This window comes from Streptomyces sp. NPDC093149 (assembly GCF_044754145.1).
Classification (GTDB): Bacteria; Actinomycetota; Actinomycetes; order Streptomycetales; family Streptomycetaceae; genus Streptomyces.
This window is the reverse complement of the sequence record NZ_JBIVON010000001.1, coordinates 647,797-703,603: the sequence shown is the minus strand read 5'-3', so window position 1 is coordinate 703,603 and position 55,807 is coordinate 647,797. Positions and strand designations below refer to the sequence as shown.

54 protein-coding genes (1 of these 54 cut by a window edge) are annotated in these 55,807 nt (G+C 70.7%); 26 read left to right on the top strand and 28 right to left on the bottom strand.

Annotated elements, in window-relative coordinates:
* Window position 1, bottom strand: partial view of a leucine efflux protein LeuE gene (gene leuE / locus ACIQCZ_RS03405; protein WP_402279206.1) — a 1-nt sliver only. 665 nt of this gene lie to the left of the window's left edge; only 1 of the gene's 666 nt is visible here; only part of the start codon is in view: it crosses the left edge, with 1 base visible at window position 1; its stop codon lies beyond the left edge, outside the window.
* A 204-nt stretch (window positions 2-205) separates the two neighbouring features.
* Window positions 206-1,786, bottom strand: a complete 1,581-nt coding sequence (locus ACIQCZ_RS03400) for a methylmalonyl-CoA mutase (protein ID WP_402279204.1) — start codon at window positions 1,784-1,786, stop codon at window positions 206-208.
* A gap of 331 nt (window positions 1,787-2,117) precedes the next feature.
* Here ACIQCZ_RS03400 and ACIQCZ_RS03395 point away from each other — a divergent pair, with 331 nt between their 5' ends.
* The gene (locus tag ACIQCZ_RS03395) at window positions 2,118-2,969 is read left to right on the top strand and encodes a L,D-transpeptidase family protein (protein ID WP_402279201.1); all 852 of its coding nucleotides are present in this window, start codon (window positions 2,118-2,120) and stop codon (window positions 2,967-2,969) included.
* Window positions 2,970-3,201: 232 nt separating this feature from the next.
* Here the strand turns inward: ACIQCZ_RS03395 and ACIQCZ_RS03390 are convergent, their stop codons facing one another.
* Together ACIQCZ_RS03390 and ACIQCZ_RS03385 are read right to left on the bottom strand one after the other, a co-directional pair.
* A complete protein-coding gene (locus ACIQCZ_RS03390; protein WP_402279198.1) occupies window positions 3,202-4,362 on the bottom strand; it encodes a hypothetical protein in 1,161 nt (386 codons plus the stop codon).
* A complete protein-coding gene (locus ACIQCZ_RS03385) occupies window positions 4,362-5,150 on the bottom strand; it encodes an RNA polymerase sigma factor (protein WP_402280204.1) in 789 nt (262 codons plus the stop codon). The genes ACIQCZ_RS03390 and ACIQCZ_RS03385 overlap by 1 nt, the downstream gene beginning before the upstream one ends.
* A 342-nt stretch (window positions 5,151-5,492) precedes the next feature.
* On the opposite strand from ACIQCZ_RS03385, the gene ACIQCZ_RS03380 reads away from it, so the two are divergent.
* Entirely contained in the window at window positions 5,493-5,693 is a 201-nt protein-coding gene (locus ACIQCZ_RS03380) for an N-6 DNA methylase (protein ID WP_402279196.1), read from the top strand.
* A 272-nt stretch (window positions 5,694-5,965) separates the two neighbouring features.
* On the opposite strand, the gene ACIQCZ_RS03375 is transcribed toward ACIQCZ_RS03380, so the two are convergent.
* The 3 genes from ACIQCZ_RS03375 to ACIQCZ_RS03365 all read right to left on the bottom strand — a co-directional run bounded on the left by ACIQCZ_RS03375 (window position 5,966) and on the right by ACIQCZ_RS03365 (window position 9,265).
* Window positions 5,966-6,565, bottom strand: a complete 600-nt coding sequence (locus ACIQCZ_RS03375; RefSeq protein WP_402279193.1) for a hypothetical protein — start codon at window positions 6,563-6,565, stop codon at window positions 5,966-5,968.
* 140 nt (window positions 6,566-6,705) lie between these two features.
* Window positions 6,706-7,518, bottom strand: coding sequence for a DUF4328 domain-containing protein (locus ACIQCZ_RS03370; protein ID WP_402279190.1), 813 nt, complete (start codon window positions 7,516-7,518; stop codon window positions 6,706-6,708).
* Between the two features lie 142 nt (window positions 7,519-7,660).
* Window positions 7,661-9,265 carry a glycoside hydrolase family 20 protein gene (locus ACIQCZ_RS03365; protein WP_402279187.1) on the bottom strand — a complete coding sequence of 535 codons (1,605 nt, stop codon included), beginning with the start codon at window positions 9,263-9,265 and terminating at the stop codon, window positions 7,661-7,663.
* A gap of 342 nt (window positions 9,266-9,607) precedes the next feature.
* Between ACIQCZ_RS03365 and ACIQCZ_RS03360 the strand changes: the two genes are divergently transcribed.
* The 6 genes from ACIQCZ_RS03360 to ACIQCZ_RS03335 all read left to right on the top strand — a co-directional run bounded on the left by ACIQCZ_RS03360 (window position 9,608) and on the right by ACIQCZ_RS03335 (window position 14,654).
* Complete coding sequence (locus ACIQCZ_RS03360; protein ID WP_402279184.1) at window positions 9,608-10,108, top strand: 2-oxo-4-hydroxy-4-carboxy-5-ureidoimidazoline decarboxylase; 501 nt, start codon at window positions 9,608-9,610, stop codon at window positions 10,106-10,108.
* 368 nt (window positions 10,109-10,476) lie between these two features.
* Window positions 10,477-10,857: a succinate dehydrogenase, cytochrome b556 subunit gene (sdhC, locus tag ACIQCZ_RS03355; protein WP_072486591.1), complete on the top strand. Its 381-nt coding sequence runs from the start codon at window positions 10,477-10,479 to the stop codon at window positions 10,855-10,857.
* A gap of 5 nt (window positions 10,858-10,862) precedes the next feature.
* The gene (locus ACIQCZ_RS03350; RefSeq protein WP_351074396.1) at window positions 10,863-11,339 is read left to right on the top strand and encodes a succinate dehydrogenase hydrophobic membrane anchor subunit; all 477 of its coding nucleotides are present in this window, start codon (window positions 10,863-10,865) and stop codon (window positions 11,337-11,339) included.
* A gap of 30 nt (window positions 11,340-11,369) precedes the next feature.
* Window positions 11,370-13,124, top strand: coding sequence for a succinate dehydrogenase flavoprotein subunit (gene sdhA / locus ACIQCZ_RS03345; protein ID WP_402279180.1), 1,755 nt, complete (start codon window positions 11,370-11,372; stop codon window positions 13,122-13,124).
* A complete protein-coding gene (locus ACIQCZ_RS03340) occupies window positions 13,124-13,882 on the top strand; it encodes a succinate dehydrogenase iron-sulfur subunit (RefSeq protein ID WP_402279177.1) in 759 nt (252 codons plus the stop codon). The genes sdhA and ACIQCZ_RS03340 overlap by 1 nt, the downstream gene beginning before the upstream one ends.
* Window positions 13,883-14,063: 181 nt before the next feature.
* Window positions 14,064-14,654 (top strand): hypothetical protein, encoded by a 591-nt coding sequence (locus tag ACIQCZ_RS03335; protein WP_402279174.1) that lies wholly within the window; start codon window positions 14,064-14,066, stop codon window positions 14,652-14,654.
* 297 nt (window positions 14,655-14,951) lie between these two features.
* Here the strand turns inward: ACIQCZ_RS03335 and ACIQCZ_RS03330 are convergent, their stop codons facing one another.
* A complete protein-coding gene (locus ACIQCZ_RS03330; protein WP_402279172.1) occupies window positions 14,952-15,461 on the bottom strand; it encodes a MarR family winged helix-turn-helix transcriptional regulator in 510 nt (169 codons plus the stop codon).
* An 88-nt stretch (window positions 15,462-15,549) separates the two neighbouring features.
* On the opposite strand from ACIQCZ_RS03330, the gene ACIQCZ_RS03325 reads away from it, so the two are divergent.
* The 4 genes from ACIQCZ_RS03325 (at window position 15,550) to ACIQCZ_RS03310 (ending at window position 18,456) form a co-directional block, all read left to right on the top strand.
* Window positions 15,550-16,776 carry an MFS transporter gene (locus ACIQCZ_RS03325; protein ID WP_402279170.1) on the top strand — a complete coding sequence of 409 codons (1,227 nt, stop codon included), beginning with the start codon at window positions 15,550-15,552 and terminating at the stop codon, window positions 16,774-16,776.
* A gap of 67 nt (window positions 16,777-16,843) precedes the next feature.
* Window positions 16,844-17,275, top strand: coding sequence for a hypothetical protein (locus ACIQCZ_RS03320; protein ID WP_402279167.1), 432 nt, complete (start codon window positions 16,844-16,846; stop codon window positions 17,273-17,275).
* 7 nt (window positions 17,276-17,282) lie between these two features.
* On the top strand, window positions 17,283-17,720 hold the full coding sequence (locus ACIQCZ_RS03315; protein WP_402279165.1) for a thiol-disulfide oxidoreductase DCC family protein: 438 nt from the start codon (window positions 17,283-17,285) through the stop codon (window positions 17,718-17,720).
* 25 nt (window positions 17,721-17,745) lie between these two features.
* The gene (locus tag ACIQCZ_RS03310; RefSeq protein ID WP_402279162.1) at window positions 17,746-18,456 is read left to right on the top strand and encodes a TetR family transcriptional regulator; all 711 of its coding nucleotides are present in this window, start codon (window positions 17,746-17,748) and stop codon (window positions 18,454-18,456) included.
* 85 nt (window positions 18,457-18,541) lie between these two features.
* On the opposite strand, the gene ACIQCZ_RS03305 is transcribed toward ACIQCZ_RS03310, so the two are convergent.
* The 3 genes from ACIQCZ_RS03305 to ACIQCZ_RS03295 all read right to left on the bottom strand — a co-directional run bounded on the left by ACIQCZ_RS03305 (window position 18,542) and on the right by ACIQCZ_RS03295 (window position 21,927).
* The gene (locus ACIQCZ_RS03305; protein ID WP_402279160.1) at window positions 18,542-20,098 is read right to left on the bottom strand and encodes an ABC transporter substrate-binding protein; all 1,557 of its coding nucleotides are present in this window, start codon (window positions 20,096-20,098) and stop codon (window positions 18,542-18,544) included.
* 188 nt (window positions 20,099-20,286) lie between these two features.
* Window positions 20,287-21,651, bottom strand: a complete 1,365-nt coding sequence (locus tag ACIQCZ_RS03300) for a metallophosphoesterase (protein ID WP_402279158.1) — start codon at window positions 21,649-21,651, stop codon at window positions 20,287-20,289.
* A 30-nt stretch (window positions 21,652-21,681) separates the two neighbouring features.
* A complete protein-coding gene (locus tag ACIQCZ_RS03295) occupies window positions 21,682-21,927 on the bottom strand; it encodes an SCO4848 family membrane protein (protein ID WP_351074418.1) in 246 nt (81 codons plus the stop codon).
* Here ACIQCZ_RS03295 and ACIQCZ_RS03290 point away from each other — a divergent pair.
* Window positions 21,866-23,317, top strand: coding sequence for a D-alanyl-D-alanine carboxypeptidase (locus ACIQCZ_RS03290; RefSeq protein ID WP_402279156.1), 1,452 nt, complete (start codon window positions 21,866-21,868; stop codon window positions 23,315-23,317). The genes ACIQCZ_RS03295 and ACIQCZ_RS03290 overlap by 62 nt on opposite strands.
* Here ACIQCZ_RS03290 and ACIQCZ_RS03285 read toward each other — a convergent pair.
* Window positions 23,265-24,194, bottom strand: a complete 930-nt coding sequence (locus tag ACIQCZ_RS03285) for a YihY/virulence factor BrkB family protein (protein ID WP_402279154.1) — start codon at window positions 24,192-24,194, stop codon at window positions 23,265-23,267. The two genes, ACIQCZ_RS03290 and ACIQCZ_RS03285, sit on opposite strands and share 53 nt — an antisense overlap.
* Before the next feature lie 141 nt (window positions 24,195-24,335).
* Here ACIQCZ_RS03285 and ACIQCZ_RS03280 point away from each other — a divergent pair, with 141 nt between their 5' ends.
* Together ACIQCZ_RS03280 and ACIQCZ_RS03275 are read left to right on the top strand one after the other, a co-directional pair.
* On the top strand, window positions 24,336-25,685 hold the full coding sequence (locus ACIQCZ_RS03280) for an FAD-binding protein (RefSeq protein ID WP_402279151.1): 1,350 nt from the start codon (window positions 24,336-24,338) through the stop codon (window positions 25,683-25,685).
* 149 nt (window positions 25,686-25,834) lie between these two features.
* Window positions 25,835-26,635, top strand: a complete 801-nt coding sequence (locus ACIQCZ_RS03275; RefSeq protein WP_402279148.1) for a decaprenylphospho-beta-D-erythro-pentofuranosid-2-ulose 2-reductase — start codon at window positions 25,835-25,837, stop codon at window positions 26,633-26,635.
* 64 nt (window positions 26,636-26,699) lie between these two features.
* Here the strand turns inward: ACIQCZ_RS03275 and ACIQCZ_RS03270 are convergent, their stop codons facing one another.
* The gene (locus ACIQCZ_RS03270) at window positions 26,700-27,290 is read right to left on the bottom strand and encodes a 2'-5' RNA ligase family protein (RefSeq protein ID WP_402279146.1); all 591 of its coding nucleotides are present in this window, start codon (window positions 27,288-27,290) and stop codon (window positions 26,700-26,702) included.
* A 112-nt stretch (window positions 27,291-27,402) separates the two neighbouring features.
* Entirely contained in the window at window positions 27,403-28,416 is a 1,014-nt protein-coding gene (gene trpS / locus ACIQCZ_RS03265; protein ID WP_402279143.1) for a tryptophan--tRNA ligase, read from the bottom strand.
* A gap of 226 nt (window positions 28,417-28,642) precedes the next feature.
* On the opposite strand from trpS, the gene rocD reads away from it, so the two are divergent.
* On the top strand, window positions 28,643-29,848 hold the full coding sequence (rocD, locus tag ACIQCZ_RS03260; protein WP_402279141.1) for an ornithine--oxo-acid transaminase: 1,206 nt from the start codon (window positions 28,643-28,645) through the stop codon (window positions 29,846-29,848).
* 31 nt (window positions 29,849-29,879) lie between these two features.
* Here the strand turns inward: rocD and ACIQCZ_RS03255 are convergent, their stop codons facing one another.
* Both ACIQCZ_RS03255 and ACIQCZ_RS03250 read right to left on the bottom strand, forming a co-directional pair.
* Window positions 29,880-31,085 (bottom strand): glutathionylspermidine synthase family protein, encoded by a 1,206-nt coding sequence (locus tag ACIQCZ_RS03255; RefSeq protein WP_402279139.1) that lies wholly within the window; start codon window positions 31,083-31,085, stop codon window positions 29,880-29,882.
* A 6-nt stretch (window positions 31,086-31,091) separates the two neighbouring features.
* Window positions 31,092-31,394 (bottom strand): hypothetical protein, encoded by a 303-nt coding sequence (locus ACIQCZ_RS03250; RefSeq protein ID WP_402279136.1) that lies wholly within the window; start codon window positions 31,392-31,394, stop codon window positions 31,092-31,094.
* 213 nt (window positions 31,395-31,607) lie between these two features.
* On the opposite strand from ACIQCZ_RS03250, the gene ACIQCZ_RS03245 reads away from it, so the two are divergent.
* The 4 genes from ACIQCZ_RS03245 to ACIQCZ_RS03230 all read left to right on the top strand — a co-directional run bounded on the left by ACIQCZ_RS03245 (window position 31,608) and on the right by ACIQCZ_RS03230 (window position 35,306).
* Entirely contained in the window at window positions 31,608-32,087 is a 480-nt protein-coding gene (locus ACIQCZ_RS03245; protein ID WP_402279133.1) for a hypothetical protein, read from the top strand.
* 19 nt (window positions 32,088-32,106) lie between these two features.
* A complete protein-coding gene (locus tag ACIQCZ_RS03240; RefSeq protein ID WP_402279130.1) occupies window positions 32,107-33,606 on the top strand; it encodes a hypothetical protein in 1,500 nt (499 codons plus the stop codon).
* A gap of 11 nt (window positions 33,607-33,617) precedes the next feature.
* On the top strand, window positions 33,618-34,241 hold the full coding sequence (locus ACIQCZ_RS03235; protein ID WP_402279128.1) for a hypothetical protein: 624 nt from the start codon (window positions 33,618-33,620) through the stop codon (window positions 34,239-34,241).
* Between the two features lie 225 nt (window positions 34,242-34,466).
* Window positions 34,467-35,306, top strand: coding sequence for a hypothetical protein (locus tag ACIQCZ_RS03230; RefSeq protein WP_402280202.1), 840 nt, complete (start codon window positions 34,467-34,469; stop codon window positions 35,304-35,306).
* Between the two features lie 353 nt (window positions 35,307-35,659).
* Here the strand turns inward: ACIQCZ_RS03230 and ACIQCZ_RS03225 are convergent, their stop codons facing one another.
* Together ACIQCZ_RS03225 and ACIQCZ_RS03220 are read right to left on the bottom strand one after the other, a co-directional pair.
* The gene (locus ACIQCZ_RS03225; RefSeq protein WP_402279125.1) at window positions 35,660-36,328 is read right to left on the bottom strand and encodes a response regulator; all 669 of its coding nucleotides are present in this window, start codon (window positions 36,326-36,328) and stop codon (window positions 35,660-35,662) included.
* A complete protein-coding gene (locus ACIQCZ_RS03220; RefSeq protein WP_402279123.1) occupies window positions 36,319-37,473 on the bottom strand; it encodes a sensor histidine kinase in 1,155 nt (384 codons plus the stop codon). The genes ACIQCZ_RS03225 and ACIQCZ_RS03220 overlap by 10 nt, the downstream gene beginning before the upstream one ends.
* 156 nt (window positions 37,474-37,629) lie before the next feature.
* Between ACIQCZ_RS03220 and ACIQCZ_RS03215 the strand changes: the two genes are divergently transcribed.
* A complete protein-coding gene (locus ACIQCZ_RS03215; RefSeq protein WP_402279120.1) occupies window positions 37,630-38,877 on the top strand; it encodes a serine hydrolase domain-containing protein in 1,248 nt (415 codons plus the stop codon).
* Window positions 38,878-38,963: 86 nt separating this feature from the next.
* Here ACIQCZ_RS03215 and ACIQCZ_RS03210 read toward each other — a convergent pair whose 3' ends face one another.
* A complete protein-coding gene (locus tag ACIQCZ_RS03210) occupies window positions 38,964-39,131 on the bottom strand; it encodes a hypothetical protein (RefSeq protein ID WP_402279117.1) in 168 nt (55 codons plus the stop codon).
* A 93-nt stretch (window positions 39,132-39,224) separates the two neighbouring features.
* Window positions 39,225-40,628: a PLP-dependent aminotransferase family protein gene (locus tag ACIQCZ_RS03205; protein WP_402279114.1), complete on the bottom strand. Its 1,404-nt coding sequence runs from the start codon at window positions 40,626-40,628 to the stop codon at window positions 39,225-39,227.
* Between the two features lie 47 nt (window positions 40,629-40,675).
* On the opposite strand from ACIQCZ_RS03205, the gene ACIQCZ_RS03200 reads away from it, so the two are divergent.
* On the top strand, window positions 40,676-41,191 hold the full coding sequence (locus ACIQCZ_RS03200; protein ID WP_402279112.1) for a carboxymuconolactone decarboxylase family protein: 516 nt from the start codon (window positions 40,676-40,678) through the stop codon (window positions 41,189-41,191).
* 69 nt (window positions 41,192-41,260) lie between these two features.
* Complete coding sequence (locus tag ACIQCZ_RS03195; protein ID WP_402279109.1) at window positions 41,261-41,995, top strand: isocitrate lyase/phosphoenolpyruvate mutase family protein; 735 nt, start codon at window positions 41,261-41,263, stop codon at window positions 41,993-41,995.
* Window positions 41,996-42,249: 254 nt separating this feature from the next.
* Here ACIQCZ_RS03195 and ACIQCZ_RS03190 read toward each other — a convergent pair whose 3' ends face one another.
* The 3 genes from ACIQCZ_RS03190 to ACIQCZ_RS03180 all read right to left on the bottom strand — a co-directional run bounded on the left by ACIQCZ_RS03190 (window position 42,250) and on the right by ACIQCZ_RS03180 (window position 45,375).
* Window positions 42,250-43,239, bottom strand: a complete 990-nt coding sequence (locus ACIQCZ_RS03190; RefSeq protein ID WP_365692024.1) for a malate dehydrogenase — start codon at window positions 43,237-43,239, stop codon at window positions 42,250-42,252.
* A 475-nt stretch (window positions 43,240-43,714) separates the two neighbouring features.
* Window positions 43,715-44,482, bottom strand: coding sequence for a DUF3017 domain-containing protein (locus tag ACIQCZ_RS03185; protein ID WP_402279107.1), 768 nt, complete (start codon window positions 44,480-44,482; stop codon window positions 43,715-43,717).
* A 29-nt stretch (window positions 44,483-44,511) separates the two neighbouring features.
* Window positions 44,512-45,375, bottom strand: coding sequence for a bifunctional methylenetetrahydrofolate dehydrogenase/methenyltetrahydrofolate cyclohydrolase (locus ACIQCZ_RS03180; RefSeq protein ID WP_402279105.1), 864 nt, complete (start codon window positions 45,373-45,375; stop codon window positions 44,512-44,514).
* Between the two features lie 225 nt (window positions 45,376-45,600).
* Here ACIQCZ_RS03180 and ACIQCZ_RS03175 point away from each other — a divergent pair, with 225 nt between their 5' ends.
* A complete protein-coding gene (locus tag ACIQCZ_RS03175; protein ID WP_402279102.1) occupies window positions 45,601-46,323 on the top strand; it encodes an RDD family protein in 723 nt (240 codons plus the stop codon).
* A gap of 69 nt (window positions 46,324-46,392) precedes the next feature.
* Here ACIQCZ_RS03175 and purH read toward each other — a convergent pair whose 3' ends face one another.
* Both purH and purN read right to left on the bottom strand, forming a co-directional pair.
* Window positions 46,393-47,946, bottom strand: a complete 1,554-nt coding sequence (gene purH, locus ACIQCZ_RS03170) for a bifunctional phosphoribosylaminoimidazolecarboxamide formyltransferase/IMP cyclohydrolase (protein ID WP_402279100.1) — start codon at window positions 47,944-47,946, stop codon at window positions 46,393-46,395.
* Window positions 47,933-48,589: a phosphoribosylglycinamide formyltransferase gene (gene purN, locus ACIQCZ_RS03165; RefSeq protein ID WP_402279097.1), complete on the bottom strand. Its 657-nt coding sequence runs from the start codon at window positions 48,587-48,589 to the stop codon at window positions 47,933-47,935. The genes purH and purN overlap by 14 nt, the downstream gene beginning before the upstream one ends.
* A gap of 351 nt (window positions 48,590-48,940) precedes the next feature.
* Between purN and ACIQCZ_RS03160 the strand changes: the two genes are divergently transcribed.
* Complete coding sequence (locus ACIQCZ_RS03160; protein ID WP_402279095.1) at window positions 48,941-49,879, top strand: hypothetical protein; 939 nt, start codon at window positions 48,941-48,943, stop codon at window positions 49,877-49,879.
* A 24-nt stretch (window positions 49,880-49,903) separates the two neighbouring features.
* On the opposite strand, the gene ACIQCZ_RS03155 is transcribed toward ACIQCZ_RS03160, so the two are convergent.
* Window positions 49,904-51,451, bottom strand: coding sequence for a DUF6350 family protein (locus ACIQCZ_RS03155; protein ID WP_402280201.1), 1,548 nt, complete (start codon window positions 51,449-51,451; stop codon window positions 49,904-49,906).
* A gap of 125 nt (window positions 51,452-51,576) precedes the next feature.
* Between ACIQCZ_RS03155 and ACIQCZ_RS03150 the strand changes: the two genes are divergently transcribed.
* On the top strand, window positions 51,577-53,100 hold the full coding sequence (locus ACIQCZ_RS03150; protein WP_402279092.1) for a sigma factor-like helix-turn-helix DNA-binding protein: 1,524 nt from the start codon (window positions 51,577-51,579) through the stop codon (window positions 53,098-53,100).
* Window positions 53,101-53,241: 141 nt separating this feature from the next.
* Here the strand turns inward: ACIQCZ_RS03150 and sucD are convergent, their stop codons facing one another.
* Both sucD and sucC read right to left on the bottom strand, forming a co-directional pair.
* Entirely contained in the window at window positions 53,242-54,126 is an 885-nt protein-coding gene (gene sucD, locus ACIQCZ_RS03145) for a succinate--CoA ligase subunit alpha (RefSeq protein WP_402279090.1), read from the bottom strand.
* A 21-nt stretch (window positions 54,127-54,147) separates the two neighbouring features.
* Window positions 54,148-55,329, bottom strand: a complete 1,182-nt coding sequence (gene sucC, locus ACIQCZ_RS03140) for an ADP-forming succinate--CoA ligase subunit beta (RefSeq protein WP_351074458.1) — start codon at window positions 55,327-55,329, stop codon at window positions 54,148-54,150.
* Window positions 55,330-55,807: the final 478 nt, after the last annotated feature.

The following is a 55,807-nucleotide window of genomic DNA, read 5'->3' as shown; positions in this document are numbered from 1 at the left end:
TGAGACGGAGTGTCGCACGTGGGTACGACACCCCGTCCGGGGGGTTCGGGGAAATCTCGGGTCAGCCCTCGTCGCCGTCGAGGAGGTGGTCCGCGGAGAGCCTCATCCCGACACCGACCGCGTCCGGCACGGCGAACGGGGTCCCTGCCGTCCCGTGCTCGCGGGGCTCCTCGACACCCTTGTGGGGCTCCTCGACACCTCGCCCTCAGAACACGTCCGACGGCTCGTACGTCCCCCACACCCCGCGCAGCGCGTCGCAGACCTCGCCCACCGTCGCCCGCGCCTTCAGCGCGGCCCTCATCGGGTACAGGACGTTGTCCGTGCCCTCGGCCGCCTTCCGCAGCTCGGCCAGCGCCGTGTCCACCGCGCCCTGGTCACGTTCGGCACGGAGCTTCGCCAGCCGGGCCGCCTGCTGGGCCTCGATCGCCGGGTCGACGCGCAGCGGCTCGTACGGCTCCTCCTCGTCGAGCTGGAAGCGGTTGACACCGACCACGACGCGCTCCGCGCTGTCGGTCTCCAGGGCGATGCGGTACGCGTTGCGCTCGATCTCGTTCTTCTGGAAGCCGCGCTCGATCGCGTGGACCGCGCCGCCCAGGTCCTCGACCTTGCGCATCAGGGCGACGGCCGCGGCTTCGACGTCGTCGGTCATCTTCTCGACCACGTACGAACCCGCGAACGGGTCGACGGTCGCGGTGACGTCCGTCTCGTACGCCAGGACCTGCTGGGTGCGCAGGGCCAGCCGGGCGGACTTGTCGGTGGGGAGGGCGATCGCCTCGTCGAAGGAGTTGGTGTGCAGCGACTGCGTGCCGCCGAGGACCGCGGCCAGTCCCTGCACGGCGACGCGCACCAGGTTGACCTCGGGCTGCTGGGCGGTGAGCTGGACGCCCGCGGTCTGGGTGTGGAAGCGCAGCATCAGGGACTTGGGGTTCTTCGCGCCGAACTCCTCCTTCATCACCCTCGCCCAGATCCGGCGTGCGGCACGGAACTTGGCGACCTCTTCGAGGATCGTCGTGCGGGCGACGAAGAAGAACGAGAGACGGGGAGCGAAGTCGTCGACGTCCATGCCGGCGGCGACGGCGGTACGGACGTACTCGATGCCGTCGGCGAGGGTGAACGCGATCTCCTGCGCGGGCGAGGCGCCGGCCTCCGCCATGTGGTAGCCGGAGATCGAGATGGTGTTCCACTTGGGGATCTCGGCCCGGCAGTACTTGAAGATGTCGGCGATCAGCCGGAGCGAGGGCCCCGGCGGAAAGATGTAGGTGCCGCGCGCGATGTACTCCTTGAGCACATCGTTCTGGATGGTGCCGGTGAGCTTCCCGGCCGGGACGCCCTGCTCCTCGGCGACCAGCTGGTAGAGCAGGAGGAGCAGCGCGGCCGGGGCGTTGATCGTCATGGACGTGGAGACCTTGTCCAGCGGAATGCCGCCGAACAGGACCCGCATGTCGTCGATCGAGTCGATCGCGACCCCGACCTTGCCGACCTCGCCGGACGCGATCGGCGCGTCGGAGTCGTAGCCCATCTGGGTGGGCAGGTCGAAGGCGACGGAGAGGCCCATCGTGCCGTTGGCGATCAGCTGCTTGTAGCGGGCGTTGGATTCCGTGGCCGTGCCGAACCCCGCGTACTGACGCATCGTCCACGGCCGGCCGGTGTACATCGTCGGGTAGACGCCGCGCGTAAAGGGGTAGGCACCCGGCTCTCCCAGCTTGTCGTCGGGGTTCCACCCGCCGAGTGTGTCCGGCCCGTACACCGGCTCGATGGGCAGTCCCGACTCGGACTCGCGCGTCATCTGCTGTGCCTCCCGCTGAAGCTGTTCAATAAAGCTACTTACTGGTAACCGAGGATTCCCGTGACGGACTGTAGCGGCGGGCGCCAGACCGGTGGAGGGTCATGGGCTGGGACCTTGCTCACAGCCCTCCCCCACGGCCCGCGCCGCCGCTCTCCCCATCATGCGCGGGCTTTGGCAACCGGGCAGAGCGGGAATCCGTCCAATGGGACACCGGAGAGACCCGGAGAATCAGGGGGCCGAGATGTTACGCAGCACCACCGCACGCGCGTCACGGAACGGGACACCGGACAGGGTTCGAGCCAGGAACCGGCCCCGGGCGGGGACCGCGGCCATGGTGGGGCTCGCCGTTCTCGCCATGACCGCCGCGACCGCCGCCACCGCCGGCTGCGAGGCGCGGCCCGCCGGCGGCGCGTCGACGGCCCCGTCGTCCCCGCCCCGGGCGACGGCGACCGACGACGCCAAACCCGCCGCGCGGCAGTCGCCCTCCCCGGACGCGTCGTCACCGTCCCCGCGGGCCGAGGCGACACCGGCGCCCACGCCGGAGCCACAGGGCACGACGCTGATGGCGAGCGGCTCCCGGGGCGAGCAGGTGCGGGAACTCCAGGCCCGGCTGCGGCAGATCGGCCACTTCGACCGCTCCCCCACCGGTTACTACGGCACGCTCACGGCCGCCGCCGTCCGGTCCTTCCAGGGGAAACGCGGCCTGTCCCGCACGGGCCGGACGGACACCGTCACCTGGCAGAAGCTGCTCGGCATGACGCGCGAGCCGACGGCCGCCGAACTGAATCCGCCGACCACCGTGCCCGTCGCCCGGCCGGACAAGCGGTGCATGACGGGCCGGGTGCTCTGCATCAGCAAGAACAGCCGGACGCTGTCGTGGATGATCGACGGACGCGTCGTCTCGTCGATGGACGTCCGCTTCGGCTCCCAGTACACGCCGACCCGCGAGGGCACCTTCTCCGTCTACTGGAAGTCACGGCACCACGTCTCGACGCTGTATCACACGGCCATGCCGTACGCGATGTTCTTCAGCGGCGGCCAGGCGGTCCACTACTCGGCGGACTTCGCGGCCCGCGGCTACAGCGGCGCCTCGCACGGCTGCGTCAACGTCCGGGACGAGGGCAGGATCGCCTCGCTCTTCGCCCAGGTGAAAACGGGCGACAAGGTCGTCGTCTACGGATAGTCCGGCCGGGCGGCGCCGTCACGCGGACCGGCGGACCGGCGGATGGGGAGGCGCGGACGGGACCGGGGGAACGTGTCCCGCCCGCGCCGATGCGCTGAGCCGTAGGTACGGGGGGAACCCCGGCTCTGTGCGCTGCCGATGACCAGTCGGCTCAATCTGTACTGCGTCACGGCCTCGAAAAACGTCACACCCCGTGGTGGACGGCGGGGCGAGGAAACCGCGCGCGGTGTCCTCAGCCGGGTGAACCGGTGCTGTCGGCGGCCGTCGGCGGGGCGACCGGGTCCGAGGCGGAGGGCGACGGCGACGGGGCGGTCGTGAACCCGATCGCCGGGAGCGTGGCGGCACCCTCGCCCTCCCCGTCCCCGTTCGCGTCGCCGTCCTCGCCCTGCTCGTCACTGTCGCCGTTACCGTTGCCGTTGTTGCTGCCGTTGCCGTTGCCGTTGCCGGAGTTGCTCTGGCCCTTCGTATCCCTGGCGATCACGCGGTCGCAGAACCGGTCCAGGTTGCGGGCCCCCTTCGCCAGCGCTTCGAGATACCGCTTGCGGTCCTCGTCCAGATCGCCGTTGCGGTAGTCGCGGCAGGCCTTGAGCGCCGTGGCGTACCAGGCACCCGAGGAGCCGTTGCCCCATCCCTCGGACTGCTTGCCCTTCTCGGCGCTGTTCGAGGATCCGCCGCCGGCGCCCCCGGACCTCCCGCCGTCGTCGCCCCCGCGGTCCCCCTTGCCCGTCCTGCTGCTGTCCCGGTCCCCGGCGGGGGCGGAGGGATTCCCCGGACGCGCGGAGTGCTCCGCCTCCGGTGAGGCGGGCGGCCGGGCGGGCCCGGTCTCGTCGGTGGTGGGCCCCGAGCCGAGCTCCTTCGGCGTCGCCGCGGACGAGACGGAGGTCGCCGGTACGGGGGCGTGCCCGCCGAACGGGCCGGGGAGCATCCCGGTGCCCGCGGCCACGGCCACGCCGCCGAGCGCGAAGCCCGCGAAGGAGGCGGCCAGACCGAAGCGGACGGGGCGGCTCCAGCGCAGGGCGCGGTCACGGGCGGGGTGCGTGGCCGAGGAGGTGCCCGATGCGGTGCCACCGGAGGCGGGCCGGATGCGCACCGTTTCGAGCACGTCGGCGCGGCCGGGCTCACCCGTCCGCTCGACGCACCCCTTCACCTGCGGGTCAGCCGCGCCTGTCCGCGCGTGCGCGGGACGTACCGCGGCGCGGAAGGCGGCCAGCGCCGCGGCCTCGCCCCGCAGTTCACCGGTGGCGGGGCGAGCGGCCCGTGCGGCGGCGCCCAGCGCTGCCGCAAGCCGCTCCGCCTCCGTACACCCGTGACCGACGACCGGATCGACCGGTTCACCGCGGAGCAATTTCTCCGCCGCGCCCTTGTCAAGCCATTCGTACCTCTCGTCGGCCATCACATGTCCTTCTGCGTCCATGGACGCGAATGCGTCACACCGGCCGGCGCCGCCGGACCGCTGGGTGCGGGGCGCGGGGCGGGCACGGCGCCGAGTTCCGCCGCCCGAACCGTCGCGCCCCCGTCGGAGGCGGATCGATCCGCCGGATCGCCCGCGGGCGCACGGTCCCCGGCGGCGCCCGCACCGCTGTCGGCACCCTCGCCGACCCCGCCGGGGCGGCCGTCGGCGTCGTGTGCGCCGTCCGTGCGCAGCAGCTCGGCCAGCCGCTTGAGACCCCGGTGCGCCGCGGTGCGTACCGCTCCCGGCCGCTTGCCCAGTGTCCGGGCCGCGCTCTTCGCGTCCAGGCCGACGACGACCCGCAGCACCACGGCCTCGGCCTGGTCCTGCGGCAGCTGGGCTATGAGCGACATCGTGCGGCCGGTGGCCAGGGCCTCCATCGCCTCGTCGGCGGTGTCGGAATCGGCCGGCCTCTCGGCCAGTTCGGACTCGTCTCCACCGGTCGCGGGACGCCTGCCGCGCATCCGCAGGTGGTCCAGGGCACGGTTACGGGCTATTCGCGCCGCCCAGCCGCGGAAGCGGTCGGCGTCGCCGCTGAACCGGTCGAGGTCGCGCGCTATCTGCAGCCACGACTCGGACGCCACGTCCTCGGCGTCCGGATCCCCCACCAGTGTCCGTATGTAGCCCAGCAGCCGTGGCTGCACCGCGCGGTACACAGTACGGAAGGCGTCTTCGTCCCCGTCCTGTGCCGCGAGCACCGCGGCAGTGAGCTCCGCGTCGTCCCCCAGCACTCCCTCAACCCGCCCTGCTGTCCCGAATCGCAGCTGGTCATCACTGCCGCGCCACCCTGCGCGACTCAGCACGCTACGTCCTTCGCGGGGGCCACGTCCATGGCTTGTACAACCCGCAACATCCCTCCGACGCGCTGCGGTGTGACAGAAAACGCAGCGACGGCGCAGAGAAGAGTACGGGGTCGTCCTACGACCCCGCGGAAGACGACCGGGGCCTCTCCTGTGGGGGGTGGCGGCCCCGGTCGTCGTCCTTTCCTCTGCGCCTCCGACCAGGCATCACCCCGAGGCACGGGGGCCTGTCACGACCAACCCGTTGCCAACGCCCCCAAGCGTTCATCCGGCTTGGCAGCAGGCACACTTCTCGCCGTTGTCGCACTGTCGGCCGATCTGTTCTCCCACACGACCGTCCCCGTGCACATCTGGCTGCTCGCCCGTGACGCGTCGCACCCCCTCCCCGCCGGAGAATCCGGCTCCATCCTCTTCATCGATGCGAGCCGACTCGGAACGCAGACTCCGCGCGGCACCGGCCTCCAACGGGCGTGACCAACAGCAGCCAGGAACAATCAGAAACACCCAGGGCAGGCCGAACCGGACGGCAAGCGGTAACCACCGTCGCGCCGACAAAATGCCTGGTCAGAGGCCCTTTGTGGCATAGTTCGGCCAGGGGTGGCGGCCCCGGTCGTCCTCGTTCCCCCTCAGTTCTCTCCGCCCGGGGCGATCCGAACGAAAGGCACTAACGGCCTCACCCACGATCGGCAGCGGCGTCGCGGCACCTGGGACCTCCGCCTCGGATCCGAAGGCCCCGGACGCCGCTCCTACTCCCACTGCTCATCGTGGGCGAGGCCGTGACCCCGCCCGCGTGCCCGGCGCGAAACCGCCGCCCGCAGCACCCGCTGCCCCTCCGCCGACGTGTCGAGCACCTGACGCAGTCCGGCGCCCGCCCCCGTCGCACCGGCGTTCTCCGCCAGCAGTTCCAGGATCCGGGTCTGCCGCCACACCTCCCCGGCCAGCAGCGGACCGACCCCCTCCGTATCGCCCACGCGGCAGCCCCGCACCGCCCCCGCCCCGGCGGACGGCGTCGCGTCCTGTTCGAGGTGGACCTCCAGGGCCAGCAGCGAACAGGCGTCCGCCCACTCCCGCAGCCCCGGCTCCGCCCGGTCCGCAGGCGCGTCGCCCAGCAGCTTCCGGATCTGCGGCGCCGCCCCTTCCGCATCGGCCGCGGCGTCCAGCGCCGCACGGGCCTCCGCCAGACGTACGGGCCAGAGCGAGCCGTCCGCGCAGCCCGCCCAGAGCGGACGCAGCGGATCCGGATCGGCCCCTTCGGCGGGCGGCGGCAGACAGCGGTCGAGGCAGGCGACCGCGCTCGTGGCGAGCCCCCGCTCATCGGCGGCGGCGATCAGTTCCAGCAGGCTCATCGGCGTCTCCCGTCGGCACTCCCCGTGCGTGCACGCACGGGGACGCGGCGCTTCCTGTTACCGCGTTCAGCGCCAACTGGCTCAAAATCGTCACCGCCGAGGCCGAATAGCATCGCTCTACGGGCACGCCCCGGCCGACTTCAGTGGGCTCGTCCCGACACGGGCCGCACGGTGAGCGGATACACGCCGAGGGCCGCCCGCTCCCCCTGCATCCGGGTCAGCTTGCGCACGAAGAGAACGGCGAACACCGCGGCCACGAGGTCGAGGGCGTCGGTCGCCATCAACAGGCCCGCCGCGTCGATGACCTCCTGCGGCTCCTCGGCCTTCCAGTACTGCTGGGACGTGTACCGGGAGGCGATCAGCGAGCAGACCCACGCACCCCACCACAGGTTCATCACGGTGGCCGGGACCGTGCTCCGGCTGCCGTCGGGGTCGGTCCGGGCGCTCGCGGCCCAGATGCCGCCGGCGATCCGGCGCGGGAGCACCAGGTTGGCGAACGGGACGAACCAGGCGCCGACGGCCCAGCCGGCCCCCATCGGCTGCGCGCCCGGGTCGAACACCTCGGCGTTGAGCCGCACCCGCCGGAACCAGATGATGAAGACGACCGCGGTGGCCAGGGTCATGAGGACCTGCAGCGCGCCCGCGCCGGCGTACAGGTCGTCCGCGAGAGTCACCTCCGCCTCGTCGTACGTGGCGAAGCCGTTGTCCAGCCCGTCCCCGAGCACACGGCGGACGTTCAGCCCCGCCGCCACGGCGAACAGATCCGCCACGGCGACGGCGGCCAGCAGGACGACGACGGCCTTCGCGAGCCCGTCCGGCGAGCGCAGGTACTGCTGCGGGGCGACGAAGGCCGGGGCCGGCGGCACCGGGGGCTGCCCGGCCGGACCGGCGCAGAGCAGACAGCGCCCGTCATCGGTGACCGGCGGTCTGAGACGGCAGGTGGAGCACAGCATGATGATGGAACCCCCCAGGATTCTCGGTTCGGGCGCAGCAAGACGCGCGCCCCCTCCCCCGGGGCGCGCGGCCTGCGAACGTATCCCCGGCCCACCACGCTGTCCACAGGTAATGCGGCGCGCCCCGCTCGGCGCGCCCCGTTCAGCCCGTCGCGTCGATCCGTGCGGCCAGCGCCCGGAACTGATCCCAGCTCAGCGTCGGCTTGCCCGGGGTCCACAGCTTCTGGGCCGTCGCCCGCAGCGGCAGCCGGATGCCCTGCGCCACCTGCGCCGCGGTCTGCGCCTGCGGGAGGTCGCCCCAGACCGCGAACCGGCCGCCGAGGATCTGACCGGAGTAACGCGCCGGGACCGGCTGGGTGCCGCGCAGGACGAGCGGGGTCCACTGCTCGTAGATCCGCTTGCCCGTGGGATAGACGAAGTTGTTGGGCTGGCCCAGTACGTAATAGAGGAACTCGTCGTTGAGGTTGACCACCTTCCGCCCCTCGCTCAGATACTCCTCCGGCGGCCGGGCTCCGTACTCCTTGCCCGTCCAGTACTCGACCTCGATGTCCTTGTCGGCGTGGACGACGCCGTCACGGAAGAAGCCGTCGTTCCACGCCTTGGGCTGCTTGCCGTGCGGGCGCACCACTGCCGCGCGGTCGTTGAGCCACCCGGTGGCGAGGTCCTTGATACCGGCCCGCGGTCCGTACTTCTGCTGGGCGGCGCGTTGCAGCTGCGGGTAGGAGGCGGCCGGGTCGCGCGCCATGAGAGCGAGGTACTCGTCGGCGCCGAGGTGCCAGTACCGGCCGCCGAACAGCCCGGTGAACTCGCCGAGGAGCTCGTCGATGAGCTTCGCCGCCCCCGGGTTCGAGATGTCGAGCGATCCGGGCGAGCGCACACCCGAGACATTGCGCAGCTGGAGGTCGGGGTGGGCCCGCAGCACCGCGCCCAGGTGGCCCGGGGAGTCGATCTCGGGGACGACCTGGATGTGCAGCCGGCCCGCGAGCCCGAGGATCTGCCGCACCTCGGCCTTGGTCAGGTGCTCCGGCGACACCACTTCGGGGTGGGTGTCGGACTGGATGCGGAACGCCTGGTCGTCGGAGAAGTGCAGGCCGAGCTGGTTGAGCTTGAGGTCGGCCATCTCGCGGAGCCGGTCCTCGATCCAGGCGACGCTGTAGTACTTGCGCGCGATGTCGAGGTTGAGGCCGCGCTGCGGCCGGTCGGGACGGTCGCGCACCTCGCCCTCGGGCATGCTGCCGTCGGCGCGCACCGACTGTTTCAGGGTGCGGGTTCCGTAGAAGACACCGGCCTGGTCGGGTCCGCTGATCGTGACCCGTCCGTCATGGGTCCTCAGGGTGTACGACTCGGGGGTGCCCCGGCCCGGGGTGAGGGCCAGCTCCACGTCACCGGCGCGGGCGGGCACGCTGCCCCGGTAGTGGATCTTCAGCTCCTGGGCGAGCAGCTGCCCCTCGTCCGCCAGCGTTCCGCTGCCGGCGGCGATGACGACCCCGGCGGCGGGGCCGGGCCGCCAGCCGGGGCCGCGGGCGGCGATGTGCTCGCGGACGGCGGGGATGGTGCGGGGCGGTGTCGAGAGCGGGTAGCTCCGGGTCGGCGAGGGGGCGGCCGGGGAGCCGGAGGGGGTACGGGCCCCCGTCTGCCCCGCGAGGCCGCCGCCGGAGCTTTCCGGCCAGACGACGACGGCGATCGTCGCGGCGGCCGCCGCGGTGAGGGCCGCGCCGGCCACGAGAGTGCCGCGTGAAGGCGACATCGGTAAGAAACCTCCGATATTGGTGGGAAACAGGGCAGAAGCTGCAAAACAGCCGGGCATTTTCCTCGGGAGACGATCCCTCAAGCGTTCCGGAACTCTCCCGTCCGGGTGAAATTCGCGCATCCGTCGGACGACCGTTGCCCGGCCTCGCTAGCTTTGAGGCACATCCGTCTCTCCCTTCACCCTGTATCCGCCTGGTCTCACCCGTCCCGCCGCACCCAGGTTCACAGATGTCGTTGATTCGAGGAGCCCACGCTGTCCAGGTCCAGCGAGTCCCACGCCGGCCTCCCGAAGCGACTGCGCCGACCGGCCGCCCGGACGGCCGTACCCGTCCAGGAGCCGGTGCCGCGCAACTCCGGTCAGGTCCGGGCCGGGGCCCCTGACCCCGGCCTCGACCGCTTCAACACCGCGCCGCCCGCCGAGGCCGAGGCCGCGCTGCTGGAGTGCTTCGGAAGCCGCCGCTGGGCGCAGCGGCTGGCCGCCCACCGCCCGTACCCCGACATCGACGCGCTGCTCGCCGCCGCCGACGAGGCGGGTTACGACCTGCCCCCCGAGGACCTCGCCGAGGCGCTCTCCACCGAGGTCTCCCCCGGGCTGCACGACACCGCGCCGCACTCCGCCCATCTCGCGCTGCGGGCCGCGCACGCCGCGTACGAGTGCCGCTTCGGCCATGTCTTCGTGATCTGCCTGGACGCGTTCGAGCCCGCCGAACAGCCGGACCAGGTGCTCGCCGGAATCCGGGCCAGGCTGGGTCACGACCCCGACCAGGAGCGGGTGGTGACCGCGGAGGAGATGCGGCGACTCGCCCGGGGCCGCATCATCGGTCTGATATCGGGTTCATAACGGAATGGGCCGCTCGGCAGCGCCGAGCGGCCCGTTCCGGCTCGCTTCCAGGGCCTTTCGTTCGGATCAGGCCGGATCAGCGAGCGGGGCCCGGGGCCGTGGATCGCAAGGCGGAGGAGGGAGTCATGGCGACCGACGACAACGCGGCGAGGCGCGGTGCCGGAGCACGCGAGCCCGGCGAGATCCAAGCGAGAGGCCCTAGCCCGTCCGTGCCTGTTTGATTGCCACTTTGATCACACCAGAGGCCCCCGCGCGAACGAACCGACAAAGCGTCGCTACGATGGCCGGGGCCGGTGGACCGTACCCGGCCGGGTCAGACCGACAGTCAAGCCGGCCGGCCCCAATCCCCGCTCCCGGAGGGTTCTTCCGTGCCGGCTGGAACGCTGTACCGCGGCCGGGAAGGCATGTGGTCCTGGGTGGCTCATCGAGTCACCGGTGTCCTCATTTTCTTCTTCCTGTTCGTACACGTCCTGGACACCGCTCTCGTCCGCGTCTCCCCCGAGGCCTACGACGACGTCGTGGCCACGTACAAGACGCCGATCGTCGCGCTCCTCGAATACGGCCTGGTGGCCGCCATTCTCTTCCACGCGCTGAACGGTCTCCGCATCGTCGCCGTGGACTTCTGGGCCAAGGGTCCGCGCTACCAGAAGCAGATGCTCTGGTCCGTCGTGGGGATCTGGGTCGTGCTCATGGTCGGGGCCCTGTACCCCGTCCTCGGCCACGCCGTACGCGAAGTCTTCGGGAGCTGAGGCCAATGTCCACCGAGTCCTCCGCCGCGATCGGGTCCGTCGAGGGCGTCAGCCTCTACGACGTCGACCACCCGGCCCCGGTCATCGAGCCGCCGCGCAAGCGGACCGGCAAGACCCCCAAGGCTTCGCGCACCAACTTCGAGATGTACGCCTGGCTCTTCATGCGCCTGTCGGGCATCGTCCTGGTCGTCCTGGTCATCGGCCACCTGCTGATCCAGCTGGTGCTGGACGGCGGCGTCTCCAAGATCGGCTTCGCCTTCGTGGCGGGCCGCTGGGCCTCGCCGTTCTGGCAGCTCTGGGACCTGGCGATGCTGTGGCTGGCCATGCTGCACGGCGCCAACGGCCTCCGTACGGTCATCAACGACTACGCCGAGCGGGAGAACACCCGCTTCTGGCTGAAGATGCTGCTGTACACCGCCACGGTGTTCACCGTCCTGCTGGGCACGCTGGTGATCTTCACCTTCGACCCGAACATCCGCTAGGGCGCCGGGCCAGAGGGACCAGAGGAAATCATGCAGATCCACAAGTACGACACCGTCATCGTCGGCGCCGGCGGCGCCGGTATGCGCGCGGCGATCGAGTCCACCAAGCGCAGCCGTACCGCCGTGCTCACGAAGCTGTACCCGACCCGCTCCCACACGGGCGCCGCGCAGGGCGGCATGGCCGCCGCGCTCGCCAACGTGGAGGAGGACAACTGGGAGTGGCACACCTTCGACACGATCAAGGGCGGCGACTACCTGGTCGACCAGGACGCCGCCGAGATCCTGGCGAAGGAGGCCATCGACTCCGTTCTCGACCTGGAGAAGATGGGCCTGCCGTTCAACCGCACGCCCGAGGGCCGTATCGACCAGCGTCGCTTCGGCGGCCACAGCCGTAACCACGGCGAGGCCCCGGTCCGCCGGTCCTGCTACGCCTCGGACCGCACCGGCCACATGATCCTCCAGACGCTGTACCAGAACTGCGTCAAGGAGGGCGTGGAGTTCTTCAACGAGTTCTACGTCCTGGACCTCCTGCTCCAGGAGGTCGACGGAGTCAAGAAGTCGGCGGGCGTCGTCGCGTACGAGCTGGCGACCGGCGAGATCCACGTCTTCCAGGCGAAGTCGATCATCTTCGCCTCCGGCGGCACCGGCAAGTTCTTCAAGGTGACGTCGAACGCGCACACCCTGACCGGTGACGGCCAGGCCGCCGCCTGGCGCCGCGGCCTGCCGCTGGAGGACATGGAGTTCTTCCAGTTCCACCCGACGGGCATCTGGCGCATGGGCATCCTGCTGACGGAGGGCGCCCGCGGTGAGGGCGGCATCCTCCGCAACAAGGACGGCGAGCGCTTCATGGAGAAGTACGCGCCCGTCATGAAGGACCTCGCGTCCCGCGACGTCGTGTCCCGCTCCATCTACACGGAGATCCGTGAGGGCCGCGGCTGCGGTCCCGAGGGCGACCACGTCTACCTCGACCTCACGCACCTGCCGCCGGAGCAGCTCGACGCCAAGCTCCCGGACATCACCGAGTTCGCGCGCACGTACCTCGGCATCGAGCCCTACACGGACCCGATCCCGATCCAGCCGACCGCGCACTACGCCATGGGCGGCATCCCGACCAACGTCGAGGGCGAGGTGCTGGCCGACAACACCACCGTCGTCCCGGGCCTGTACGCCGCCGGCGAGGTCGCGTGCGTCTCCGTGCACGGCGCCAACCGCCTGGGCACCAACTCGCTGCTCGACATCAACGTCTTCGGACGTCGCGCCGGCATCGGTGCCGCCGAGTACTCCGCGAAGCACGACTTCGTCGAGCTTCCCGAGAACCCGGCGCAGCTGGTCGAGGAGCAGATCGAGCGGCTGCGCAACTCGACGGGCGACGAGCGGGTCGCCGCGATCCGCCTGGAGCTGCAGGAGTGCATGGACGCCAATGTGATGGTGTTCCGCACCGAGCAGACCATCAAGACGGCCGTCGACAAGATCGCCGAGCTGCGCAGGCGCTACCTCAACGTGTCCATCCAGGACAAGGGCAAGCGGTTCAACACGGACCTTCTGGAGGCCATCGAGCTGGGCAACCTGCTCGACCTGGCCGAGGTCATGGCGACCTCCGCGCTGGCCCGCAAGGAGTCCCGCGGCGGTCACTACCGCGAGGACTTCCCGAACCGCGACGACGTCAACTTCATGCGCCACACCATGGCGTACCGCGAGGTCTCGGCCGACGGCACCGAGTCGATCCGGCTCGACTACAAGCCGGTCGTCCAGACCCGCTACCAGCCGATGGAGCGTAAGTACTGATGGCAACCCCGACTCTGGACAAGGTCGAGACGCAGTCCGCCGCCTCGCCGTACATCACGGCCACCTTCCGGATCCGCCGCTTCAACCCCGAGGTCTCCGACGAGGCCCAGTGGCAGGACTTCCAGATCGAGATCGACCCGAAGGAGCGTGTGCTCGACGCCCTTCACAAGATCAAGTGGGACATCGACGGCACGCTGACGTTCCGCCGCTCCTGCGCGCACGGCATCTGCGGGTCCGACGCGATGCGGATCAACGGCAAGAACAGGCTCGCCTGCAAGACGCTGATCAAGGACATCAACCCGGAAAAGCCGATCACGATCGAGGCCATCAAGGGCCTCACGGTCCTCAAGGACCTCGTGGTCGACATGGACCCGTTCTTCCAGGCGTACCGCGACGTCATGCCCTTCCTCATCACCAAGGGGAACGAGCCGACCCGCGAGCGTCTGCAGTCCGCCGAGGACCGCGAGCGCTTCGACGACACCACCAAGTGCATCCTGTGCGCCGCGTGCACGTCCTCGTGCCCGGTGTTCTGGAACGACGGCCAGTACTTCGGCCCGGCGGCCATCGTCAACGCGCACCGCTTCATCTTCGACTCGCGCGACGAGGGCGGCGAGCAGCGCCTGGAGATCCTCAACGACCGTGACGGTGTGTGGCGTTGCCGCACCACCTTCAACTGCACGGACGCCTGCCCGCGTGGCATCGAGGTCACCAAGGCGATCCAGGAGGTCAAGCGGGCGCTGATCACGCGTCGCTTCTGACCGCCACCGGCACACCGGTCGCATTCCGGGCCCCGTTTTCCGCATGAACATTGCGGGAAGCGGGGCCTCTTGCTGCGCCGTCCGGGTCCGGACGGTACGGTCGTGCGGGACCGGACACCGGCTCGCCGCCTCCGGAGCAGCAAGGCACGGGGCGCACAGGCTTGATCGAAAGCGGGGAACGTTGAGCGATCCGAATCCGTACGCGGACGACTCATACAAGTGGGGGCCTCCCCAGCAGCCGGGCAATCCGCCCACCGTCGCGGACGGCCAGGGCCAGGGGCAGTCCGCGCCGGCCTACGGCTACCCGCAGCAGCTGCCCGACTCCGCGGCCCGGCCCGGCCCCGGCTACGGCTATCCCCCGGAGCAGGGACCGGCCATGCCCGGTTACGGCTATCCGCAGCAGCCGGGGATGCCGCCCGGCGCCGGCGGTGCGCCGATGCTGACGTTCGGTGACATCACCGTGATGAACGACCAGATCGTGACGCCGGCCGGAACGATGCCGCTCAAGGGCGCGGTCTGGACGGCCACGGACCTGTCGCGCACCGAGGAGAGGATCCCGACGGTGGCGATCGTCCTGGCGATCGTCTTCGCGCTGCTCTGCCTGGTCGGTCTGCTCTTCCTCCTGATGAAGGAGAAGAAGACGACCGGCTTCATCCAGGTCTCGGTGACCAGCGGTGGCAGGCACCACTCGACGATGATCCCGGCGCTGGGCCCGGAGACCTTCCAGATGGTCATGGCACAGATCAACACCGCCCGCTCGATGAGCATCTGACGGGTACGGGGCCTCCGTTCCCGACACCGGGAAGCCGGAGGCCACGGTCGTACGGGGGCGGCGGCGGCCGGAAGGGGGCTGAGCGCCGGACGGCTCAGAGCCTGTCGGGTGACCTCGGACCGGACGGCGGACGCGGTCCGGTGCATGCGGTTTTGAGGCGGAGGAGGGAGTCGGACGGGGTCTCCCCCGCTCGAACGCGGCTGAGAGCTCGGGGAAGGAGCGTCGGCGACCGACGACAACGCGGGAGGCGCGCGTGCCAGGGCGTGGCCGCCCGGCCGGAGGCCACCCGACAGACCCTCAGTCCCAGGCGGCGTCGCCCCGGTCCTCGGCGACCACCATGATGCGCCGCAGCATGTCGTTCAGCAGCGTGCGCTCGTCCTTGTCGAGGACGCCGAGCAGCCGGTACTCCTCGTGCCCGAGGACGTCCATCGCACCGAGCCAGGTCGATCGGCCCTCGTCGGTGAGTTCGACGTCGACCCTTCGGCGGTCGGTGGTGGAGGGCGTACGGCGGACGAAGCCGCGCCGTTCGAGCGCGTCCAGCCGACCGGTGACGGAGGCGGGCGCGAGGTCGAGGTCGGCGGCGAGTTCGGAGGGCGCCGCCGTCCCGCCGCGTCCGGCCAGCTTGTGGAGCGTGTCGAACTCCTGACGGTCCAGATCGAAGTCGACCAGGGACTGTTCGCGTACCCGGCGCAGATGGACGGAGAGCTTCTTCATCCGGGTCACCGCGCCCTCGACATCGGGATCGAGGTCGGGAAGGACGGGCTTCCAGCGCTCCACATGTCCGTCGGTCCAGTCGCGTCGCTCCATAGGGAAAGCCTACGCCCGAGCTCCAACTTCCCTTCGGAACAAGATATTTCGTTGACGAATAATTCGACATCGAAATACATTCTCGCGCATGCCGCATCCTCTGCGCACGCGCGCCTTCCGCCTGCTCTTCATCGGACGCACCCTCTCCCTCCTCGGCGACGCCGCCATCCCCACCGCCCTCTCCCTGGCCGTCTACCTGGCCACCGGCTCGACCGGGGCGCTCGCGCTGGTGCTGGGCTGCGCGATGGTCCCCAAGCTGCTCCTGCTGCCCCTGGGGGGCGTCGTCGGTGACCGCTTCAACGCCCGGACCGTGGCGCTCACCACCGATCTCGTACGGTGCGCGACCCAGCTGTTCGTCGGCGCGGAGCTGCTCGGCGGCTCCCCCGCGCTCTGGCAGATCGCGGTCGCCGAGGCGATCGGCGGCGCCGCCGGCGCGTTCGCGATGCCGACCGTGTCCCCGCTGATCCGCGGCACCGTGCCGGAATCGGGGCTGCTGCGAGCCAATTCACTGATGGCCGTGGTCAACAGCGCGACCCGGCTCGGCGGTCCGGCCCTCGCCGGAGCCCTGATCCTGACCGCGGGGCCCGGCTGGGCCTTCGTCCTGGACGGCGCGAGCTTCGCGGTGAGCGCGGCACTGCTGTCCGCCATGAAGGTACGGCACATACCCATCCCCCGACGCTCCCTGATCAGCGATCTCAAGGAGGGCTGGAGCGAGGTGCGGGGCCGCGACTGGTACTGGACGAGCCTGATCGCCCACGCCGTCTGGAACGGCGCGGCGGCGGTCCTGATGACCGTGGGCCCGGCCCTCTTCGTCCACGAGCTGGGCGGCAAGGGCGTCTGGGTCGCCCTGCTCCAGACCGGCGCGGCCGGCCTGCTCCTCGGCTCCCTGCTGGCCGGCCGGGCCCGCCCCCGTCGCCCGGTCCTGATCGCCAACCTGGGCCTCGCCACGTACGCCCTCCCGCTCGGCCTCCTCGCCGTCCACGCGCCCGCCGCCGTGACCATCGCCGCGTACGGCGTCGCCCAGGCGGGCCTCGGCTTCCTCAACCCGGTCTGGGAGACCGCGGTCCAGTCCGCCGTGCCCGCACAGACCCTGGCCCGCGTGACCTCCTACGACTGGCTGCTCTCGCTCGGCGCGATGCCGCTCGGCTACACGCTCGCCCCGCTCGCCGCCTCGGCCTGGGGCGCCGAAGTACCGCTGGCCGTCGCCGCGGCGGCGGTCGGCGCGGCCTGTCTGGCGACGGCGGCGGTACCGGGCGTGCGACGCCTCGGGGCGCCCGGCAGAACGGCGGAGCACACCGTCGAAATGGCGACTTGAACATGTTCAAATATGGGTCTACTGTCCATGACAACAGCTTTTGAACGCGTTCAAGGGAGGGTGGGGCATGGACCTCACTGTTGTCGCGTACGTCATCTACCTGCTGATCAGCGTGGCGCTCACCGTCTGGGTCGCGCGCACGCTCAGCCACAACGGCAAAGTGTTCCTCGCCGACGTACTGCACGGGAACGAGAAGCTCGCCGATGCCGTCAACCACCTGCTGGTGGTCGGCTTCTACCTGGTGAACCTGGGCTTCGTCACGCTCTATCTGAGGAACGACGACAAGGTCGCCGACGCCCGCGGACTCTTCGAGGCACTCTCGGTGAAGCTCGGCGTCGTCCTGCTCGTCCTCGGCGTGCTGCACCTCGGCAATGTCTATGTGCTCAACAAGATCCGCCGTCGAGGTCTGATGGAGCGTGAGCAGACCCCGCCCGTCGCGCCGCAGGGCTGGACGGGACCGGGCGACGGTCCGTGGGCCGCGCCCGCCGCCAAGGCCTGAGCGCGCCGTGACCGCCGAAGCGGGCGGGCGGCGGCTCCCCGTCCACGGCCTCACGGTGCTGTACGACGCGCGGTGCCCGCTCTGCCTCCATCTGCGCCAGTGGCTGATGAAGCAGCCTCAGCTCGTCCCGCTCGACCTCGTCCCGGCGGCCTCCGAGGAGGCGCGCCGCCGCTTCCCCGGGCTCGACCACGCCGGAACGCTCGACGAGATCACGGTGATCGGCGACCGGGGGCAGATCTACCGCGGGACCTCCGCCTGGATCGTCTGCCTCTGGGCACTGGCCGAACACCGGCCCAGGTCCCACTGGCTGACCACCCCGGCGGGCCGCCCCTTCGCACGGGCCACCGTTCTCGCCGCCGCGAAGTACCGTTCGCTGACCGCGCCGCCGTGCGGCGACGGGGACGGCGTCTGCACCGCGGGTACGGTCCCCGGGCCCGAGGACTGACGGGGGCGCCGATACCCTCAGGGCTGTGGTGAAGGAAGCGAAGGACGTGAAGGAAGTAAAGGCTCCCAAGAGCGAGCAGACCCGCACACTCATCCTCGAGACCGCGCTCCGTCTCTTCCAGGAACGCGGCTACGACAAGACGACGATGCGGGCCATCGCCCAGGAGGCCGGCGTCTCCGTCGGCAACGCCTACTACTACTTCACGAACAAGGAACACCTCGTCCAGGGCTTCTACGACCGGCTCGCCGCCGAGCACGAAGCAGCGGTGCAGCCGGTCCTGGACGGTGACAAGGACCTCGCGGTGCGGATGCGCGGGGTCCTGCTCACATGGCTGGACGTGGCGGAGCCGTACCACCGCTTCGCCGCCCAGTTCTTCAAGAACGCCGCCGACCCGGAGAGTCCGCTCAGCCCGTTCTCGGCGGATTCGGTCGCCGCCCGCGAGGCGGCGATCTCCATCCAGCGGCGCTGCCTGGCCGGCTCCGACACCAAGGCCGACCCCGAACTCGCCGAACTGTTGCCGCAGTTGATGTGGCTGATACAGATGGGCCTGGTGCTGTACTGGGTGTACGACCGGACGGAGCACACCGAACGCAGCCGCCGTCTGGTCGAGCGCTCCGCCCCGATCGCCGCCCGCGCCATCGCGCTCTCCCGGTTCCGGGTGCTGCGCCCGCTGGTGCGACAGATTCACGAGGTGCTGGAGGAGTTCCTGCCCGGCGCCGCGAAGCGCCGGGCCTGAACGAACGGGGGCGGCCGCCCGGCGGCGCCGGGACCGACCGCCCCCAAGTCCTGTCGTACGGGCCAGGGCCCGGCACGGCGGGCCGTCAGATCCGTCCCAGCTCCCACAGCCGCCAGATGCCGGTGCCGTCCGAGAGGTACTGCGAGCCGGAGACATCGGTCTTGCTGACGACGTAGTCCTTCTTCTGCCACAGCGGCACGAGCGGCACGTCCTCGCCGACCAGCGCCTGGAGCTCCTTGAAGTCCGTCGAGGTACGGCCGCGGTCGCTGTACTGCAGCGTGGCGCTGATCAGGGAGTCCATCTTCTTGCTGGAGTAGCCGTTGTGGAGGCTGTTGTCGCTGCCGACCAGTGGCTGGCTGAAGGTGTCGGGGTCCGGGTAGTCGGGGAGCCAGCCGACGGTGTACGCGTCGTACTTGCCGGCCGCGTACTCCTTCTGGAACTGCTGCCAGTCGACGGCCTTGACCGACACCTTGAACAGCCCGTCCGCCTCCAACTGGCGGCGCAGCTCCTCGGTCTCCTTCTCGTAGGCCTCGTCGCCGCCGCGGTAGCCGAAGGTGATCGCCAGCGGCGTCTGCACACCGGCCTCCTGCATCAGCTTCTTGGCACGCGCCCGGTCGGGTGCGGGGTAGGCGTCGAAGAACGGCGTGCTGTGCCCGATGTAGCCCTGCGGGATCAGCGAGTAGAGCGGTTCGACCGTGCCCTTGTAGATGTCGGTCACCAGCGGCGCGCGGTCGACGATCGACGCGATGGCCTGCCGGACCTTCTTGTTCGCGAGCGGGGAGCCGTCACGGACGTTGAAGACGAGGTTGCGGATCTCGGCGCTGTCCGCCTCCGTGACGCGCAGGTCGGGGTCGCCGGGGTTGAGCTCGGCGAGCGTGGCCGGCGGCAGCTGGCGGTGCGTCACATCGATCTGTCCGGACTTCCAGGCGGCCAGCAGCGCGTCCGACTCCTTGAAGTAGCGCACCGTGACCGGGACACCGGTCTTCTTCAGCGCACCCTTGTACCGGGGGTTGGGAACCAGCTCGGCGCTGGCGTCCGCCCGGTACGACTTCAGGAGGTACGGCCCCGAGCCGTCGACCGTGTTCCCGGTCCGGAGCTTGTTCGGCGGGTACGACTCGCGGTCGACGATCGACCCGGCGCCCGTGGCGAGCTTCTGCGGGAAGGTCGCGTCGCGCGAGGAGAGGTTGAAGGTGATGGTGCGGCCGTCGGCCACCACGTTCTTGAGGCTCGGGAACAGGACCCACGGACCGACATCCGTCTTGATCTTGATCATCCGCTCGATGGAGTACTTGACATCCTGGGCGGTGATCTTGCGTCCGTTGGAGAAGGACAGGTCGTCACGCAGCTTGCACTGGTACGTCTGGAGCTTCTGGCCGATGAACCCGCAGCTCTCGGCGGCGTCGGGCTCGGGGACGGTCGCCCCGGACTTGAACGTCATGAGGGACTGGTAGATGTTGCTGTACATCGCCCAGGAACCGGCGTCGTACGCCCCCGCCGGGTCGAGCGAGGTGACCTCGTCCGTGGTACCGACCGCGATCGGGTCCTTGTTCACCTCGTTCGAGGGGAGCAGCTGCCAGGCTCCGACGCCTGCGATGACCAAAACCGCGAGAACCGCGAGAATCCGTACCCGGACCGACCGCATTGACGTGCTCTCCCTTTACCAGCCCCACCTCGGTGTTGTGCTCAGATCCGCACATCACCGCATGCTCGCGATCAGCCAATCACACGACTTTCACATCTGGAAGACCAAAACTGTGACTCATAGCCTTTTGTTCGGCACTTGAAACCTTCGTGTTTCCAGAGGGTCTGTAACCAGCCATCGACGGAGGGTCAGACCTGCAGGGAGGCGAGCTCCACGACGGTGATGTCGGAGGGCGCACCGACCCGGACCGGCGGCCCCCAGGCGCCCGCGCCCCGCGAGACGTACAACTGGGTGTCGCCGTAGCGGTCGAGTCCGGCGACCGTGGGATTGGCCAGTTCCGCGACGAGGTTGCCCGGCCAGAGCTGACCGCCGTGGGTGTGGCCGGAGAGCTGGAGGTCCACACCGTGGGCGACGGCCTCATGGATGACGACGGGCTGGTGGGCGAGGAGGACCGCGGCCCTGGTCCGGTCCCGGTCGCCGAGCGCGGCCCCGAAGTCGGGCCCCTGCCCCTCGCTCTCCCCGGCGATGTCGTTGACACCCGCGAGATCGAATCCATCGATCTCGACCCGGGCGTTCTCCAGGGGGTGAAGCCCCAATTCTCTGACCTGATCGATCCATTGGGCGGCACCGGAGTAGTACTCGTGATTCCCGGTGACGAAGTAGCTTCCCCGGCGGGCGCTCAGCCGCGCGAGCGGCTCCGCGGCCGGACCGAGGTCCGCGACGGTTCCGTCGACGAGATCGCCCACGACGGCGACCAGATCCGGCTGGGTCCGGTTGATCGTGTCGACGATCCGTCGGGTGTGGGCGCGGCCGAGGATCGGGCCGAGGTGGATGTCGCTGACGACGGCGATCCGGAAGCCGTGCGCGGAACGGGGCAGCTTGGCGAGCGGCACGGTGATCCGCTCGACCCGCGGCCCGCGCAGCACGCCGTACATGCCGTGGCCGACCGTGCCGAGCCCCGCGACGGCGGCGGCGCCCCCGACGGCCCGCGCGACGAACAGCCGCCGCGTGGGGTCGGCGGGGCGGGACGGGGCGGAGGTGGCGGGAGAGGCGGGGGCGACGAGGGTGTCCGCGGTGATGGTGGCCCCGGCGTTCTCCGCGGTGGCGGCGCCGGTGGTCGTGGCGGACTCGGTGGTACCGGTGGTGCCGGTGGTCCCGGCGGCCTCGGTGATACCGGTGGTCCCGGGTGCGGGCGGCTGTGTCGCCGTGGCCCCGTCCGGCCCGCTCGCACGGTGTGCGAGCACGCGTCGCAGTACCGGCCGTACCGCCTCGCCCACCAGCAGCGCGAGCGTCAGATAGAGCAGCGCGGCGAGCCACAGGTATCCCGGCCAGGCCAGCGTCCGCTGGAGCCAGAAGGGCGCACCCGCGCGGCCGGAGACCAGGGCGCCGACGCTCAGCAGCGGCAGGAGGTACGCGGCCACCGTGCCGACGGTGCGCAGGGCGCTGCCCTCGGTCGTCGTGTCACCGACGAAACGGCGCCACAGGTAGCGGTGCACGCCGACGAGCAGGGCGAGCACCACGACCGCCGTCAGTGCGATCTGGACCACTGCCACTCGCGCTCCCCCCGTCCGCCGTACGGCCTGTCACGCATGCTCTCGGCGCAGAGCCCTGACTCCACGGAACCCGATCACACCAACTGCCGTCCCCAGAAGAAAGGAAGTGATGGCGAGCAGCAGATGCACCCAGAAGTACGTGGTCGGGTCACCCGCGTCGTCGAAGGCGAGTCCGCTGCCGTCCTTCCACAGGTTCTTGACGAAAGTGATCCAGATGAACCAGCTCCACACCCCGAAGGCGAGCAGGAACCAGGAGACGGGGCGGCTGAGCTTCATGGTCTCAGTATCTCCGCCGCGCTCCGGCGAAGTCGCCCGGGGTGGGCCGACCCGGCGGTACGCACGGCGGGTCAGGCCGTCCGCGCCCCTGTTCATATCTTCACCCTGTACGTTTCCGATCGTGCCTGCTCTGAAGAAGATCGCATTGACGGTCACCTCTGCCGCCTTGTTGTCCGCTTTTGTCGCCGGTCCGGCATCGGCGGCCGGCAAGGACACCTCCGACAACCGGCCGAAGCCACCCGCCGGCATGTCCCGGGTCGGCGGCGAGCTGCTGGGCCGGACGGGCACGCAGGTCAAGCTGGGGGCAGGCGCCCCGGTACTGCCCAAGAAGCTCACGGGCAGATCCTGGATCGTCGCGGACGCGGAGAGCGGCCAGGTGCTCGCCTCGCACAACGCACACTGGCGGCTGCCCCCCGCCTCCACCCTGAAGATGCTCTTCGCGGACACCGTGATGCCCTCGCTCCAGCCGAAGACCCGGACGTACACGGTGCAGGACGAGGACCTCGCCGGTGTCGGCGAGGGCAGCAGTCTCGTCGGCGTCAAGGAGCACCTCAGCTACACGGTCCACGATCTGTGGCTCGGGGTGTTCCTGCGCTCGGGCAACGACGCGGTGCACGTGCTGTCCTCGATGTACGGCGGCGTCCCCAAGACCGTCGCCGCCATGCAGGCCCACGCCGAGGAGTTGCAGGCACTCGACACGCACGTGGTGTCGCCCGACGGATACGACGCGCCCGATCAGGTCTCCAGCGCGTACGACCTGACGCTTTTCGCCCGCAGCGGCCTGCAGAAGGCGGACTTCCGGGAGTACTGCTCGACGGCCGAGGCCGAGTTCCCCGGCGCGAAGAAGAAGAACGGGAAGCGCGAGAGCTTCGGGATCCAGAACACCAACCGGCTGCTCACCGGTGCGGACGGCGTCGCCCCGTACAAGGGCATCGCCGGCGTCAAGAACGGCTACACCACGCACGCGGGCAACACCTTCACCGGTGTCGCCGAACGCGACGGACGGGTGTTGCTGGTCACCGTCATGAACCCGTCGTCCGAGGAGCCCCACGCCGTCTACAAGGAGGCGGCCAGCCTCCTCGACTGGGGATTCGACGCGAGCGGCAAGGTGACTCCGGTCGGCGAGCTGGTCCCGCCGAAGTCCGCCGACACCAAGGACGAGAGCGGGACCGGAAGCGGCAAGGGCCCCACGTCGGACACCGGGGAGGGCGAGGGCAGGAACGGCTCCTCGCACGCCGCCAGGACCGCAGCCGCGGGCGGGGGCGGCGGGGGCATGGGGATCGCGCTGGGGATCGCGGGAGGTGTCGTGGTGCTGCTGGCCGGCGGCGCGTTCCTGATCAACCGGCGCTGGCCGCTGCCGGACCTGGTGCGCCGCCTCCCTCGCCGCTGACGGGCGCGGCGTCCTTCTCGGTGCCCCTGCCGCTCCGCGTCGCCGTCCAGGCGGCGCAGAACAGCAGCAGTTTCGCGGTGAAGTTGATCCACAGCAGCAGCGCGACCGGCACCCCGAAGGCGCCGTACATGCTCTTCGAGGCGACGCTCCTCATGTAGCTGCCGAGCAGCAGCTTGAGCAGTTCGAAGCCGACCGCGCCGATCACCGCGGCGACCAGCAGCCTGCGCCGCGGCGGCTCGACCCCGGGCAGCAGCGTCAGCAGATAGAGCAGCAGCAGGAAGTCGGCGAGGGCCGCCACGACCAGAGCGGCCACCTGCAGCACCACACCGCCCGCGCCGCGGTCCGAGATGTCCAGCAGACCGGCGGTCCAGCCGACGGCGACGGAGCCGGCCGAGGAGACGGCGAGAGTCGCGAGCGCCGCCCCGCCGAGGCCGAGGAGCAGCACGACGTCCTTGAGCTTACGGATGACCGGATTGCCCAGGTCCACGTCGTCCATGCCCCACACGGCGCGCAGGCAGCCCCGCATCGCGCCGATCCAGCCGATGCCGGTGAAGAGCAGAAACGCACCGGCGACGAGCCCGACCGTGCCCGCGTGCGCCACCAGATCGCCGATGCCGAGCTGGTCTGAGATGCCCGGCACCTGCTCGGCGATCTGCTTCTCGATCCTGTGCAGCTGCTCGGCCGAGAGCAGCGAGGCACCGACCGCCGCGCCGACCGCGATCAGCGGGAAGAGCGCCAGGAAGCTGATGAAGGTGATCGCGGCAGCGAGCCTGCTCCAGTGGACCCGTTCCAGCGTCTCGTACGAGCGCCAGGTGTGCGTCATCATCAGCCGCGAGACGATCGGCCCGATGACAGGGAGGTTTTTCAGCCAGTCCATGACGTACGACTACCCTCCCGGGAACGGAAAACCGGCTCCCCCTTGGCTGCCGTACGAGCCGACACTCCCTCAATCACCCATACCAGTGACTGTTGTAACAAATACCTCGAAAGGGTTTTCTCGGGCGATACGGTCACCACCATGTCTGTCGACACCGTGTCCCTGACCGGCTGGGGCCGCACCGCCCCGACGACCGCGCTGCGCTTCCGCCCCCGTTCGTACGAGGAGGCGGCGGCCACCGTGCGCGGCTGCGGACCCCGCGGGTCCATCGCCCGGGGCCTCGGCCGAGCCCACGGCGACGCCGCGCAGAACGCCGGCGGTTCCGTCCTCGACATGACCGCGCTGAACCGGATCCGCACCATCGACGCCGGGTCCGGCCTGGTGGTCTGCGACGCCGGGGTCAGCCTGCACCGGCTGATGGAGGTGCTGCTGCCGCTCGGCTGGTTCGTCCCCGTCACACCGGCCACGCGCTATGTCACCGTGGGCGGCGCGATCGGCGCCGACATCCACGGCCACAACCACCACTTCTCCGGCTCCTTCTCCCGGCATGTCCAGGAGCTGGAGCTGCTGACCGCCGACGGCGGGATCCGCACCGTCCGGCCCGGCACCGGTCTCTTCGACGCGACCACGGGCGGGCTGGGGCTGACGGGGGTGATCCTCTCGGCCACGCTCCGGCTGCACCGCGTCACCAGTTCCTGGATGTCGGTCGACACCGAACGGACCGTCGACCTCGACGACCTGCTGGCCAGGCTCTCCGCCGGGGACCACCGCTACCGCTACTCGGCCGCCTGGATCGATCTCCTCGCCCGCGGCCGGGCGACGGGGCGCTCCGTACTCACCCGCGGGGAGCACCTGCCTCAGTACGCGCTCCCCGCGCGCGCCCGGCGCACACCGCTCGCGTTCCGCCCGGGACAACGGCCCGCCGCACCCGCGCTCGTACCCCAGGGCCTGCTCGGCCGTACCTCCATCGCCCTCTTCAACGAGCTCCGGTACCGCACCGCCCCCACGTATCGCATCGGGGAACCACAGAGACTCTCCGCCTTCTTCCACCCCCTGGACGGCCTGCCGCACTGGAACCGTGTCCATGGCCGCGGCGGGTTCGTGCGGTACCAGTTCGTCGTCGGACACGGACAGGAGGAGGCGCTGAGCCGGATCGTGCGCCGGATCTCCCAGCGGCGCTGCCCTTCGCTCCTCGCCGTGCTCAAGCGGTTCGGCGGGGGCGACCCGGGCTGGCTGTCGTTCCCGATGCCCGGCTGGACGCTCGCCCTCGACCTGCCCGCCGCCCTGCCCGGCCTGGCCGGGTTCCTGGACTCGCTGGACGAGGAGGTGGCGGGGGCCGGCGGCCGGGTCTGTCTGGCGAAGGACTCCCGGCTGCGTCCGGAGATGCTGGCCGCGATGTATCCACGACTGGCCGAATTCCGTTCCCTGCGAGCCGAGTTGGATCCGAACGGAGCGTTCCGCTCGGACCTCTCGCGCCGCCTGTCGCTCTGACCGCCGGCCACCGCCGCCACGCCGCACCACGCGGCACCACGCCGACTTCCGCCCGCTCGCCCGCCCGTCCGCCCGTCCGCCCGCTCGCCCGCCCGTCCGCCCGCCCGTCCGCCCGCTCGCTCGTCCGCTCGTCCGCAAGGAGTGTTTCCGTGAAGGACGCCTTCGGTGCCCCGCAGTCCCTGCTCGTCCTCGGCGGCACGTCGAAGATCGCTCTCGCCACCGCGCGGCGGCTGATCGCCGGCCGTACCCGCACGGTCCGGCTGGCCGGCCGTCCCTCCCCCGCCCTCGACCGGGCCGCCGCCGAGCTGCGCGCACACGGCGCGGACGTGCGTACGGTCGACTTCGACGCCCTCGACCCCGAGTCCCACGAGACCGTCCTCGGAAAGGTCTTCGCCGAGGGCGACATCGACGTGGTGCTTCTCGCCTTCGGCATCGCGGGGGACCAGGAGCGCGACGAGGAGGAGCCGCTCTCCGCGGTCCGGGTCACCCGGACCAACTACACCGGGGCGGTCTCCGCCGGGCTGGTGTGCGCCGGCGCGCTGCAGGCGCAGGGGCACGGTTCGCTGGTGGTGCTGTCCTCGGTGGCGGGCGAGCGCGTCCGCCGCGCCGATTTCATCTACGGGTCCAGCAAGGCGGGCCTGGACGCGTTCGCGCAGGGGCTCGGGGACGCGCTGCACGGCACGGGGGTGCATGTGATGGTCGTACGCCCCGGCGTCGTACGTCCGAAGGCAGCGGCAGGGACCGCGGCGCCGCGGCTCACCGCGACACGGTTCGCCGAGGCGCCGCTGGAGGCCTCGCCTCTCACGACGACCCCGGACGCGGTCGCGACGGCGATCGTGACGGGGCTGCGGCGGCGCTCGGAGACGGTGTGGGTGCCGGGGTCGCTACGGATGGTGATGTCGGCACTGCGGCACGTGCCGCGCCCGCTGTTCCGGCGCCTTCCGGTCTGAGCGGGGGCGGGCGGCCACCGGGGCCTCGGGGGTGAGGCCTCGGAGCCTGTCACCCGACAGGTTCTCAGGGGTGCAGCGAGGGCTCGTCCACGGAGGAGCCGCCCTGGGCGGGCACGGCGGGCGCGCCGCCCCCGGCGCCGAACGGGAACTCGTTGATCTTGCGCCAGACGCTGTCCTGGCCCTGCTCGTAGAGCGCGAAGGAGTCGCAGGTCCAGGCGGCCTCGTAGTCTCCGAGCTCCTCGTACGCCCGGTCCATGGCCGACTCGGCGATGGCGTGCGCCACGGTCACATGCGGGTGGTACGGGAACTGGAGCTCGCGCACCAGGGGCCCGGAGGCGTCCCTGATCCGCTTCTGCAGCCATGAGCAGGCCGAGGCCCCCTCGACGACCTGGACGAAGACGACCGGCGAGAGGGGACGGAAGGTCCCCGTGCCGGACAGCCGCATCGGGAAGGAGTGGCCGCCGGTGGCGACCTGGGCGAGATGCGCCTCGATCGCGGGCAGACAAGCCGCCTCGGCCTCGGTCGGCGGAAGGAGGGTGACGTGGGTGGGAATGCCGTACGCGGCAGGATCCCCGAAGCTCGCGCGCCGCTCCTGGAGCAGGCTGCCGTAGGGCTCCGGGACCGCGATCGAAACGCCGAGCGTTACGGTCCCCACATCGGTCTCCTCAATCCTCGACGGTGGATGGCCGATTTTCGGCCATCCACCGGGTCAACATCCCATCGCCAGTGTGACGCCTGCGGTCGCGAAACCGCCAGGGTCCTTGGACTCAGTGCTTCGCGGGCAGAAAGCCCATCCGGTCGTACGTCCGGGCCAGGGTCTCGGCCGCCACGGCACGGGCCTTCTCCGCGCCCTTGGCGAGGATCGAGTCCAGCGTCTCCGGGTCGTCCAGGTATTCCTGGGTGCGGGTGCGGAACGGTGTGACGAACTCGACCATGACCTCGGCGAGGTCGGTCTTGAGCGCACCGTAGCCCTTGCCCTCGTACTTCTGCTCCAGATCCGCGATCGCGGTGTCGGTCAGCGTGGAGTAGATGGTCAGGAGGTTGCTGACACCGGGCTTCTCGGCCCGGTCGAAGCGGATGACCGTGTCCGTGTCGGTGACCGCGCTCTTGACCTTCTTGGCGGTGGCCTTCGGCTCGTCGAGGAGGTTGATCAGGCCCTTCGGCGTGGCCGCCGACTTGCTCATCTTCGACGACGGGTCCTGAAGGTCGTAGATCTTCGCCGTCTCCTTGAGGATGTACGGGTCCGGCATGGTGAACGTGTCGCCGTAGGTGCTGTTGAACCGCTCGGCGAGGTTACGGGTGAGCTCCAGGTGCTGGCGCTGGTCCTCGCCGACCGGGACCTGGTCGGCCTGGTACAGCAGGATGTCGGCGACCATCAGCATCGGGTACGTGAAGAGACCCACCGTGGTGCGGTCGGCACCCTGCTTGGCGGACTTGTCCTTGAACTGCGTCATGCGGGACGCCTCGCCGAAGCCGGTGAGGCAGTTCATGATCCAGCCGAGCTGGGCGTGCTCCGGGACGTGGCTCTGGACGAAGAGCGTGCAGCGCTCCGGGTCGAGACCGGCGGCGAGAAGCTGGGCGACGGCGAGCCGGGTGTTCGCGCGCAGCTCCGCGGGGTCCTGCGGAACGGTGATCGCATGCAGGTCCACGACCATGTAGAAGGCGTCGTGGGATTCCTGCAGCGCCACCCACTGGCGGACCGCACCGAGGTAGTTGCCGAGGTGGAACGAGCCTGCGGTGGGCTGGATTCCGGAGAGCACGCGGGGGCGTTCAGAGGCCATGGGGCCATTGTCTCAGGTACGGAACCGATCTCCGGCAGCCGGTACGGAAGGTGCGCGGCACCGGTGCGGCCCCGGGGCGCACGCCGTCGCGAATGAGACGAGGAGCACACTCCGGTCCGTCGAGGGACGGGCGCGCCGTGAATCGAAGGTTTCCTCACCGGGGTTCCGACCGACGATACAAAGTGGGCACCACCCCCGCCCACGCCGCACGACGAACGGAGATCCCGTGTCGACCACGGAAAATGCCATCGCCTCCGCCGAGGCGCACAGCGCGCACAACTACCATCCGCTGCCCGTCGTCGTCGCCTCGGCGGACGGAGCCTGGATGACCGATGTCGAGGGCCGCCGCTACCTCGACATGCTCGCCGGATACTCGGCGCTCAACTTCGGTCACGGCAACCGGCGGCTGCTCGACGCGGCCAGGGCTCAGCTGGAGCGGGTGACGCTCACCTCGCGGGCCTTCTACCACGACCGGTTCGCCGACTTCTGTACCCGGCTCGCCGATCTGTGCGGCATGGAGTCGGTGCTGCCGATGAACACCGGGGCCGAGGCCGTGGAGACCGCGGTGAAGACCGCCCGCAAGTGGGGCTACCGGGTGAAGGGCGTCCCGGACGGCATGGCGAAGATCATCGTCGCCGCGAACAACTTCCACGGCCGGACGACGACGATCATCAGCTTCTCGACGGACCATGAGGCGCGGGAGGACTTCGGTCCGTACACGCCGGGGTTCGAGATCGTGCCGTACGGGGATCTGAGCGCGCTCGGGGAGGCGATGACCGAGAACACCGTGGCGGTGCTGCTGGAGCCGATCCAGGGCGAGGCCGGGGTGCTGGTGCCGCCGCCCGGCTACCTTCCCGGGGTGCGTGAACTCACCCGCGAGCGGAACGTGCTGTTCATCGCGGACGAGATCCAGTCGGGCCTGGGGCGGACCGGGAAGACCTTCGCCTGCGAGCACGAGGGTGTCGTACCGGACATGTACGTGCTCGGCAAGGCGCTGGGCGGTGGCGTGGTGCCGGTGTCGGCGGTGGTCTCCTCGCAGGACGTGCTCGGGGTGTACCGGCCCGGTGAGCACGGCTCGACGTTCGGCGGGAATCCGCTTGCCTGCGCGGTCGCGCTGGAGGTCATCGCGATGCTCCGGACCGGCGAATTCCAGCAGCGGGCGACCGAGTTGGGCGAGCACCTCCATCAGGAGCTGGGGCTGCTGGTGGGCGGGGGCGCGGTGGAGGAGGTACGCGGCCGGGGGCTGTGGGCCGGCGTCGACATCGCCCCGAGCCGCGGGACCGGCCGGGAGATCTCCGAGAAGCTGATGGACCGCCGGGTGCTGGTCAAGGACACCCATGGTTCGACGATCCGGATCGCCCCGCCGCTGGTGATCAGCAAGGAGGACCTGGACTGGGGGCTGGAGCAGCTCCGCGGCGTGCTGCGCGCCTGACGTCCCGCCGCCGACGGCTGCCGGGCCGGTGTCAGAGGATGACGTGGGGCAGGAAGCGGGCGTACTCGTCCGTGACCGGCCCCGCCGATTCGCGGATGCCGAGCCCGGCCGCCTCGTCCTCGACGACCCACGCCCCCAGCACCACGCGGTTGCCGTCGAAATCCGGCAGCGGCGCCAGCTCCTGGTAGCAGCACGGCTCGTCCCGCAGCACCGCGGGGCTTCCCGGCTCGTGGATGGTGACCCCGGCCCCCTCCCGGCCGAGCAGCGGCTTGGCGACATAGCCGGGGCCGCCGCGGCCCGTACCCGGACCCGCCGCCGCGAGTTCGCGGGGACCGTCCAGGTACGAGGGGAGCAGATTCGGGTGGCCGGGGTAGAGCTCCCAGAGGATCGCCAGCAGCGCCTTGTTGGAGAGGAGCATCTTCCAGGCGGGCTCGATCCAGCAGGTGGTGCCGGTGCCACCGCCGTTGTCGAGGGTGTCCAGCACGTGCGGCCCGAACCGGTCGGTCGCCAGCCATTCCCACGGATACAGCTTGAAACAGCTGCGGATGAAGCGGAGCCGCTCGTCCACGAACCTTCCGGCCAGCCGGTCCCAGCCGATCCGTTCGACGGAGAGCGCCTCCGTGTCGATCCCGGCCTGTTCGGCGGTCTCCCGCAGATAGGCGACCGTCATCAGGTCCTCGCCGATCTCGTCGCCCTCGGAGTGCGCGAAGTGCAGCGGTCCGGCGGGCAGCAGCGCGGCCTGCCGACTCCACGCCGCGACGAGGCGTTCATGCAGGGAGTTCCACTGGTCGGCGCCCGGGAAGCGGTCCTCCATCCAGAACCACTGAGCACTCGCGGCCTCCACCAGCGAGGTGGGGGTGTCCGCGTTGTACTCCAGCATCTTCGCCGGGCCGGTTCCGTCGTAGCACAGGTCGAACCTGCCGTACAGGGAGGGAAGTTCGTCGCGGCGATGCCAGGAATCGGCGACCAGTGAAGCCAACCGCTTGTCGGTGATGCCGAGTTCGGCGAAGCGGTCTCGCTCCACCATGTGCGCGGCGGCGGCCAGGCACATCGCGTGCAATTCCTCGACGACCTCCTCCAGCGCCTCCACCTCGGGCAGCGAGAAGGCGTAGTAGGCGCTCTCGTCCCAGTACGGGCGCAGCGAGCCGTCCGGGTGACGGGTGAGCGGGTAGACGACTCCCTGGCTCTCCACCATCTGCTGCCAGTCGGGGCGCGGCTGCGTGGTACGTCGCTCCATGGCTGTTCAGCCGCCGCCGGTGCCCGAGCAGCCGAAGCCGCCGCGCTGGACGGCCGCCTTGTCGAAGCTGCCGCCCTCCACCTTGCCGTTCTTGCTCTCGCCGCCGTAGTAGTACGAGCCGCCGCCGCTTCCGCTGCCACTACCGCTCTTGCATTTGTAAGTGGGCAGTTGCTTGTGGCTCAGCGGGTCGACGCACCGCTTGTCCGGCTCCGAGCCGCATGAGGTGATCACCGCCGCGAGCATCCCCATCCCGCCGAGCACCACCGTGCTCGACCTCAGCTTGCGTGTGACCTTCTTTCCATCGGCCATGTCTCCGCCTCCCCCGGCGTGTGAATCAAGCCAATAGGGCCGTTCGTCTCAGACTAGACGCGCCCGGTCGCGGCGAGAAGCGGGTGTCACAAGTGACGGACCGTCCGTGTGCCGCGCCCGTACCGCACGAGCCGTGCAGGCGGGAGGCAGGCAGGTCGGCACGTTCCGGCCAGTTCAGTAGTGTGACCGTCGGAACGGACCGGAGGGGGACTGGTGACGTTCGACAACGTTTGGGAACAGCTCAAGTCGGAGGTGCAGGAGCGCCATTCGGCACAGATGCGACTCAACACCGCCGGGGCCACGTCCACCGGCGGCAGAGGCGAAGCCGATCTGGTGGTGCATCAGGACGACCTGGGCGCGGTGGGCAACGAGGCGTTCCGGATCCACGGCGAGTTACGGAAGCGCTCCGACATCGCCGGTGCGGGAGTGAACAAGAGCGGAGCCGGGACGACCGCCCAGGCCGCGGCGGAGCTGCAGGCACAGAACTTCAGTGCCGGTTCGGAGTTGTACACGACAATCGAAGTCTGGACTTCGCAGGTCAACACCGTCCTGCAGATGTGCGCACACATCTCCAACCACTTGGACTTCTCGAAAAAGGCGCATGCCAAGGACGAGGAGGAAATCGCAGCCAGCCTACGACAGAGAGACGGGTCGGCGGTTCCGGTGTCGGAACTGATGAAGTACGCGAAGTGAGCGCGGGAGCGGAGAAACGATGAGCGCACTCACCTATACGGATCTGATGGAAGCGGACCTGAAGAAGCTGAGTACGGCCGCCGACGACTGGAAGCTGACCGCGGACCGTCTGGGGACATTGAAGACCGACGCCACCGACACCCTTCTGCAGATGTCGGACAAGGCGCACTGGGCGGGCGTGAACGCTGCGGTCACCAAGGAGTTCGTTCGCAAGACGGTCAAGGAGATCTCGGACCTGCACAGGGAGGCCGCGAGCATCGCCACTGTCCTCGCAGATGCGCAGACCGAACTCACGCACATCCAGAAACAGGCCAGGCAGCTGACTGCGGAGGCTCGTAAAGGAAATCCGGACCGTCAGGGGGAGCCTGATCCTGGTCTCTTGGTGATGGACGGCCCCAACGGCACAGTGAAGGTCATGGAGCCGATCTGTGACGCCGAAGGGACTTCGCAGCGGACGAAGGACCTGGTCCAATGGTACGCAGATACCCTCACGGGGCTCGTGGCCCATGCGTCGGAGGTCGACGCGGCCGTGACCCGCGCCCTGAAGAAGAGCCACGGCGGTGACCCGTACAACGCGGGGCACACGACCTACACCTCGCTGGACGAGGACCAATTGCCACGTGCCACAAGGCTGGCCTCGCTCGGTGATGACGCCAACGACGCGCAACGCGCTGAACTACGTCGTCTTTGGACATCGTTGAGCCCGCAGGCCCGTGCCGAGTTGTGGAGCAACCACAAGGATGACCTTCTGGCCGCCGGACTGCTCTCTCCGACGGTCAAGCAAATCGCCCCCGACCGTGGATCCGGCCCCTACGGCGTCGAGAAGCCAGGAGCGGAGGAGCGGCGGACTCGCGAGAAGATGAACCTGATCGCCGAGGCGGCCGACTGGAAGGGCGACAGCGATGCCGCTCGGCACATGGCGCATTACCTGGGGAACAGCGGAACGGACATGGAACTGCCCGTGGACAAGATGATGTCCGACGTCCCCGACTTCCGCGAACACATCGAGGATTCCATCAGGGAACACCAGGACGATTGGCGTGAGCAAGCGCTCGAGGAGTTCAGGAGAAATGGCGGCCGGCCAGTCTCCATACCCGTAGAGACCGCCAACAGGGACTTCTCCTTCCAGAAGGACGTGAACAACAACTGGTTCTACGCGGTCGGTTCGACCAGGTCGAATGTGACCGGAGTGGTCACGGTCGTGCCGGACGGGAACGGCGAGCCCAGGGTGGGCCTCGACTATCAGGCGAACGCGTGGGACCGCTACAACTGGGACGAGAGCAAGGGGGTGACCATCAACGCTCCGTTGGTGGGCGACATGTCGATCCCCGACGGTCAGATGGCCCGTCTCCACACCACGGGTGTCGCCCGCGAATTCGACATGGCGGGCAGCAGTTCCAGCAAGCACTACGACCTGGGCGGATCGTCCTCGAACCACGACCCGTTGCCGGAGCCGGACAAGCCCGGACGTGAGGGCGGCCGCACAGAACCGGGCCGCGAACAGCAGCAAGCGCGATAGGGATTCAACCGGTGAACCATTCCAACAAGAGTCCTATCGAGGGGCGGTCCCGGCGTCGTCGACGGCTGCCAGTCGTCATCGCGCTGGTGTTCGCCGCCTGCGCCGCCGTCGTGATCGGCGTGTTCGCCCGGGCCGTCGACGACGTGGAGTCGGACCTGTCGGACCAGGAGATGAACTGCTGCTGGGAAGAGGGAGCCACCCCCGCCTGGATGAGCGAGCAGATGGGTGTGCGTGTCCCGGAGGCGGCATCGGACCGGCGTGCGGGTTACAAGGCGGGGCAGCGCTTCGACACGGGACTGCTGTCCTTCGTCCTGCCCAGCAAGGAGGCGGAGGCATACACGGGCCGTCTTGTCCCGGAGGGCACCAGGATGATCAAGAATTTCCATCCGAAGGAGAAGGATTACCGGCCCGCCGCCGCCTTCTCCCGTCTCGGACTGGCAGAGCCGGAGACGCTCGTGCAGGGGCTGCGACACGTCAGCCTGTGCCCCGACGGCCTCGACTCCCCCGAAGGCGAGCACCTTCGGCGTTGTATCGACCTCTTCGCGCACGAGTTCAAGTCCGGCAGCACTCGGATCTATGTCCGGTCGACCATCGAACCAGCCCTGACACCACCTCCCGCGAGTCCCGGTACGTAGAAGTCCCGGTCAATGGACGTGCCGCAACACGCTGCCCTCACCGGAGTTCCCGGACCACACGGGCTCGCCGCGTTCATGACCATGTCCGGCGGACCGGAGGGCCCCTGCAGGGGGCGTGGTCGTCATTCCGGCCGGTCCGGCTGTTCATCGGCTCGAAGGGCTGTCGCCGAGAGCGGACGCGGGTGCGTCGAGCGCCCCCAGTAGAGTCCCTTCGTGCTCTTCGGGATGATCTGCGCGCTCGGCGCCGCCGTCTGCTTCGGTACGGCCTCCGTCCTCCAGGCCGTCGCCTCGCGCGCCGCCGCCGCGCCGGGGTCGGACGCGGGGGTCGATCCGGCGCTGCTGCTGCGCGCCCTGCGTCAGTGGCGCTACCTCGCCGGACTCGCCCTCGACGGCTGCGGTTTCGTCCTCCAGATCATCGCCCTGCGGTCCCTGCCGATCTACGCGGTGGGCGCCGCCCTCGCCGCGAGCCTCGCCGTGACGGCGGTGGTCGCCGCGCGGCTGCTCAAGGTGCGGCTGAGCGCGGTCGAATGGACCGCGGTCGGTGTCGTCTGTGCGGGCCTGGCCATGCTGGCCCTCTCCTCCGGCGGTGAGGGGCACGGCATTGGCCCGGCGGCGCTGCCCTGGTGGATGCTGGGGATCTCCCTGGGCATCCTGCTGATCGGCGCGTCGGCCGGGCGGCTCCCGGAACGGCCACGGGCGCTGGTCCTGGGGCTGGGCGCGGGCTGCGGTTTCGGGGTGGTCGAGGTCACCGTCCGGCTGATCGACGACGTGTCCCCGTCGGCGCTGCTCACCAACCCGGCCGCGTACGCGCTGCTGCTGGGCGGCGGTTCGGCTTTCCTGCTGCTCACCTCGGCGCTGACGCGCGGTTCGGTGACGACGGCGACGGCCGGCATGGTGCTGGGCGAGACGATCGGCCCGGCGCTGGTCGGCGTCTTCTGGCTCGGGGACCGCACCCGCGAGGGCCTCGTCTGGCTGGCGGTCGCCGGGTTCGTGGTGGCGGTGGCGGGCGCACTGGCCCTGGCCCGGTTCGGCGAGGCGCCGCAGGACACCCCCGAGGCGGTCTGAGAGCCTGTCGGGTGACCTCCGACCGGGCATCCACGCCCTGGAACACACGCCTCCCGCGACGTCGTCGGTCGCCGACGCTCCTTCCCCGAGCTCTCAGCTGCGTTCGAGCAGGGGAGACCCCATCCGACGCCCTCCTCCACCTCGGAACCGCACGCACCGGACCGCGCCCGCCATCCGATCCGAGGTCACCCGACAGGCTCTGAGCCCGCGCACCGTCCACGACCGGCGCACCGCTCCGGGCGGGCGGCCCCTGAGGGGCTGCCGCAGCGGCGGCGTCATCGTCATCGTCACGGAGGACCCCGGCTACGCCGGCCCGCTCGACGCCGCCCACGCCGCCGGGTCGGGTCGACCGCTCAACAGGGGTCGGGGTCGGTGCCGCCTCCGTGGCGGCGCAGGTAGGCCAGGACGGCGCGGACCCGGCGGTGCCCGCTGTCGCCGACCGACAGGCCGAGTTTGAGGAAGACGCTGCCGATGTGTTTGTGGACGGCGTTGTCGGTGATGAAAAGCCGCTGGGCGATGGTGGCGTTGTCGTGACCTTCGGCCATCAGAGCCAGCACCTCGCGTTCGCGGGGGGTGAGGGCGTCGACGGGATCGCCGCGGACGGCGAGGAGCTGGGCGACGACCTCGGGGTCCATGGCGGTGCCGCCGGCGGCCACGCGGCGCAGTGCGTCGGTGAACTCCGCGATACGGCTCACCCGGTCCTTGAGCAGATAGCCGATGCCGCCGCGGGTGTCGGAGAGGAGGCGGCCGGCGTATTCCTGCTCGACGTACTGGGACAGGACCAGGACGGGTAGTCCGGGGCGATCACGGCGGGCCCGGAGTGCGGCGCGGATTCCCTCGTCGCGGAAGGTCGGGGGCAGTCGCACGTCGACGATGGTGACGTCCGGGCGGTGGGTCTCGACGGCGGCGAGGAAGCCGGGGGCGTCGTCCGTGATCGCCGCGACCTCGAAGCCCTGGGAGCCCAGCAGGAGTTCGAGTCCGGAGGACAGCAGGACGTTGTCCTCGACGATGACTACACGCACGGCAGCTCCACGGTGATGTTGGTCGGCCCGCCCGGCGGGCTGCTGATCTTCATGGTGCCGTCCAGGGCGGCGGCGCGGCGGCCGATTCCGTCCAGGCCGCTGCCTCGGGATGCGTCCGCCCCGCCGGTCCCGTCGTCGGTGATCTCTGCGGACAGCATCGCGCCGCTGCGGGTGACGTGGACGGCGGCCTTGGTGGCTCGGCTGTGCCGGGCGATGTTCGCCAGCGCCTCGGTGACGGAGAAGTAGGCGACCGCTTCGACTGCGGCGGGGACCTCACCGAGCTCGCCGATGTCGATGCGGGTCGGCACGCCAGCCCTGTTGGCCAGGGTGCCGAGCGCGCCGACGAGGCCCTGGTCGGCCAGGACCGGAGGGTAGATGGTGCGGATGACCGAACGCAGCTCGGTCATGGCCTCCTCGGTCTCGGCTCGGGCCTGCCGTACGAGCGCAGCGCCCGCGTCCGGGTCCTGGGGAAGGCTCTCCCCGGCCACGGCGAGCCGCATGGCGATGGCCACCAGCCGGGCCTGGGTGCCGTCGTGCAGGTCGCGTTCGATCCGGCGGAGTTCCGCGCCGTGCGCCCGCAGGACATCTGCGCGCGTCCGCGTCAGTTCGGTGACGCGCGCGGCCAGTTGTTCCGCGGGAGACGGTGCCAGGACTGCCAGGCAGCACCGCGCGTGCAGCCGGGCGAGCGGTGGCAGGGCGAGGATCGCCAGCGCCGCAAGGAGCAGGAATTGCGCCAGGTTGACCGTCAGGGCGGGGGCCCAGCCGTCGATGCGGACTCCGAGCAGCAGCCGTGGCGGATCCGATGGGGGAAAGGCCCACCACCCCACGGCGACGACAAGGGTGAGGAGCAGATTGCCCAGGCACAGCAGGGCGATTGTGCCCGCGGGCAGGCCGGTGGCCACCTGAGTCACGAGCCACACGAGGTCGCGGCCGAGGGCGCGCGGGCGCGGCCCCACCGGTCGGCCCAGCAACGCCCCGGCGCGCCGGCGATGGCGCTCCGCCCAGGGAGCTGCCAGCGACGGTGTGCACAGCAGTGGCGCCGCCACGAGCGTCACCGTCGCGGTCAGCAGGGTGCCGAGCAGGTAGCGTCCGCTGAGTCCGGCCTGGACCAACCGTGCGCGAACCTCGCCGATCACATCGTGCACTGGCTCGCCTTCGTCCGTCGTACGAGACCTGGAGCGGCCCTCGGACGCGCCACGGTACGTGCCGGACGCCCCCTGCGGCACTACAGCCGGCTGTAGGTTTCCATCGGCGGCCTGTGGTAGCGACACGCAACTCGACGCTTACCTAGCGTGGGATTCATGAGATCCACAACCCCGGCCTCAGCGCCGCAGCAGCACCCGTCCCAGCAGCGTCGCCGTCGGATCGGCCGGGGGTGGCTGGCCGTCGCGGCGGTCGTACTCGGCACGGCGGGCACGGCCATGGCCGTCCAGCCCTCTGGCGGCGCGTCCGCGACGTCCGCGCCCGGCTACCGGCAAGACGACCTGCGCCTGGACACCGATGCCCTCCAGGCGTTGGGCATCACCGGCGTCCAGGCGCGGGTGACCACCGCCTCCGGCCGGGATCTGGTCGCCACCGCCGGCGTCGCCGTGACGGGCACGAACCGCCCGGTGCCCCGCGACGGCTACTTCCGGATCGCCAGCACCGGCAAGGCACTCATGGCCACGGTGATCCTGCAGTTGGTCGACGAGGGCAAGCTGTCACTGAAGGACACGGTGGACCGCTGGCTGCCCGGTGTGATCGACGGCAACGACAACGACGGACGGGAGATCACCGTGCGCCAGCTCCTGCAGAACACCAGCGGCCTCCACGACGACCTTCCCGGCTTCGACACCCCGCAGCAGTACTACCAGCACCGCTACGACACCTACACCCCCGAACAGATCGTCGCCCGGGCGATGAAGCACCACCCGGACTTCCGGCCCGGCGCCGGCTGGAGCTACTCCAACACCGGCTACGTCGTCCTCGGCATGATCGCCGAGAAGGCCGCAGGCCGCCCATGGCAGGAGGAGGTCGGGAGCCGGATCCTGAAACCGCTCGGCATGAACCACACCTATCTGTCGGGCGCCACGTCCACCCTTCGTCGCCCGCACGCCGACGGATATCAGGTCTTCGCCTCCGGCGAACGGACAAACGTCACCGAACAGATCGTCCCCGACCTCGGCGGCTACGTCTCCACCACCGCGGACGTCAACCGTTTCTTCCAGGGACTGCTGGGCGGCAAGCTGCTGTCCGAGGCACGCACGGCCGAAATGCAGGACACCGTCCCGGTCGACAAGCGGATCGAGGCATTCTGGCCCCGCGGACGCTACGGCCTCGGCTTGGTCAAGCTTCCCCTGACCTGCGGCGGCAGCTACTGGAGCCACGAAGGGGGCGAAGCCGGCTACATCACCCTGAACGGCGCCACCGACGACGGCGGCCGCACCGTCACCGTCTCCCTGTCCACCAGCTTCAACGACCTCGATGAAACGCTCCGGCAGCACAAGGCCGCCAGCGACCTCGTCGACCGTGCGCTGTGCGACACCTCCGGCGACAAACAGGAAAAGTAACCGCCCGGGGCGTTCGTGCCGGCTCCGGGCCACGACAAGCTGCTCCCTGCAGCGGCACCGGCCGCACGGGCGATTGCCCGTGCGGCTCACGGCTTCCAGTGTTCGGACACGGCTGCCGCAGCGGGGTCGAGGCGGGCGTCGTCGACGAGATCCATGTCCGGTCGGGCGTCGAACCAGCCGTGACGCCACCTCCTGCGAGCCCCGGCCCGCAGGAGCGCCGCGATGCACTCGTCCTCACCGGCGTTCCCGCGCACAAACGCTCTCGTCGCGCTGACGACCACGTCCAGCGCCCCGGAGCCCCATACGTGAGGCCGTGCTCGTTCCGCGCCGGTGCACACGGCCGAGCCTCATGAAAGCACGCGCAACAGGGCCTCCAGCGCCCCCGCCCAGGCGCTGTCGGTCGGTGTTCCGTAACCGATGACCAGCGCGTCGCGCCCCGGCGGTGCCTGCGGGTGCCGGAAGCGCGAGAGCCCTTCCAGCGCGAGCCCCTGCCACGCCGCCGACCGCAGCGCGGCCTCCTCGCCGCCCTCCGGGATTTCGAGCACGGCGTGCAGACCGGCGGCGATCCCGCTGACCCGGACACCGGGGGCGCGTTCCGCCAGTACCGCGACGAGTTGATCACGACGGCGGCGGTAGCGCAGCCGCATCGCCCGCACATGGCGGTCGTACGCGCCCGACGCGATGAACTCCGCGAGCGTCAACTGCTCCAGCGCACTCGACGACCAGTCGCTCAGCCCCTTCGCCTCGGTCACCTCCTCCACCAGGCTCTCCGGGAGCACCATCCACCCCAGCCGCAGCCCCGGCGCCAGGGATTTGCTCGTCGTTCCCAGATGGACGACGCGTTCCGGGTCGAGCCCCTGGAGCGCGCCGACCGGCTGCCGGTCGTAACGGAACTCGCCGTCGTAGTCGTCCTCCAGGATCAGTCCGCCCGTACCACGCGCCCAGTCGACCGCCGCGGCCCGCCGGTCGGGATGGAGCGGCACGCCCGTCGGGAACTGGTGCGCGGGCGTCAGCAGGACCGCGCCCGCACCGCGCAGCCCGGACAGTTCATCGGTCCTGGCCCCGAGTCCGTCGACCGGCAGGCAGGGCATGCGCAGCCCGGCGTCCGTGAGCAGCTTCCAGTGCACGTCCAGTCCGTACGACTCGGCGGCCACCTCCCTGACCCGCCGCTTGCGCAGCACCTCCCCCATCAGCTTCAGCGCCTGGACGAAACCGGCGCAGATCACGATCCGTTCCGGATCGGCGTACACACCGCGGGCGCGGGCCAGATACTCGGCGAGCACGGTGCGCAGTTCGATGCGCCCGCGCGGATCCCCGTACCCGAAGGCGTCGTTGGGGGCGTCGGTCAGGGCGCGGCGGGCCGCCTTGAGCCAGTCGGCGCGCGGGAACGTCGAGAGGTCGGGAGACCCGGCCTGCAGGTTGTGGGCGGGCCGGGCGGCCACCGGCCGTGACCGTGCCGTCCGCCGGGCCGCCGGGCGCGGCTCGGCCCGCCGCGCCACCCTGGTGCCCGAACCCTGCCGGGCGCTGAGCCAGCCCTCGGCGACCAGCTCGGCGTAGGCGTCGGCGACGGTGTTCCGGGCGACGCCGAGGTCCACGGCGAGACTGCGGGAGGAGGGCAGCCGGGTCCCGGGCGCCAGCCGCCCCGTCCGTACGGCCTCGCGCAGGGCGTCCATGAGCCCCGTTCGCAGCCCCGCCGAACCGGTCGTCTCCAGATGCAGGTCGGCGCCGAAAGTGGCCCATGAATCCGTCATGGAAATGGACCATACCGCTGTGCCACCCACGCCGTAACGTCATACCCATGACGACGAACGAGCACAGCCACCCGACCTCCGAGCTCAACCCCGAGCACACCCCTCGCATGCAGCAGTGGGCCGAGCTGGCCCCCGATGTCTACAAGGCCATGGTCCGGCTGGACGCCGCCTCCCGTAAGGGCCTCGACCCGGTCGTCGGGGAGCTGGTGAAGATCCGCGCCTCGCAGCTCAACCACTGCGCCTTCTGCCTCGACATGCACACCAAGGACGCACTCGCGGCGGGCGAGTCCGTCGAGCGGATCGTCCAGCTCAGCGCGTGGGAGGAGTCCAAGCACTTCTACACGCCCAAGGAGATCGCGGCCATCGAGCTGACCGAGGCGGTGACCGTGCTGACCGACGGTTTCGTGCCGGACGAGGTGTGGGAGAACGCCGCCAAGCACTTCGACGAGACCGAGCTCGCCCACCTCGTCGCCGCGATCACCACGATCAACGCGTGGAACCGGTTCGCCGTGACCACCCGCATGGTGCCCGGCCACTACAAGCCGGGCGACATCAAGCACTGACCCGGCGACGCCCGCCGCGTCCCGCACCCCGCCCGCCCCCTGCGTCGGAACACCTCCGGGAGCCCCGCGATGACCGCATCCGTTCTCCGTGCCCTGCACCACGACCGCGCCTCCGGCGATCCGTTGGTCCTCCCCGGCCCGTGGGACGCGGCGAGCGCCCGCGTCTTCGCCGGGGCGGGCTTCCCGGCGCTCGCCACACCCAGCGCCGGGATCGCGGCCTCGCTCGGTTACGAGGACGGGGCGACGCCCGCCGCGGAGATGTTCGCGGCCGTGGCCAGGATCGTGCGCGCCGTCCCGGCCGACGTGCCCGTCTCGGCGGACATCGAGGGGGGCTACGGGCTGGCGCCGAAGGAACTCGTGGAGCGAGTCCTGGACACGGGAGCCGTCGGCTGCAATCTGGAGGATTCCGTCGACGGCACCCTCGTCGACGCGCGGCGGCAGGCGGACCGGCTGGCCGAGGTACGGGCGGTCGCGGGCGACCGCCTCTTCGTCAACGCCCGCGTCGACACGTACGTGCACGGCGTCCCCGAGGGCACGGACCAGGAGGCGGAGACGGTCCGCCGCGCCCTGTTGTACGTGGCGGCGGGCGCGGACTGCGTCTACCCGATCGCGGCCCCGCCCGAGGCCCTGCCCCGGCTGGCCGCCGCCGTCCGGGCCCCGCTCAACGCCCTGGCCCGGCCGGACGGGCCGTCCCCGCGCGAGCTCGGCACCCTGGGCGCCACCCGGATCACCTTCGGTCCGGGTCTGCAGCGCCGGGCCATGGCGGCCGTACGGGAGATCGCGGACGACCTGCGGAAGCGGTAGCCGCCCCGGGGCCGCGCACGACCACGCCTGTCTGCCGCCGAAGACCGCCAGGGTCCGTTCCAGCAGGTCCGGCTGCGGCCAGCAGCACGATCAGAATCGGCGGTCATCTTCTGCATCGTGACTCGATCCGCCCCATTGCGACCAGAAGAACGACAAAATTGGCAGCTCCCCGATCACGGCCACGTACCTGACGCAGCCACCCCCGGCAACGATCGCTGCCGGGGGTGGTGGTGTACGCCTCGGTGGCGTACGGATCAGATCAGGCCGAGCTCGCGAACCGCGTCGCGCTCCTCGATGAGCTCCTGCACCGACGCGTCGATGCGCGTACGGGAGAACTCGTTGATGTCCAGGCCCTGGACGATCTCGTACTTGCCGTCCTTCGTGGTGACCGGGAAGGACGAGATGATGCCCTCGGGCACGCCGTAGGAGCCGTCCGACGGAATACCCATGGAGGTCCAGTCGCCCGCGGCCGTGCCGTTGACCCAGGTGTGGACGTGGTCGATGGCGGCGTTGGCGGCGGAGGCGGCCGAGGACGCGCCACGGGCCTCGATGATCGCGGCGCCGCGCTTGGCGACGGTCGGGATGAAGGTGTCGGCCAGCCACGCCTCGTCGTTGACGAGCTCGGCGGCGTTCTTGCCGGCGATCTCCGCGTGGAAGACGTCGGGGTACTGGGTCGCCGAGTGGTTGCCCCAGATCGTCAGCTTCTTGATGTCGGAGACGGCGGCGCCGGTCTTGGCGGCCAGCTGCGAGATCGCGCGGTTGTGGTCGAGGCGGGTCATCGCGGTGAAGCGCTCGGCCGGTACGTCCGGGGCGGCGGCCTGCGCGATGAGCGCGTTGGTGTTGGCCGGGTTGCCGACGACGAGGACCTTGATGTCGTCCGCGGCGTTGTCGTTGATGGCCTTGCCCTGCGGCTTGAAGATGCCGCCGTTGGCGGAGAGCAGGTCGCCGCGCTCCATGCCCTTCGTACGCGGGCGGGCACCGACCAGCAGGGCGACGTTGGCACCGTCGAACGCCTTGTTGGCGTCGTCGGTGATCTCGATGCCGCGCAGCAGCGGGAAGGCACAGTCGTCGAGCTCCATCGCGGTGCCCTCGGCGGCCTTCAGACCCTGCGGGATCTCCAGGAGTCGCAGGTTGACCGGCACGTCCGGGCCGAGCAGGTGGCCGGAGGCGATGCGGAAGAGCAGCGCGTAGCCGATCTGGCCGGCTGCGCCGGTCACGGTGACATTCACGGGAGTGCGGGTCATGGCGATCTCCGTTAGACAGCTGGCGGTGGGGGTCCCTGCCCCTGGTGCTGGACATCCCTGAATCTTGATGTGAAGAGATATCCAGCGTTCAGGCTATCGGACCCGGAACCTCCCGACGGCCCGGCCCCCTGTGGCACCGCACACAACCCGTCACACAGCGCTCACCCGGCCGTACCCGCTCACCCGGGAGGCGGTCGCTCGACGGTGGGCCTTCTCGGGACGATCACACCGTTGCGGGACGATCACACCGTGGCGGAATGGTCACTTCCGTGCCACAGGCCACAGGGTTCCCTTGAACCGCCCTTCGCCGTCGACCAGGCTGAAGTCAGGACGGGGGCAAGGCCGCTCAAGTCGCCGCATTCCGGGGCGACTTCGCTTTGGCGGCCCCCGCCCTCGGGTGTCCGTCCCTTCTCGGGGGAGGGGACGGACACCGTCCGCGGGCGGCGCGGCCGGACAGGCGGGCAGGCGGACGGACTCAGCGGATCGTGAAGTGGACCGCGTCCTCCAGGAACGGCATGTCCAGCCACGGCTTGGGCTGTGCCACCAGTGCGAGCATCACGATGAGGAAGCCGAGCAGCCCGTACGTCACCAGGTCGGTGAAGCGGGAACGGACCGCCAGCATGCCCACCGACGGGACCACGAGCCGCAGCACGGCGCCCCCGATGAGGGCCACCCCGATCAGGATCGTGCCGATCCTGAAGGCCTCGGCGAACGGGTCGACGGCCACGATCAGCAGCCCGATCCCGGCCGTGCAGAGCACGGCGAGCAGCGGCCACTGCCGGGCCGGTGCGGGGGCGTCCCCGGACGCGGCGCGGCCACCGCCCTCGGGGCGCGCGGTGTCGCGGGTGAACGAGGGGAACCTGCGCGAGGGACGCGCCCTCTTGCTCGGGGCGGCCTGCGGGCGAACACCCTCGCTCCGGTCCGAGCCCGTACCGGAGCCGGCGCCCGACTCCGGCTCCGGTCCCGACTTCGAATCCGCACCGGCCGCCGAGCCGGCGGATGCGTTCACGCCGGCGTCGGCGCCAGAGTCCGCATCGGCGTCCGCGGGACCCCGGGCAGCCGCCCCCTCAAGGGCAGCGTCCTCCGAAGCGGCGTCCTCCGAAGCGGCGCTCTCACGGATCGCAGCCCGATCCGGCACGGTCGCATCCGTCGCATCCGCGGCGGGCGCCTCCGCGCCCGACGGCACCGGGGACTTCCGGTCCGCCTCGGCGGCCGGGTCGGCCGGACTCGTACCAGCACCCATGGGCTTCCTTCCGGATCGGGTCGGTCGGCTCAGACCGCGGCGGCCGCGTCGCGCTCGGCCGCCTCGACCACGTTGACGAGCAGCTGGGCGCGGGTCATCGGGCCGACGCCGCCCGGGTTCGGGGAGATCCAGGCGGCGACCTCGGCCACGCCCGGGTGGACGTCACCGACGATCTTGCCGTTCTCGTCCCGGCTGACGCCGACGTCGAGCACGGCCGCGCCCGGCTTCACGTCCTCGGGCTTGATGATGTGCGGAACGCCGGCGGCGGCGACGATGATGTCGGCCTGCCTGAGCTGGGCGGAGAGGTCACGCGTGCCGGTGTGGCACTGGGTGACGGTGGCGTTCTCGGACTTGCGGGTCAGCAGCAGCGGGATCGAGCGGCCGATGGTGACACCGCGGCCGACGACCACGACATGCGCCCCGTTGATCTCCACGTCGTGGTGGCGGAGCAACTGGACGACACCCTGCGGGGTGCAGGGCAGCGGACCCGTCTCGTTCAGCACCAGACGGCCGAGGTTCATCGGGTGGAGACCGTCGGCGTCCTTGGCCGGATCCATCAGTTCCAGGACGCGGTTGGTGTCGATCCCCTTGGGGAGGGGAAGCTGCACGATGTAGCCCGTGCACGCGGGGTTGGCGTTGAGCTCCCGTACGACGTCCTCGATCTCCTCCTGGGTGGCGGTGTCGGGGAGTTCGCGCTGGATCGAGCCGATGCCGACCTGGGCGCAGTCGCGGTGCTTGCCGTTCACGTACCACCGGCTGCCCGGGTCGTCCCCGACGAGCAGGGTTCCCAGGCCGGGGGTGATGCCCCGGGCCTTGAGGGCCGCCACGCGGACGGTGAGATCGGACTTGATCGCGGCTGCGGTGGCCTTGCCATCGAGAATCTGGGCAGTCATGTCCCCATACTCGCGGATGACCCCGCCCGCGTACCAATTCAGGCCGCGGGCGGTGGCGCGATGTTGCGCTTGCGCAACAAGCGAGGGCCGCGACTGGACAAACTTACATTTCGTTTATAACGATTATTACCGCAGTGCCGCAGTAGTACCGGGGGGCGGACCACTGACCTTTCTTTCCTCCGTGCGGCCGCATCGTCCCCGCATGCACGTTGGAGGAACGCCCAGATGAGTTTCGGCGACCCGAACCCGAACCCGAACAACCCCTACGGCCAGCAGCCGGGCCAGCCGCCGCAGGGCCAGCCGCCGCAGGGCCAGCCCGGTTACGGCTACCCGCAGCAGGCCCCGCAGGGCGTGCCGCCGCAGGGTCAGCCGGGCTACGGCTACCCGCAGCAGGCGCCGGGCACCCTCCAGGCCAACAACGGGTACATCAACGTCCCGGTCCTGGGCACCGTCCAGGTCGCCTCGATGGGCCGCCGCCTCGGCGCGCGCTGTATCGACGCGGCGGTCATCGGTGTCCTCTACGGCATCCTCAGCGCGATCGGCCTGGCCGGTGCGATGGGCATAGCCAAGAGCGTCGACGACTGCGGCTCCTCCCTGGACCCGGGCTACCAGTCCTGCGTGAACGACGCGAGCAGCGGCATCATCGCCACCATGCTCGGCATGATCCTGATCTTCGGTCTGATCACGCTGCTCTACGAGTGGCTGATGATCTCGCTGCTCGGCTCGACCCTCGGCAAGATGGCCCTCGGCGTGAAGGTCGTCAAGGAGAACACCGGCCTGAACCCGGGCCTCGGCGCCGGCTTCATCCGCTGGATCATCCCGATCGTCGGCGTGTTCATCTGCTACATCGGTGCGCTGCTGGTCTACCTCTCGCCGTTCTTCGACAACTCCGGGAAGCTGCAGGGCTGGCACGACCGTGCCGCCGGCACCCTGGTGATCAAGAAGTAACACGCACCGCGCACGACACGAAGGGCCGGAACTCCTCGCGGAGTTCCGGCCCTTCGTGCTGAGGAACCGTCAGTGGAAGAAGTGCCGCGTGCCCGTGAAGTACATCGTCACGCCCGCCTTCTTCGCGGCCTCGACGACCAGCTCGTCACGGACCGAACCGCCCGGCTGGGCCACGGCCTTGATGCCCGCGGCGGTGAGGATCTCCAGCCCGTCCGGGAACGGGAAGAACGCGTCGGAGGCGGCGTACGCGCCGCGGGCGCGCTCCTCGCCCGCCCGCTCGACGGCCAGCTTCGCGGAGTCGACCCGGTTGACCTGCCCCATGCCGACGCCGACGGAGGCGCCGCCCTTGGCGAGCAGGATCGCGTTGGACTTGACCGCGCGGCAGGCCTTCCACGCGAAGGCGAGCTCCTTCAGCTCCTCCGCGGAGAGGGCTTCGCCGGTGGCGAGGGTCCAGTTGGCCGGGTCGTCCCCGTCGGCCTGGAGCCGGTCGGTCACCTGGAGCAGCGCACCGCCGTCGATCGGCTTCACCTCGACCGGGGCGGTCGGTGCGTCGGGGCAGCGCAGCACCCGGATGTTCTTCTTCCGGGCCAGGACCTCGACCGCGCCGTCCTCGTACGCCGGGGCGACGATGACCTCCGTGAAGATCTCCGCGACCTGCTCGGCCATGGCGACGGTCACCGGACGGTTGACGGCGATGACACCGCCGAAGGCCGACAGCGGGTCGCAGGCGTGCGCGTTGCGGTGCGCCTCGGCGACGTCGTCGGCGATCGCGATGCCGCACGGGTTGGCGTGCTTGATGATCGCGACGCACGGCTCGGCGTGGTCGTACGCGGCCCGGCGCGCGGCGTCGGTGTCCGTGTAGTTGTTGTACGACATCTCCTTGCCGTGCAGCTGCTCCGCCTCGGCCAGGCCGCCGGTGCCCGAGGTGTAGAGCGCGGCAGGCTGGTGCGGGTTCTCGCCGTACCGCAGGACGTTCTTGCGCTCGTACGTCGCACCGAAGAAGTCGGGGAAGCCCGAGTCGTCGGCGGCGGCGTAGCCGTCCGCGAACCAGGAGGCCACGGCCACGTCGTACGCGGCGGTGTGCTGGAACGCCTCGGCGGCCAGGCGCTTGCGGGCCGTCAGGTCGAAGCCGCCCGCCCTGACGGCGGCGAGGACGTCGCCGTACCGCGCGGGGCTGGTGACGACGGCCACGGACGGATGGTTCTTCGCGGCGGCGCGGACCATGGACGGGCCGCCGATGTCGATCTGCTCCACGCACTCGTCGTCGGAGGCACCGGAGGCGACGGTCTCCTTGAACGGGTACAGGTTGACGACGACGAGGTCGAAGGGCTCGACACCCAGTTCGGCGAGCTGCTCGCGGTGGGCGTCCAGGCGCAGGTCGGCGAGGATGCCGGCGTGGACGCGCGGGTGCAGCGTCTTGACGCGGCCGTCGAGGCACTCGGGGAAGCCGGTGAGCTCCTCGACCTTGGTGACCGGCACCCCGGCGGCGGCGATCCTCCCGGCGGTGGAGCCGGTGGAGACGAGCTCGACACCCGCCTCGTGCAGACCGCGGGCGAGGTCTTCGAGCCCCGTCTTGTCGTAGACACTGACCAGGGCGCGGCGGATGGGCTTATTCACCGACATGACCGAGATGAACCTTTCGTCCCTCAATGCGATAGCCGTCACGGGCGAGCCGCCCCACGGCCTCGACGAGCAGCTTGCGCTCGACTTCCTTGATGCGTTCATGGAGGGCGGCCTCGCCCTCCGCCGTGTCCGCTTCGGTCACCTCGACCACGCCCTGCGCGATGATCGGACCGGTGTCGACACCGTCGTCGACGAAGTGGACGGTGCACCCGGTGACCTTCACGCCGTACGTGAGTGCGTCACGCACCCCATGGGCACCGGGAAAGCTGGGGAGCAGGGCGGGGTGGGTGTTGATGAACCGGCCGCCGAACCGGGCGAGGAACTCCTTGCCCACGATCTTCATGAACCCCGCGGACACCACGAGGTCCGGGTGGTGCTCGGCCGTGGCTGCCGCCAGCGCCGCGTCCCACTCCTCGCGGGTGGCGTGGTCCTTGACCCTGCACACGAAGGTCGGCAGACCGGCGCGCTCCGCCCGTTCCAGACCGACGATTCCGGAGCGGTCGGCGCCGACTGCGACGACCTGCGCGCCGAAGCCCTCGGGATCGTCACCGATGGCGTCGAGCAGGGCTTGGAGGTTCGTTCCTGAGCCGGACACGAGCACGACCAGGCGGGCCGGGGCGGCGGAGGGGGGCGGGGAGGCCACGGCTGGGCCCTTTCTCGCGTGGTGAAGCAGAGTGACGCTGATTTGTATGGTCGTACGAATGAACCGAACCCCTCGATACGGGGAACTCTACGAACGAGCCGACCGTCAGCAACGATACCGGCACCTCCGGGGCCCTCTGCGGGACGGGGGTGAGGGGCCGCGGGCCGATCACGGGAAGGCCGTGGGGAGCGGTGGGAAGGGGCGAAGAAGCTCCAAAGGGCCCGCGTGGCACGTACCACCGTCCGGCGCAGCGGCTCCCAGCTTTCGGCCCCTCCTGGCCGGGAGGTAGCGTCAGGGGACAGGGAACCGTCCGCAGGGCGGAAATGACGAGATGGGGAAGACGTTCACCATATGCCGGACCGACGCCGCCGCACCGCCTTCCGCCACCCGCTGTCCGACCGGACCTCGCCACTGCTGCGGGAGCGCCGGTCGCCCACGGGCCCTGCCTCTGCTTCTGACTCCTCCGGCTCGTCGGGGTCCACGGGCCCCGCGGACGACAACCCGTTCGCCGCACCGCCGGCGAACCGGCCCGACCAGCCCTGGCAGCCGCGCCACCCCTCGAACGCCGGGAACGGCAACGGGGACGGGAACGGCGGCAAGGGCAACGGCGACGGGGCACCCGAGGGCGGCTCTCCCGACGAGCGGCCGGTCTGGGGCAGCCAGTGGAGCAGCCGGCAGCCCGGTCGCCAGAGCGGCGACTTCGGCGGTCGCCCCGGAGGCCAGGGCGGGCCGAACGGTCCGGGTGGCCCCGAGGGCAAGCCGGGCGGGCCGCGCTGGGACCCGACCGACCCCGCCCAGCGCCGCGCGCGCTACTCCCTGCTCTGCGGCATGTGGGCCTTCTTCTTCGCGCTCTTCGACTTCCCGGAGATCGCCCTGCTGCTCGGCGCGCTCGCCCTGTACTGGTCGATCAGCGCGCTCCGGGCCAAGCCGAAGGACGCGTCCGCACCGGGCGGCTCCGCCGGAGCGGCCGGGCCGGGCGTCCCGTCCGGCACACCGGCCGCCGGTCCCCTTCAGGGCTCCGGTTCCGGACATGTTCCGCCGTCCCCCGCGCCCGGATCCGCGCCCGGCACCCCCGCTCCGGGCTACGGCAGGCAGCAGACCACGGCAGCGGTCAGCGGCCTGGTGACGGCACTGCTCGCGCTCTCGATCGTGGCGGCGACGTTCACGGTGCAGCTGGTCTACCGCGACTACTACACCTGTGTGAACGACGCCCTGACCAAGTCCGGCCAGCTGGCCTGCAACGACCTGCTGCCGAAGCCACTGGAGCCCTTCTTCGGCGTCAAGAGCTGACGTCCGCCGGCCCCGCGGGACATCTCAGGGATGTCCGGACGGCCCCGCCTCCCCGGGCCGGGCCGTCCGTTCGTGCCAGGGATCGCTCGGCAGGAAGTCGTACGGCTCCGAATCCTCGTCCGTCCCGGCCACGGGGAACACCGCCACGGGGGACGCCGTCGCGGTGGACGCCCTCCCGGGGGTGCGCACGGCCACCGGCGCCGCTCCCGGTCCGGGCAGCTGCTCCGGCACCTCCGCAGATGCCTGTCCAACGACGGCCTGCGCCTTCGCCACCGCCCGCTCGGCGCGCCGTCGCGACCGCCACCCCCCGGCGCTCCCCCGCAGCCGCCAGGCCCGCAGCAGCAGTGCCCCGGGGACGCCGAGCACCGCCGTCCATGCCAGGGCCGCCGCACCCGTCAGCCACCACACCGGGCCGAACTGAGCCAGCGCACCGGTGCCGAGCGGCCCTCCCGCGGCCCCGGCCAGCACCGCCGTGCCGACCCCGCACCCCAGCGCCGCCAGCCCGGCCGACAGCGCGGTCTCCCCCGGACCCCACGCCTCCTCCCGCCCGGCATCGGCGGGTGCGGCCCGTCGTACGGTGAACCAGGCGACCGTCACCCCGGCCGCGACCGGCACCGCCACGGCCGCCCAGTTCAGGAATGTCGCCGGGCCCTGGTCCGGCACCGCGGCGAGCAGCGGGAAGACGGGCCGCGCCGGACGCCCGGTGAAGGCGAGCGGGCCGACCGTGGACGCCGTGCCGAGGGCGAAGCCCGGCCCGAGCCCGTAGGCGGCGCCCCAGACCGCGGCGTTCGGCACCAGGACCAGCGCGAGCAGCAGCACCGAGACCCGGCCGGCCAGGTCGCCGGAGAGCTGGATGAACGACTGCCGCGCCGGCTGCGCGTGCCAGACCAGCGACACCGCGACGAGCAGCGCCCCGCCGCCGAGCAGCATCGCCACCCCGGCCGCGGCCGACCGGGCGACCGTGTCGACGCGCTCCCTGAACCGGGAACGCGCCAGCTCCTCGTGCACCCGCACCGGCGCCCACGACGGCGGCGGGCCGAGGGGACGCCCGGAAGCCGTCCAGATCCCGGCCGCCGCCGCGCCCGCCACCACAACGGCCGAAGGGAAGAACAGCGACGCCGCGTGCACGGACAGCGAACCGCCCCGCGCATAGAGCGTGACGGCGGCCCCGATCAGCAGATACCCGCTGGTGACCATGGCGAACGCGCCCGCCGCCGAGGGTGCCCGACGCCCCTCGTCGACCTCCAGGGTGTCCCGGGCCGCACGGTGCACCAGCCACACCGGCACCACGGCGAGCAGCAGCGGAACGAGGCCGACCGGGGCGGGGACCCCACTGAGCGTGTCTGCTCTGATCAGCTCCGCACCATGGGCGAGCAGCCAGAGTCCCGCCGACGCGTGAAGAGCCTCACCGGGGCCGTTGTCGGGGGCCGGGGAGCTGATCCACAGCACCACGACGAGCACGGTGATCCCGCCCAGCCCCAGCCCGGCGGCCAGTGCTCCGCGCAGGAAGGCGAAGGTCAGAACGGCGGACCTGCTCTGCTCGGCCGGCAACGAGGGGCTGCCTTCGGTCACTTGGGTCACACCGCAATGCTGCCAACGACACGCGCTTATTTCGCGTAACAGGCGAACACCCGCTGTGTCGCTCAATATGCGTTTATGTACTTTTCCACCCGACGTAGGCCCTCGGGGGGTCATTCATGACGCAGAGCTCGACCGATGCGACCACCGCACATCCGCTTCCCGCCCCCAAGGAGCGCCGCAGGCTGCGTGAGGCGAAGTCGTTGAGCGAAGAGCAGGTCGCGACGGCGGTGGGCGTCACCCGGGCCACGGTCCGCGACTGGGAACGGGGCCGCGCCACGCCCCGGGGACGCAGGCGTGAGGTGTACGCCAGGCTGATCGGCAGCAGCCGGAGAGGCTCCCGGGCCACGCCCGCGAGTACCCGGAACAAGCCCGCCACCACGAGCACCCGGCCGAAGGCCGCCACCGAACGGGCGGCCCGGCCGGTGACACCGACGACGGTCAAAGGACTGTCCGAGCCGACGGCGTCTCCTGCGCCGTCCCCTCCGTCGTCCCGCCCGCCGACCCCCGTCGCAGCCACCGGGAGCACCGCCATGGCCCCGACCGAGCCCGGCACCACCCCCGATCTGTCCGGCCCGTCCGGAACATCGGGCACACTCCGCACACCCAGCACGTCCGGCACACCCAGCACGTCCGGCACACCCAGCACGTCCAGTACACCCGGCACGTCCGGCACGTCCGGCACGTCCGGCACGTCCGGCACGTCCGGCACGGGCAACGGATCTGCCGTGCCGGCCGCACCCGCCGCCCATGCCGCACCTGAAACACGCAGCGCCGACGAATCGCCCGAGGCGGTTGAGGCGGTTGAGGCGGTTGAAGCGCCCGGGGCGGCTGCCGAGGCTTTCGACGCCCTGTACGCGCATTGCGCCACCGCCCTCCTGCACCAGACGTTTCTGCTGACCGGGCGCAGCGGTCTCTCCCAGGAGTCCGTCGCACGAGCCTTCGCGCTGGCCTGGGAACGCTGGCCCGAGGTCGCGGTGGACCGCGATCCGGTCGGCTGGGTGCGCGCCGCCGCCTACGAGTACGCGACATCGCCCTGGCACCGGCTGCGCCGCACGCACCGCCGCTTCGACCCGCCGCCCGCCGAACCCGGTGCGCGCGCGCTGCTCGACGCGCTGCTCTCGCTGCCGCCGTCGTACCGTCGGACCCTGCTGCTGTACGACGGTGTCGGCCTGGACCTGCCGGAGACCGCAGCGGAGACGGAGGCCAGCACCCCGGCGGCGGCGAGCAGGCTCATGAACGCGCGTGCCGCGGTCGCCGAGCGGCTGCCCGAGCTGGCGGAGGACTCGTCGCCCGGCGAGCAGTCGGCACTCCTGCACCAGCGGCTCGGTGCGCTCGCCCTGACCCGGGCCCCCGCCCCGCTCCCCTCGCCCGGCGTGATCCGTACGAGGAGCGAGCGCAGGGCCCAGCTGTGGACCAGGGCAGCCGTTTCCTTCACTGCGCTGATCATCGGTCTGACGCTGTTCACTCTGGCGACGGCCCCGACGCGGTACGAGACCCCGCAGTCACCCGCTCAGCGGGTCGACGGGGTGCCGCCCCGCGGCGGCCCGCAGAAGCTCACGCCGCAGGACCTGCAGCTGCAGAAGCAGCTGCTCGGCGAACTCGTCCAGGGGCCGGGCCGGCTGGTCCCCCGAGCCGGCTGAACGCGGGCACCCGGCGGGCCGCGCGAGGGGCTGCAGAGGGCAGGAAACGTCGCGGGCCCGTATCCCTGTGCAAGGGGTACGGGCCCGCGACGTCTGTGCGGTGACGCGTTGGTGCGGTGGTGCTCCGACGCGGTGAGGCGATCAGGCGCCGAGGATCTCGCGCGCCAGCTTGGCGGTCTCGGTCGGCGTCTTGCCGACCTTGACGCCGGCGGCCTCGAGGGCCTCCTTCTTCGCCTGCGCGGTGCCGGAGGAACCGGAGACGATGGCGCCGGCGTGGCCCATGGTCTTGCCCTCGGGGGCGGTGAAGCCCGCGACGTAACCGACCACCGGCTTGGTGACGTTGGCCTTGATGAAGTCGGCCGCACGCTCCTCGGCGTCGCCGCCGATCTCACCGATCATGACGATCAGGTCCGTCTCGGGGTCGGCCTCGAACGCCGCGAGGGCGTCGATGTGCGTCGTGCCGATGACCGGGTCGCCACCGATGCCGACGGCGGAGGAGAAGCCGATGTCACGGAGCTCGTACATCATCTGGTAGGTCAGCGTGCCGGACTTGGACACGAGACCGATGCGGCCGGGCTTGGTGATGTCGCCCGGGATGATGCCGGCGTTGGACTGACCGGGGGTGATCAGGCCGGGGCAGTTCGGGCCGATGATCCGGGTCTTGTTGCCCTTCGAGCCCGCGTACGCCCAGAAGGCGGCGGAGTCGTGGACGGCGATGCCCTCGGTGATCACGACGGCGAGCGGGATCTCGGCGTCGATCGCCTCGACGACGGCGGCCTTGGCGAAGGCCGGCGGCACGAAGAGAACCGACACGTCCGCGCCGGTCTTCTCCATCGCCTCGGCGACGGTCCCGAACACGGGTACCTCGGTGCCGTCGAAGTCGACGGTCGTGCCGGCCTTGCGCGGGTTCACGCCGCCGACGACGTTGGTGCCGTCACCGAGCATGAGCTTGGTGTGCTTCATGCCGGTGGCACCGGTCATCCCCTGGACGATGACCTTGCTGTCCTTGGTGAGGAAGATAGCCATGGTGTTGGAGTCCCTCGTCCCTTACTTCGCAGCCGCGGCGAGCTCGGCGGCCTTGTCGGCCGCGCCGTCCATGGTGTCCACACGCTGCACCAGCGGGTGGTTGGCGTCGGAAAGGATCTTGCGACCCAGCTCCGCGTTGTTGCCGTCGAGGCGCACGACCAGCGGCTTGGTGACCTCTTCGCCCTTGCTCTTGAGCAGCGCAAGAGCCTGGACGATGCCGTTGGCGACCTCGTCGCACGCGGTGATGCCGCCGAAGACGTTGACGAAGACGGACTTGACGTCCGGGTCGCCGAGAATGATCTCCAGGCCGTTCGCCATGACCTCGGCGGAGGCGCCGCCACCGATGTCGAGGAAGTTGGCGGGCTTCACGTTGCCGTGGTTCTCACCGGCGTACGCGACGACGTCCAGGGTCGACATGACCAGACCGGCGCCGTTGCCGATGATGCCGACCTCGCCGTCGAGCTTGACGTAGTTGAGGTTCTTGGCCTTGGCGGCAGCCTCGAGCGGGTTGGCTGCGGCCTTGTCCTCGAGAGCCTCGTGCTCGGGCTGACGGAAGTCGGCGTTCTCGTCGAGAGACACCTTGCCGTCCAGCGCCAGGACGTCGCCGGAGGCGACCTTGGCGAGCGGGTTGACCTCGACGAGGAGCGCGTCCTCGGCGACGAAGGTGTCCCACAGCGTCACCATGACCTCGGCGACCTTCTCGGCCACCTCGGCCGGGAACTTCGCCTGGGCGACGATCTCGCGGGCCTTCTCGATCGTGACACCGGTGTTGGAGTCGACCGGGACCTTCGCAAGGGCCTCGGGGGTCTTCGCCGCGACCTCCTCGATGTCCATGCCGCCCTGCACCGAGGCCATGGCCAGGAAGGTGCGGTTGGTGCGGTCGAGGAGGTACGAGACGTAGTACTCCTCAAGAATCTCCGGCGCGGTCTCGGCGATCATCACCTTGTGGACCGTGTGGCCCTTGATGTCCATGCCGAGGATGTCGGTCGCGCGGGCGACCGCCTCGTCGGGGGTGGCGGCCAGCTTGACGCCGCCGGCCTTGCCGCGGCCGCCGACCTTCACCTGCGCCTTGACGACCGACTTGCCGCCCAGCCGCTCGGTCGCCTCGCGGGCTGCCTCAGGCGTGTCGATGACTTCACCGGCCAGCACCGGTACACCGTGCTTGGCGAAGAGGTCCCTCGCCTGGTACTCGAACAGGTCCACGCGCGTCCGTCCCTTAATCAAATGGTCTCGCGGTTCGTTTTCTGCGTGGGCGTGCCGCGAGGGGCAACGTGACTGCTCTGTCACTAGGAAGGCGCACACGGTGACCCGGGGTACGCGGCATGTCCATCTCGCAGGTTATCCCCGCGCTCCGCAGGACCCTAAATCGCAGAACGCGCCTGAGCGGTGATTACGGTCACAGATCCGGCCCACGGCCGGGTCGCAGTGGACACGACGGCACGGCCGCGGTGTCTGCGGGCAGGAGCCTCGGGACCGGCCGGTCGGGTGGTCCCGGAGCAGCCGGCCGGGTGGTCCCCGGGCAGCCGGTCCCGGCCGCCCGGTCGAACGGGAACGGTCCCGTGGCTCCCGTGCGCCGGGCCGGCCGACGGCGTCATGGAGCGTGCCGGTGACCGTGTCCATGTCCGTGTTTGCCGCCTCGTACCGGTCGGCCTCGTGCCGGTCCGCCTCGGCCCGGTCGGCC

Coding starts and splice junctions, on each gene's coding strand:
- ACIQCZ_RS03400 (WP_402279204.1), bottom strand. CDS start 1,786: ATGACGCGCGAGTCCGAGTCGGGACTGCCCATCGAGCCGGTGTACGGG.
- ACIQCZ_RS03395 (WP_402279201.1), top strand. CDS start 2,118: ATGGTGGGGCTCGCCGTTCTCGCCATGACCGCCGCGACCGCCGCCACC.
- ACIQCZ_RS03390 (WP_402279198.1), bottom strand. CDS start 4,362: ATGGCCGACGAGAGGTACGAATGGCTTGACAAGGGCGCGGCGGAGAAA.
- ACIQCZ_RS03375 (WP_402279193.1), bottom strand. CDS start 6,565: ATGAGCCTGCTGGAACTGATCGCCGCCGCCGATGAGCGGGGGCTCGCC.
- ACIQCZ_RS03370 (WP_402279190.1), bottom strand. CDS start 7,518: ATGCTGTGCTCCACCTGCCGTCTCAGACCGCCGGTCACCGATGACGGG.
- ACIQCZ_RS03365 (WP_402279187.1), bottom strand. CDS start 9,265: ATGTCGCCTTCACGCGGCACTCTCGTGGCCGGCGCGGCCCTCACCGCG.
- ACIQCZ_RS03350 (WP_351074396.1), top strand. CDS start 10,863: ATGTCCACCGAGTCCTCCGCCGCGATCGGGTCCGTCGAGGGCGTCAGC.
- sdhA (WP_402279180.1), top strand. CDS start 11,370: ATGCAGATCCACAAGTACGACACCGTCATCGTCGGCGCCGGCGGCGCC.
- ACIQCZ_RS03340 (WP_402279177.1), top strand. CDS start 13,124: ATGGCAACCCCGACTCTGGACAAGGTCGAGACGCAGTCCGCCGCCTCG.
- ACIQCZ_RS03330 (WP_402279172.1), bottom strand. CDS start 15,461: ATGGAGCGACGCGACTGGACCGACGGACATGTGGAGCGCTGGAAGCCC.
- ACIQCZ_RS03325 (WP_402279170.1), top strand. CDS start 15,550: ATGCCGCATCCTCTGCGCACGCGCGCCTTCCGCCTGCTCTTCATCGGA.
- ACIQCZ_RS03320 (WP_402279167.1), top strand. CDS start 16,844: ATGGACCTCACTGTTGTCGCGTACGTCATCTACCTGCTGATCAGCGTG.
- ACIQCZ_RS03305 (WP_402279160.1), bottom strand. CDS start 20,098: ATGCGGTCGGTCCGGGTACGGATTCTCGCGGTTCTCGCGGTTTTGGTC.
- ACIQCZ_RS03290 (WP_402279156.1), top strand. CDS start 21,866: ATGAACCAGCTCCACACCCCGAAGGCGAGCAGGAACCAGGAGACGGGG.
- ACIQCZ_RS03295 (WP_351074418.1), bottom strand. CDS start 21,927: ATGAAGCTCAGCCGCCCCGTCTCCTGGTTCCTGCTCGCCTTCGGGGTG.
- ACIQCZ_RS03285 (WP_402279154.1), bottom strand. CDS start 24,194: ATGGACTGGCTGAAAAACCTCCCTGTCATCGGGCCGATCGTCTCGCGG.
- ACIQCZ_RS03280 (WP_402279151.1), top strand. CDS start 24,336: ATGTCTGTCGACACCGTGTCCCTGACCGGCTGGGGCCGCACCGCCCCG.
- trpS (WP_402279143.1), bottom strand. CDS start 28,416: ATGGCCTCTGAACGCCCCCGCGTGCTCTCCGGAATCCAGCCCACCGCA.
- ACIQCZ_RS03255 (WP_402279139.1), bottom strand. CDS start 31,085: ATGGAGCGACGTACCACGCAGCCGCGCCCCGACTGGCAGCAGATGGTG.
- ACIQCZ_RS03250 (WP_402279136.1), bottom strand. CDS start 31,394: ATGGCCGATGGAAAGAAGGTCACACGCAAGCTGAGGTCGAGCACGGTG.
- ACIQCZ_RS03240 (WP_402279130.1), top strand. CDS start 32,107: ATGAGCGCACTCACCTATACGGATCTGATGGAAGCGGACCTGAAGAAG.
- ACIQCZ_RS03230 (WP_402280202.1), top strand. CDS start 34,467: ATGATCTGCGCGCTCGGCGCCGCCGTCTGCTTCGGTACGGCCTCCGTC.
- ACIQCZ_RS03215 (WP_402279120.1), top strand. CDS start 37,630: ATGAGATCCACAACCCCGGCCTCAGCGCCGCAGCAGCACCCGTCCCAG.
- ACIQCZ_RS03205 (WP_402279114.1), bottom strand. CDS start 40,628: ATGACGGATTCATGGGCCACTTTCGGCGCCGACCTGCATCTGGAGACG.
- ACIQCZ_RS03200 (WP_402279112.1), top strand. CDS start 40,676: ATGACGACGAACGAGCACAGCCACCCGACCTCCGAGCTCAACCCCGAG.
- ACIQCZ_RS03195 (WP_402279109.1), top strand. CDS start 41,261: ATGACCGCATCCGTTCTCCGTGCCCTGCACCACGACCGCGCCTCCGGC.
- ACIQCZ_RS03190 (WP_365692024.1), bottom strand. CDS start 43,239: ATGACCCGCACTCCCGTGAATGTCACCGTGACCGGCGCAGCCGGCCAG.
- ACIQCZ_RS03185 (WP_402279107.1), bottom strand. CDS start 44,482: ATGGGTGCTGGTACGAGTCCGGCCGACCCGGCCGCCGAGGCGGACCGG.
- ACIQCZ_RS03180 (WP_402279105.1), bottom strand. CDS start 45,375: ATGACTGCCCAGATTCTCGATGGCAAGGCCACCGCAGCCGCGATCAAG.
- ACIQCZ_RS03175 (WP_402279102.1), top strand. CDS start 45,601: ATGAGTTTCGGCGACCCGAACCCGAACCCGAACAACCCCTACGGCCAG.
- purH (WP_402279100.1), bottom strand. CDS start 47,946: ATGTCGGTGAATAAGCCCATCCGCCGCGCCCTGGTCAGTGTCTACGAC.
- ACIQCZ_RS03160 (WP_402279095.1), top strand. CDS start 48,941: ATGCCGGACCGACGCCGCCGCACCGCCTTCCGCCACCCGCTGTCCGAC.
- ACIQCZ_RS03150 (WP_402279092.1), top strand. CDS start 51,577: ATGACGCAGAGCTCGACCGATGCGACCACCGCACATCCGCTTCCCGCC.
- sucD (WP_402279090.1), bottom strand. CDS start 54,126: ATGGCTATCTTCCTCACCAAGGACAGCAAGGTCATCGTCCAGGGGATG.